Origin of the sequence: Bacillus sp. FSL R9-9410, assembly GCF_038050385.1 — a bacterium.
GTDB lineage: Bacteria > Bacillota > Bacilli > Bacillales > Bacillaceae_G > Bacillus_A > Bacillus_A cereus_U.
The window spans coordinates 1035282-1092952 of sequence record NZ_JBBOTV010000001.1; the positions used below are offsets into that span (position 1 = coordinate 1035282).

Here is a 57671-nt window from a genome sequence, read left to right on the forward strand (position 1 = left end):
ACAGAAGACAGAAACGGCACTTGGGAAATGTAAGTCACAGTATAGTGAAAATGAAACGAAACTGTATCAAGCGTATCAATTTGTGCAACAGGCGCGCTCTCGGAAAGAAATGTTAGAAGAGATGCAAGAGGACTATTCTGGCTTCTATCAAGGGGTACGTGAAGTATTAAAGGCTAGAGAAAATAGGCTACAAGGTATTGAGGGAGCTGTTGCAGAACTTCTGACTGTGCCGAAAGAATATGAAATCGCAATGGAAATCGCCCTTGGGGCAGCGATGCAACATATCGTAGTACAAACAGAAGAACATGCTCGTAATGCAATTGCATTTTTAAAGCAAAATAAACATGGCCGTGCAACGTTTTTACCTCAAGCTGTTATTAAAAGCCGATCGCTATCATTTGATCAATTACGCATTGTGAACCAGCATCCATCGTTTGTCGGTGTAGCGGCAGAACTTGTGCAGTACAATAATAAATATGAGAATGTAGTTTCCAGTTTATTAGGTACTGTTGTTGTTGCGAAAGATTTACGCGGAGCAAATGAGTTAGCGAAACAACTGCAATACCGCTATCGTATTGTAACACTCGAAGGTGACGTAGTGAATCCGGGTGGTTCTATGACGGGTGGAGCTGTAAAACAGGCGAAATCCTCTTTATTGGGACGTCAACGTGAACTTGAAGAGTGGACTAAAAAACTAACTGACATGGAAGAAAAAACAACGAAGCTAGAAAACTTTGTTAAAGCAGTAAAGCAAGAGATTCAAGAAAAAGAAGTACAAATACGAGAGCTACGCCAAGGTGTAGAGACCGAACGTGTAGATGAACAGAAGCTAAGAGAAGAAATTAATCGTTTAGAATTAGATGAACATCGTATTAATGATCGTTTATCGATTTACGATTTAGAGATTGAAGGATTTTTACAAGATCAAGTAAAAATGCAAGGGCGTAAAGAAGAGTTAGAAAAGATTTTAGCGACTCTTCAAGCGGAGATTGGGGAATTAGATAGCAAAATCGTCGTTTTAACGAAACAAAAAAGTGAACAACATTCTTCAAAAGAAAAAGTCCAGAAGGAAATGACGGAGCTAAAAGTACAAGCTGCTGAACAACAACAACGTTTGTCAAATCAAAAAGAAAAAGTCGAACGATTGACGAAGGAAAAAGAAGAGACTGATGCGACGCTTGTAAAAACGAAGGAAGATTTAGCGTTCTTAAAGCAAGAGATGACATCTAATTCAAGTGGCGAAGAACAAATTACGAATATGATTGAGAAGAAAGCGTATGATCGTAATCAAACTTCGGAGTTAATTCGTTCTCGCCGTGACCAACGCGTATCATTGCAAGAAAGAGTAGAGCATTTAGAGCGCGGTGCGAAAGAAACAATAGGTAAACATAAATATATTCTTGAGATGCTGAAAGATCAAGAAGTGAAAATTAACCGACTTGATGTAGAGCTGGAAAATAGATTGCAACATTTACGTGAAACATATACTATTTCATTTGAAGCAGCAAAACTTAAGTATACAATGATGATGCCTGCAGAAGATGCACGTAAAAAGGTGAAACTAATTAAACTATCCATCGAAGAGTTAGGTGCAGTAAATTTAGGGGCAATTGATGAATATGAACGTGTAGCAGAGCGCCATACATTCTTATTAGAGCAAAGAGATGACCTAGAAGAAGCGAAATCGACATTGCATCAACTTATTATGGAAATGGATGAAGAGATGAAAAAACGATTTTCTACTACGTTCGAAGGGATTCGAACAGAGTTTCAATATGTATTCTCTGAACTATTCGGAGGTGGAAGAGCGGATTTAGTAATGACAAATCCAGAAGATTTACTAAATACTGGTATTGACATTGTAGCGCAACCACCAGGAAAGAAACTACAAAACTTAGGTTTACTTTCAGGGGGAGAGCGTGCTTTAACGGCAATTGCGCTCTTATTTGGTATTTTAAAAGTACGCCCAGTCCCATTCTGTGTACTAGATGAAGTAGAAGCAGCTCTTGATGAGGCAAACGTTGCTCGTTTTGCGCAGTATTTAAAGAAATTTAGTGATGAAACACAGTTTATTGTAATTACACACCGAAAAGGTACAATGGAAGAGTCTGATGTATTGTACGGTGTCACAATGCAAGAATCAGGGGTATCGAAGCTTGTTTCTGTTCGTTTAGATGATGGCGAAGAACTTGTTGCAAGTAGATAGGAAGGATGGGAAGTATGAGTTTTTTAAAAAAATTAAAAGAAAAAATTTCAAAACAAACGGATACGGTAACAGAGAAGTTTAAACAAGGATTAGAAAAAACGAGAAATTCATTTGCTGATAAAGTAAATGACTTAGTGTACCGTTACCGTAAAATAGACGAAGATTTCTTTGAGGAATTAGAAGAAATTTTAATTAGTGCGGATGTCGGAGTTTCGACAGTGATGGAATTAATTGATCAGTTGAAAGAAGAAGTGCAACGTCGTAACATTCAAGATCCGAAAGAAGTACAGGCTGTTATTTCTGAAAAGCTAGTGGGAATTTACAAAGGTGACAGCGACTTTAGTAATGAAGTTAATATACAAGAGGATCAATTAACGGTAGTTTTATTTGTTGGTGTTAATGGTGTGGGGAAAACGACGACGATTGGTAAGCTTGCACATAAATTTAAATCAGAAGGTAAGTCTGTCCTATTGGCGGCAGGAGATACATTCCGTGCTGGGGCGATTGAACAATTAGAAGTATGGGGCGATCGTGTTGGTGTAGAAGTAATTAAACAAGGATCAGGATCTGACCCAGCGGCGGTTATGTATGATGCTGTACAAGCGGCAAAGGCCCGTAAAGTGGATGTATTACTATGTGATACAGCAGGACGCTTACAAAATAAAGTAAACTTAATGAAAGAGTTAGAGAAAGTGAAGCGCGTAATTGAGCGTGAAGTACCAGGGGCTCCTCATGAAGTATTACTAGTTATTGATGCAACAACAGGACAAAATGGCTTAAGCCAAGCGAAAACATTCCGTGAAGCAACAAATGTTACTGGTATTGTTTTAACGAAGTTAGATGGAACTGCTAAAGGTGGTATCGTCTTAGCGATTCGTAACGAAATGGATGTTCCGGTGAAATTTGTTGGGCTAGGAGAGCAAATGGATGATCTGCAGCAGTTTGATCCAGAACAATATGTTTATGGTTTGTTTGCGAACTTAGTAGAAACAGAAGAAGTGTAAGTGAAAGAAGCGGTGTTTCCGCTTCTTTTTCTATAAAAATATGTGATGTTAAGAAAAAAACTTGACACTCTTTTGTACTCCATGTAAACTAAATCATGTAAAGGGAAATCACTTAACAAAGGATGATCCAACATGCTCGAGAAAACAACGAGAATGAATTATTTATTTGATTTTTATCAATCGTTGTTAACGCAAAAACAAAGAAGTTATATGTCGCTTTATTATCTAGATGATTTATCTCTTGGTGAAATTGCGGAAGAATTTGATGTAAGTCGCCAAGCCGTGTATGATAACATTAAACGGACTGAAGCGATGCTTGAAGAATATGAAGATAAATTAGTATTACTTCAAAAGTTTCAAGAGCGACAGCGACTTGTTGCAAAGCTAAAACAGCTAATCAGCGAAGAAGAGCATGTGTATGAAGAAATGAAACAAGTTGTTGAAGCTATCGAAAAATTAGATTAGGAGGGCGGCAATATGGCATTTGAAGGATTAGCCGACCGACTTCAACAGACAATGCAAAAAATCCGCGGCAAAGGAAAAGTTTCTGAAGCCGATGTGAAAGAAATGATGAGAGAAGTTCGTCTAGCTCTTTTAGAAGCGGATGTTAACTTTAAAGTAGTAAAAGATTTTATAAAGCGTGTGTCTGAGCGTGCTGTCGGACAAGATGTAATGAAAAGTTTGACACCTGGACAACAAGTAATTAAAATCGTACAGGAAGAACTTACAGAACTTATGGGCGGAGAGCAAAGCAAAATTGCTGTTGCTAATAAGCCACCTACTGTTATAATGATGGTTGGTCTGCAAGGTGCGGGTAAAACAACGACGACAGGTAAGCTTGCGAATTTGCTTCGTAAAAAGCATAATCGTAAACCGATGCTTGTTGCAGCGGATATTTACCGTCCAGCAGCAATTCAACAGCTTGAAACATTAGGGAAGCAATTGGACATGCCTGTTTTCTCCTTAGGAGATCAAGTAAGTCCGGTTGAAATTGCGAAACAAGCGATTGCGAAAGCAAAAGAAGATCATCACGATTATGTTTTAATCGATACAGCGGGTCGCCTGCATATTGATGAAGAACTAATGGATGAATTAGCGAAAGTCAAAGAAGTTGCGAAACCGGATGAAATTTTCCTTGTTGTCGATGCGATGACAGGACAAGATGCGGTAAATGTAGCACAAAGTTTCCATGAACAGTTAGGATTAACAGGTGTTGTATTAACGAAATTAGATGGTGATACGCGCGGTGGTGCGGCATTATCTATTAAGGCTGTAACAAATACACCAATTAAATTTGCTGGTATGGGTGAAAAACTAGATGCAATTGAAGCGTTCCATCCAGAACGTATGGCATCCCGTATTTTAGGGATGGGTGACGTCTTAACATTAATTGAAAAAGCGCAAGCTACAGTTGATGAAGAGAAAGCAAAAGAACTTGAGCAAAAAATGCGTACGCTTTCGTTTACGCTTGACGATTTCCTAGAACAACTTGGACAAGTGCGTCAACTTGGACCGCTTGACGAATTGTTAGGAATGCTTCCCGGTGCAAATAAAATTAAAGGGCTGAAAAATGCACAAGTTGATGAAAAACAAATTGGGCATATTGAGGCAATTATTCGTTCTATGACTAAAGTAGAACGAGAACAACCGGAAATAATCAATGCTAGTCGTAAAAAGCGCATTGCCAAAGGTAGCGGTACAACGGTACAAGAAATCAATCGTCTAATCAAGCAATTTGATGATATGAAAAAAATGATGAAGACGATGACGGGAATGCAAAAAGGTAAGAAAAAAGGACTAGGTGGATTGAAGTTTCCATTCATGTAAGGAAAAAAAGATGGCTCTGTTAAGAAAAAATACTTTACAAAGCAATAGTCTTTTTGCTAATATAATTATCTGTGTGAAATAAATTCGGAGGTGCTTTATAAATGGCAGTTAAAATTCGTTTAAAACGTATGGGAGCTAAAAAAACTCCTTTCTATCGTGTAGTTGTTGCAGATTCTCGTTCTCCTCGTGACGGACGTTTCATTGAGGAAATCGGTACTTACAATCCGGTTGCTCAACCAGCGGAAGTTAAGATCAACGAAGAAGCAGCATTAAAATGGTTAGGAAATGGTGCTAAACCATCTGATACAGTTCGTAACCTTTTCTCTAACCAAGGTATCATGGAGAAATTCCACTTATCTAAACAAGGTAAGTAATTGAGGCAATGACAATGAAAATGTTAGTCGAGACAATTGTTAAACCTCTTGTGGATCATCCTGGAGATGTAAAAGTTACACAGGAACTTTGCAACGGAGAAATAAAGTATCGATTAACTGTACATCCTGAGGATGTTGGAAAAGTCATTGGAAAGCAAGGGAGAGTTGCGAAAGCGATTCGAATGCTCTTGTATTCAGTGGGACATCATAATGATGAGAACGTCACACTGGAAATTCAATAAACGTAAAAAGGGCGAGGAGTTATTTCCTCTCCCTTTTTTAACATTTAAAGAGAAATTGCATGTTCCATATATGAAATGGAAATGCTTAATTTATATAGAAACCAGGGGTGACATACTATTTATGACAAAATGGTTTAACGTAGGGAAAATTGTAAATACTCATGGCGTAAAAGGAGAAATTCGTGTTATTTCTCGTACTGATTTTCCAGAAGAGCGATATAAAGTAGGGAACACGTTATACATATGGGATGAGAAAGGTACAGACTATCTTACAGTGAAGGTAACTGCTCATCGTCAACATAAGACATTTGATTTATTAACATTTGAAGGATACAACAATGTAGATGAAGCAGAGAAGTTTAAAGGTTCTCTAATAAAAGTACCAGAAGAGCAGTTAGGCGAACTAGCTGAAGGTGAATACTACTACCATGAAATTATTGGTTGCAACGTTGTAACGGAAGAAGGAGAAGCGTTAGGGACAATCAAAGAGATTCTATCTCCTGGTGCGAATGACGTTTGGGTGATTAAACGTCCAAAGGGTCAAGATCTGTTAATTCCTTATATTGATGACGTTGTACTTCAAGTTAACATTGAAAATAAATTAGTAACCATTCATGTAATGGAAGGGCTACTATAATGAAAATTGACATTTTAACATTGTTTCCAGATATGTTTACGGGTGTATTTGGGTCTTCAATTTTAAAGAAAGCACAAGAAAAAGAAGCGGTAGAGCTTCGTGTTGTCAATTTCCGTGAGTATACAACTAGTAAGCATAATAGTGTAGATGATTATCCGTATGGTGGGGGCGCTGGTATGGTATTAACCCCGCAGCCTATCTTTGATGCAGTAGAAGAGTTAACGAAGGAAACAGACCGTAAGCCGAGAATCGTCTTAATGTGTCCACAAGGAGAGCGTTTCACGCAGAAGAAGGCAGAAGAGCTTGCTGGAGAAGAGCATGTTATTTTTGTATGTGGCCATTATGAAGGATACGATGAAAGAATTCGTGAGCATCTTGTAACAGATGAGATTTCTATTGGGGATTACGTATTAACAGGTGGAGAATTGGCTTCTATGGTAGTCACTGACAGTGTTGTACGTCTTTTGCCAGGAGTGCTTGGGAATCAAACGTCACAAGTGGAAGACTCTTTTAGCACAGGTTTGTTAGAGCACCCACATTATACACGTCCTGCTGATTTTCGTGGTATGAAGGTACCGGATGTACTAATGTCAGGAAATCATAAAAACATTGATGAATGGCGCCATAAAGAGTCACTACGTCGTACGTACACACGTAGACCGGATTTACTGGAAGAACGAGAATTATCTAAGCAAGAAGAGAAATGGCTGGAACAGATTAAAGGAGACCGATAAGGGCTTGATATATTTTCTATTGCAACAGTCCTAGCAATATGCTATTATAACATTTGTGCTACTGAAATCAGTAGCCGTATTAACGATGTTCCGCTGTAATTTAATAAGACTTTATAAGAGCATCTGTTTAAAGGAGAGAATTTAATATGCAACAATTGATCACAGAAATCACAAAAGGCCAATTGAAAACTGACCTTCCTTCATTCCGTCCTGGAGACACTTTACGTGTACACGTAAAAGTAGTTGAGGGAACTCGTGAAAGAATTCAGCTTTTCGAAGGTGTTGTAATTAAACGTCGTGGTGGCGGAATCAGTGAAACATTCACAGTTCGTAAGATTTCTTACGGTGTAGGTGTTGAGCGTACATTCCCAGTTCACACGCCAAGAATCGCGAACATCGAAGTACTTCGCCGTGGTAAAGTACGTCGTGCTAAGTTATACTACTTACGTAACCTTCGCGGTAAAAAAGCACGTATTAAAGAAATTCGATAAGACATGTATGGGAGCTTGTAAATACACAAGCTCCCTTTTTCCAATCTATATGAAATTTTGGTATAATACGAGCAGCTTACATAACTGTGGAGGGGAAAGCATGAAGAAAGAGAAGAGCTCACTTTGGGAATGGATCAAAGCAATTTTGATTGCTGTTGTATTAGCGGGCGTAATTAGACAGTTTTTCTTTGCCCCAATTCTCGTAGATGGTGTATCGATGTCGCCGACTTTACATGACCGTGATCGAATGATTGTTAATAAAATTGGCTATCACATAGGTGATCCGAAACGCTTTGATATTATTGTATTCCGAGCGACGGAAGAAAAAGATTACATTAAGCGTATTATTGGCCTGCCAGGCGACGAAATCGAATACCGTAATGATAAACTATATGTTAACGGGAAACCTTATGAGGAGCCGTATTTAGATAAGCAGAAAAAACAACTTGCTGACGGACCGCTTACATATGATTTTACTCTTGAAGAAATGACAGGAAAGAAAACTGTTCCAGAAGGTCAATTATTTGTTTTAGGCGATAATCGTCGTTTTAGTAAAGATAGCCGTTCGATTGGTACAATTTCAATGGACCAAGTGATTGGTAAAGCAAATATGCTATATTGGCCGTTAAAAGATGCACGTATTGTGAAATAAAAGAAAAAGAAGGTGGCAACATGGTAATCCAATGGTTCCCGGGACATATGGCAAAGGCTAGACGCCAAGTAACAGAAAAATTAAAGTTAATTGATGTTGTAATTGAGCTTGTAGATGCTCGATTACCTTTATCTTCTCGTAATCCAATGATTGATGAAATTATTACGCATAAACCAAGGCTTGTTGTTTTAAATAAAGCGGATATGGCGGATGATCGTCTTACAAAGCAGTGGATTGCATATTTTGATGAAAGAGGTCAAAAGGCAATTTCAATTAATGCACAAGCTGGACAAGGTATGAAAGAAATTGCAGCAGCTTGTAAAGTGCTTGTCAAAGAAAAATTCGATAAAATGGTTGCTAAAGGCATTAGACCAAGAGCAATTCGTGCTTTAATTGTAGGTATTCCAAACGTTGGTAAATCTACACTGATTAATAAATTAGCGAAGAAGAATATAGCAAAAACAGGAGATCGTCCTGGTGTGACAACGGCCCAGCAGTGGATTAAAGTTGGGAAAGAAATGGAATTATTAGATACACCAGGTATTTTATGGCCTAAATTTGAAGATGAATTAGTTGGTCTTCGTTTAGCGACGACGGGTGCAATTAAAGATTCTATATTAAATCTACAGGATGTAGCTATTTATGCGCTACGTTTTATGGAAAAACATTATCCAGAACGTTTAAAAGAGCGATATAAGTTAAATGACATTCCAGAAGAAATTGTGGAGTTATTTGATGCAATTGGAAAAAACAGAGGTTGCTTAATGGGCGGCGGAATGATTGATTATGATAAAACATCTGAGCTTATACTTCGTGAGCTTCGTGGTGGAAGATTTGGGAAAATGACATTTGAAACACCAGAAGAGTTTGCGGAGCAGGTGGAAGATGTAGAAAAAGTAGAAGAAGTATAAGACGTGCGTTTGTACGTCTTTTCTTTTTGGTTACGTTTAAAAGGAGTGTAAATGAATGCAAAAAATGACTATTCAAGAAGCGGGATGTTTGCTGCAAGAAATTATAAGTGAAGAAGACGAGCGTTTTCAAATGTTAGTGAAAGATGAGAGAAAAGGTGTTCAAAAACTAATTTTGAAGTGGTATAAACAAAAAGAGTTAGCTCAAAAAGAAAGAGAAAAATTTCTAGAAATGTCAAAGTACGAAAATGAGTTACGTGAAAAAGGGCTCACGTACATTGCTGGCATTGATGAAGTGGGCCGTGGGCCGTTAGCAGGACCTGTTGTGACGGCGGCTGTCGTCCTTCCAAAAGATTTTTATATTCCAGGATTAAATGACTCGAAAAAATTGAGTGAAGCGAAACGTGAGCGTTTTTATGATGAAATTAAAGAGCATGCAATTGCGATTGGAGTGGGAATTGTATCACCACAAGTTATTGATGAAATAAATATTTATCAAGCGACGAAGCAAGCGATGTTAGATGCCGTTGCTAATTTATCATGTACACCAGAATATTTATTAATCGATGCGATGAAGCTTCCTACATCAATTCCGCAAACATCAATCATTAAAGGTGATGCGAAAAGTGTCTCTATCTCAGCTGCATCTATTATTGCGAAAGTCACGAGAGATCGCATGATGAAAGAGTTAGGAGGAAAGTATCCTGCATATGGATTTGAACAACATATGGGATATGGGACGAAACAGCATTTAGAAGCGATTGAAGTACATGGAGTATTAGAGGAACATCGAAAATCATTCGCGCCAATTAAAGATATGATTCAAAAATAAGCTGTATATTCACAGCTTATTTTTTATTTTGGTATATAAACATTATTATTTTCGAAAAAGAATAAAGCGATTTCAGTTTTCTGACACTTTACTGTAGACAGCGTGCCAATCATCTTATACAATGGCAATGTAATGTTTTTTAAACATTAAAAAACTTTTTGAGTAAAACAGGAAAACAGGGGAGGATGGGACCATGAATATCCATGAGTACCAAGGTAAGGCAGTCCTTAGAAGCTATGGGGTTAGCGTTCCGAACGGGAAGGTTGCATTTACAGTAGAAGAAGCTGTAGAAGCAGCGAAAGAATTAGGAACGGATGTATGTGTAGTTAAAGCGCAAATTCACGCTGGTGGACGCGGCAAAGCTGGCGGTGTAAAAATTGCAAAAAATTTAGATGAAGTTCGTACATATGCAGAAAGCATTTTAGGAACGACACTTGTGACGCATCAAACAGGTCCTGAAGGTAAGGAAGTAAAACGCTTACTTATCGAAGAAGGTTGCGATATTAAAAAAGAATATTATGTAGGTCTTGTATTAGATCGTGCAACTTCTCAAGTTGTTTTAATGGCATCTGAAGAAGGTGGAACAGAAATTGAAGAAGTAGCAGAAAAAACGCCTGAAAAAATCTTTAAAGAATATATTGATCCAGCAGTAGGTTTACAAGGTTTCCAAGCGCGTCGAATCGCGTTTAACATCAATATTCCAAAAGAACTTGTAGGACAAACTGTGAAGTTTATGATGGGATTATACAGTGCGTTTATCGAAAAAGATTGCTCTATCGCTGAGATTAATCCACTTGTTACAACAGGTGACGGTAAAGTAATGGCGTTAGATGCAAAATTAAACTTTGATTCTAATGCGTTATATCGCAATAAAGATATTTTAGAACTTCGTGATCTTGAAGAAGAAGATTCAAAAGAAATTGAAGCTTCTAAATATGACTTAAACTACATTCCTTTAGATGGAAATATCGGTTGTATGGTTAATGGTGCAGGTTTAGCAATGGCTACAATGGATATCATTAAACATTACCATGGTGACCCAGCTAACTTCTTAGATGTTGGTGGCGGCGCAACAGCTGAAAAAGTTACAGAAGCATTCAAAATTATCCTTTCTGACAAAAATGTAAAAGGTATCTTCGTTAACATTTTTGGTGGCATTATGAAGTGTGATGTTATCGCAGAAGGTGTTATTGAAGCAACGAAGCAGGTAGGTCTTGAGTTGCCTTTAGTTGTACGTCTTGAAGGTACAAACGTAGAGTTAGGAAAGAAAATTTTAAATGAGTCTGGTTTAAATATTGTTGCAGCAGAATCTATGGCAGACGGTGCACAAAAAATTGTTTCACTAGTGGGCTAATAGAAAGCGGGGGAGAAAAATGAGCGTATTAGTTAATAAAGATACAAAAGTTATTGTTCAAGGTATTACAGGTTCTCAAGGGGTATTCCATACAAAGCAAATGATTGAATACGGTACGAAAATTGTAGGTGGTGTAACACCAGGTAAAGGTGGCACTGATATTGAAGGCGTACCAGTATTTGATACAGTAGAAGATGCTGTGAAAGCAACAGGCGCAAACGCTTCAGTTGTATACGTTCCACCCGCTTTTGCGGCTGATGCAATTATGGAAGCTGTTGATGCAAAGATTGATTTAGTAGTATGTATTACTGAAGGAATCCCTGTATTAGATATGGTAAACGTTAAGAGATATATGGCGGGTAAACATACACGTTTACTTGGACCAAACTGCCCTGGTGTTATTACACCTGACGAATGTAAAATTGGTATTATGCCAGGATATATTCACAAAAAAGGTCATGTTGGTATCGTATCTCGCTCTGGTACATTAACGTATGAAGCTGTACATCAGTTAACGCAAGAAGGTATTGGCCAATCTACTGCTGTAGGTATCGGCGGAGACCCTGTTAACGGTACGGACTTTATTGATGCGTTAAAAGCATTTAATGAAGATGAAGAAACGCATGCTGTAATTATGATTGGTGAAATCGGCGGTACGGCAGAAGAAGAGGCAGCTGAGTGGGTACAAGCTAATATGACAAAACCAGTTGTAGGCTTCATTGGCGGTCAAACTGCGCCTGAAGGCAAACGTATGGGTCATGCTGGGGCGATCATTTCTGGCGGCAAAGGAACTGCTGCTGAAAAGATTAAAACAATGGAAGCTTGTGGTATTAAAGTAGCGGAAACACCAGCTGTTATGGGTGAAACATTAATCTCTGTTTTAAAAGAAAAGGGATTATTTGAGACTTGCAAAAACTACTAATCTTTTTGAAAGGCACCTCCTTGTTTGAGGTGCCTTTTTACACTTTTTTCTGTTTACATAATAAAAATTATGGGTAAGGAGAATCAAGATGAAAAGAGAACGTTTATTGCACCTTCATTACATGTTGGCGGATCATTGGAAGGCGATGGAGAGACTACTATATGTTGATCCAGAACTGAAGGGAATATACACTTTTAGTCCGAAACAATTTGAATATTACGCTGGAATATCCCCGAAAAAATCTTCAGAACTAGTAAATTTCCTTCAGACTTCAAATCTAAAGCAATATGTATCCTATTTAGAAAAAAATGGAATATTTTGTATAACCATATGGGATGAGGAGTATCCGCAACTATTACAGGAAATACAAGATTCCCCTTTTGTTTTATACGGAAAAGGAGAGAGAGATTTTCTTAGCAAGATAAATAAATTAGCGATTGTTGGAACGAGAGAACCGTCTTTATATGGAAAGGAGAGTATGAAGTTTATTTTACAACCTTTACTTGAAAAAGAATGGCTTATTGTTAGTGGGTTTGCAAGAGGGATAGATACAATTGCTCATGAAGTTACAGTAAGGCAGCATTGCCCGACTATTGCAATATTAGGACACGGATTATCTTATATGTATCCAAAGGAGAATAGCGGTTTATATGACACGTGGAAAGATTATATATTGTTATTGACAGAGTATCCGCCTCATTATGTGCCGAAAAAATGGTATTTCCCAAAAAGAAATCGAATTATTAGCGGTATAAGTAAAGGTGTTTTAGTTGTAGAAGCAAAAAAGAGAAGTGGATCCCTTATTACTGCAGACCTTGCGTTAGAACAAAATAGAGAGGTATTTGCGCTTCCTGGACCTATATTTATAGAGAGTGCAGCGGGAACGAATCATCTAATTCAACAAGGCGCAAAGCTAGTAAGAAATGCGGAGGATATCCTTGAAGAAATTTTAAATTAACCATATATTTTTATGTTTTTATTAAACAATTATTGACAAATGGTAGATTGTCGCTGTATGGTATATTCATTCTTGATTGACAAAAACAAGAGAAATCAATAAGATTGATGAAGACTTGAATCCACCTCTTAAGGAGGCACTAGCATGTCAGATTACCTCGTAATCGTGGAGTCGCCTTCTAAGGCGAAGACCATTGAAAAATATTTAGGGAAAAAATACAAAGTCGTCGCGTCCATGGGACATGTCCGCGATTTACCTAAAAGCCAAATGGGGATAGAAGTAAAGAATAACTTCACCCCGAAGTATATTACCATTCGTGGTAAGGGTCCCGTTTTAAAAGATTTAAAATCAGCGGCAAAAAAAGCAAAGAAAGTCTATCTCGCGGCCGATCCGGATCGTGAAGGAGAAGCAATTGCTTGGCATTTAGCAAATACGTTAAATGTGGACGTTGAATCAGATTGCCGAGTTGTATTTAATGAGATTACAAAAGATGCAATAAAAGAATCATTTAAATATCCTCGTGCAATTAATATGGATTTAGTAGATGCACAACAGGCAAGGCGTATACTCGATCGTCTTGTTGGCTACAATATTAGTCCTTTATTATGGAAGAAAGTAAAAAAAGGATTAAGTGCAGGACGCGTACAATCTGTAGCAGTTCGTTTAATCATCGAACGTGAAAAAGAAATTCAAAGTTTTGAACCTGAAGAATTCTGGACAATTAAAACAGAATTTGTGAAAGGGAAAGACACATTTGAAGCAAGCTTTTACGGTGTAGATGGTGAAAAAGTTCAATTAACGAACGAAGCACAAGTGAACGAAATAATCGAAAAGATGAAAGACAATGCGTTTTCGGTTGAAAATGTAACGCGAAAAGAGCGAAAGCGTAACCCTGCATTACCGTTTACAACATCTTCCTTGCAACAAGAGGCAGCGCGTAAGTTAAATATGCGAGCAAAGAAAACAATGATGCTTGCACAGCAGCTGTATGAAGGGATGGATCTTGGAAAACAAGGGACTGTAGGTCTTATTACGTATATGAGAACTGATTCAACACGTATCTCAGAAACAGCTCAAACAGAGGCTCGTGATTACATTACTGAGGCGTTTGGTGCGGAATACATAGGAACAGAGAAGAAGAAAGAAACGAAAAAGTCGAAAGCACAAGATGCGCATGAGGCGATTCGTCCTACTTCGGTAATGAGAAAGCCAGAGGAACTAAAAAGTTTCTTAAGTCGTGATCAACTCCGTTTGTATAAACTGATTTGGGAGCGATTTGTTGCAAGTCAAATGGCATCTGCTATAATGGATACTGTTACAGCGAAACTCATTAATAACAATGTTCAGTTCCGTGCAAGTGGATCAGTTGTAAAGTTCCCAGGATTTATGAAAGTGTACGTAGAGTCGAAAGATGATGGTGCGGAAGAAAAGGATAAGATGTTGCCACCGTTAGAAGTAGGTGAAACTGTATTTTCAAAAGATATAGAACCGAAGCAACATTACACACAGCCTCCGCCGCGTTATACAGAGGCTCGTCTAGTAAGAACACTTGAAGAGCTTGGAATTGGGAGACCGTCTACTTATGTACCGACACTTGAAACAATCCAAAAAAGAGGATACGTTGCTTTAGATAATAAACGCTTCGTTCCGACTGAGCTTGGTGGAATAGTAATCGAACTTATTTTAGAGTTTTTCCCAGAAATTATTAACATTGAATTTACTGCCAATATGGAGCAAAGCCTTGATGAAGTAGAAGAAGGAAATGCAAATTGGGTGAAAATTGTTGATGATTTCTACGTAGGATTTGAACCGCGCTTAGAAAAAGCGGAAAAAGAAATGCGTGAAGTGGAAATTAAAGATGAACCAGCTGGGGAAGACTGTGAATTATGTAGTCACCCGATGGTCTTTAAAATGGGTAAATATGGGAAGTTTATGGCTTGTTCGAATTTCCCGGAATGTCGTAATACAAAACCGATTGTAAAAGAAATCGGTGTTACTTGTCCGAAATGTGATAAAGGGCAAATTATTGAACGCCGTAGTAATAAAAAGAAACGTCTTTTCTACGGATGCGGTACGTATCCAGAATGTGACTTTGTATCTTGGGATAAGCCGATTGGTCGTAAATGTCCGAAGTGTGAAGGTATGCTCGTAGAGAAAAAGTTGAAAAAAGGCGTGCAAGTACAATGTGTTTCGTGTGATTATGAAGAAGAACAACAAATGTGAGCGTAACTGCTCACATTTTTTTCGGGAAGAAAAGGAAAGGTGATATATATATGACAACACAGGTAGTAAACGTCATTGGCGCAGGTCTTGCAGGAAGCGAAGCAGCTTACCAAATTGCAAAGCGTGGTGTCCAAGTAAAATTATATGAAATGAGACCAGTAAGGCAAACACCAGCTCATCATACAGATAAATTTGCTGAATTAGTATGTAGTAACTCACTTCGCGCAAACACATTAACAAATGCTGTCGGTGTTATTAAAGAAGAAATGCGCCTAATGGATTCTGTCATTATTCGTGCAGCTGATGAGTGCTCTGTACCAGCAGGAGGTGCTTTAGCTGTAGACCGTCATGAATTCGCGGCGAAAGTGACTGAATATGTGAAAAATCATCCGAACGTAACTGTAATGAATGAGGAAATCACTGAAATTCCAGAGGGACCAACTGTTATTGCGACAGGTCCACTTACGTCTCCGGGTCTTTCTGCACAATTAAAAAAACTAACAGGTGAAGATTATTTTTATTTCTATGATGCTGCAGCGCCAATCGTTGAGAAAGACAGCATTGACATGAATAAAGTATATTTAAAATCTCGTTATGATAAAGGTGAAGCGGCATATTTAAACTGTCCAATGACAGAAGAAGAGTTTGATCGCTTTTATGAGGCTTTAATTGCTGCTGAGACAGTGCCTTTAAAAGAATTTGAAAAAGAAATTTTCTTTGAAGGTTGTATGCCAGTAGAAGTTATGGCAAGTAGAGGAAGACAGACGTTAGTATTTGGACCGATGAAGCCTGTTGGGTTAGAAGATCCGAAAACAGGGAAAACACCGTATGCGGTTGTTCAGTTACGTCAAGATGATGCAGCAGGAACATTATACAATATTGTGGGCTTCCAAACACATTTAAAGTGGGGGCCACAAAAAGAAGTGTTACAGCTAATTCCAGGACTAGAAAACGCAGAGATTGTACGTTATGGTGTAATGCATCGTAATACGTTTATTAATTCGCCTAATTTGCTTCGTCCAACATATCAATATAAACAACGTGATGATTTATTCTTCGCTGGTCAAATGACTGGGGTAGAGGGTTATGTTGAATCAGCAGCATCAGGATTATTAGCGGGTATTAACGCTGCTCGACTTGTACAAGGTGAAGAGCCAGTTGTATTACCACCTGTAACTGCAATGGGAAGTATGGCAAATTATATTACTGCGACAAATGCAAAAAACTTCCAGCCAATGAATGCAAACTTCGGTTTATTTACACCGTTAGAGAAGAAAATTAAAAAGAAACAAGAGCGAAATGAAGCATATGCTACACGCGCTTTGGAAACAATTCAAAATTTTGTAAATATTTAATTAAATTTCTTGCAAAGGCTACTAAGTTGTGATACGATTTAGTAGCCTTTATTGAGGTGAGTTATATGGATGTGAATGTGAAGAAATTGTTACAATTATTCGTTGGATATTTACAAATTGAAAGAAATTATTCAAAATATACAATTGCAAGTTATCAAAATGATTTAGAACATTTTGTGCAATTTATGGAGCGAGAAGGCATATCCTCTTTTTTAGATGTTACATACGCGGATGTTCGTTTATACTTGACGACGTTGCACAATCAGAAGTTAGCCCGTAAATCTGTCGCAAGGAAAGTATCAAGCTTACGAAGTTTATATCGTTTTTTGATGCGTGAAGGTTATCAAAAAGATAATCCGTTTGCACTTGCATCACTTCCCAAGAAAGAATTATCAATCCCAAAGTTTTTATATGCTGAAGAGTTAGAGGAATTGTTTGAAGTTTCTGATACAGGGGCGCCATTAGGTCAAAGGAATCAAGCTTTATTAGAGTTGATGTATGCAACTGGGATTCGTGTAAGCGAATGCGTTAATTTGCAACTTACGGACATTGACTTTGCAGTGGGAACAATTTTAGTGATGGGAAAAGGGAAAAAACAAAGATATATTCCGTTCGGAAGCTATGCACAAGATGCTTTAATTACTTATATAGAGAACGGGAGAAAACAGTTAGCTCAAAAGACTGAAGAACAATCTCATATGGTATTTTTAAATGCGAAAGGTAAGCCGTTAACAGATCAGGGTGTACGTTATGTTTTGAACGAACTCATTAAGAAAGCTTCACTTACAATGCGGATAAGTCCCCATATGTTAAGGCATACATTTGCTACACATATGTTGGATGAAGGAGCGGATTTACGTACTGTGCAGGAGCTATTAGGTCATGAGAATTTGTCAACGACACAAATTTATACGCATGTCTCTAAAGAAAGATTGCGTTCTGTGTACATGAAGCATCACCCGCGGGCATAAATTGCTTTTAAGGCTATAAAAACATATAAAGGAGTTTTTTCTATGGGAAATTTCCACGCTACAACGATATTTGCAGTTCATCATAATGGAGAATGTGCAATGGCTGGAGATGGTCAGGTAACGATGGGGAATGCTGTTGTAATGAAACATACAGCTCGCAAAGTCCGCAAACTTTTCCAAGGGAAAGTTTTAGCTGGTTTTGCAGGATCAGTTGCTGATGCATTTACTCTTTTTGAAATGTTTGAAGGAAAATTAGAAGAGTATAATGGCAACTTGCAGCGCGCTGCAGTTGAGATGGCGAAACAATGGCGTGGTGATAAAATGCTACGTCAGCTAGAAGCAATGCTCATTGTCATGGATAAAACAACGATGCTCCTTGTTTCAGGTACAGGAGAAGTGATTGAACCAGATGATGGTATTTTAGCAATTGGTTCAGGCGGACATTATGCACTTGCTGCTGGTCGTGCTTTAAAGCAACATGCAAGTGAACATTTAACAGCGAAACAAATTGCGAAGGCCAGTTTAGAAATTGCAGGCGATATTTGTGTTTATACGAACCACAACATAATTGTTGAAGAATTGTAGAATCGTAAGGGAGGCATTTTATATGCATTTACATTTTACTCCGCGTCAAATTGTGGAAAAATTAGATCAATACATCATCGGTCAAAAAGATGCAAAGAAAGCGGTTGCTGTAGCTCTACGAAATCGATACCGTCGCAGTAAATTAGTTGAAAATTTACGTGATGAAATTGCACCTAAAAACATTTTAATGATTGGACCGACAGGTGTTGGTAAAACAGAGGTAGCACGGCGAATGGCGAAACTCGTTGGAGCACCTTTTATTAAGGTTGAAGCGACGAAATTTACAGAAGTTGGATATGTGGGTCGAGATGTAGAGTCGATGGTCCGCGATCTTGTCGAAACATCCGTTCGTATTGTGAAAGAGGAAATGGTAGTTAAAGTTCAAGATAAAGCAGAAGAGCAAGCGAATCAACGTCTTGTTGAAATTTTAGTGCCGAGTCCGGAGAAACAATCTGGATTTAAAAATCCATTAGAAATGCTTTTTGGTGGTAATCAAAATTCAAACCAAACATCTGATGCACAGGAAGATGATGAAATCGAAAAGAAACGTCAAGATGTGGAAAGAAAGCTTGCGGCAGGCCTTCTTGAAGATGAAGTGATATCGATCGAAGTGACGGAACAACAGTCTTCTATGTTTGATATGTTGCAAGGAACTGGCATGGAGCAAATGGGAATGAATTTCCAAGATGCACTAGGAAGTATCATGCCGAAAAAAACGAAAAAACGTAAACTTTCTGTAAAAGAAGCAAGAAAACTCTTGACAAATGAAGAGGCACAGCGCTTAATTGATATGGATGAAGTTACACAAGAGGCTGTTTATCGTGCTGAACAGCTCGGGATTATTTTTATCGATGAAATTGACAAAATTGCTGGTAAGCAGTCGAATAGCGTAGATGTATCGCGTGAAGGTGTGCAACGTGACATTTTACCGATTGTAGAAGGATCGAATGTAGCAACAAAATACGGGTCAGTAAAAACGGATTATATTTTATTTGTTGCAGCTGGAGCGTTCCATATGTCTAAACCGTCGGATTTAATTCCGGAATTGCAAGGGAGATTTCCGATTCGAGTAGAATTAACAAAATTATCGGCGGATGATTTTGTTAAAATATTAATCGAGCCTGACAATGCGCTAATTAAACAGTACATGGCGTTATTAGCGACTGAAGGTATAGAAATTGAATTTTCAGACGAAGCTATTCGTAAGATTGCTGAGATTGCTTATCAAGTTAATCAGGATACAGATAATATTGGAGCGAGAAGACTTCATACTGTTATGGAGAAGCTCCTTGAAGATTTATCGTTTGAGGCATCTGAAATTACGTTAGAGAAAATAACGATAACACCTCAATATGTTGAGGAAAAATTAGCGACAATAGCTAAAAATAAAGATGTGAGCCAGTTTATTTTGTAATAGTGTCATCAGGTGACTCGCCCTAGTTTCCAAGTGATGAAAAAATATGTAAGTAACATGTAGGAGGAAATTTTGAAATGGAATTATTAGCAAAAACGAGAAAATTAAATGCGTTATTACAGAGCGCAGCAGGAAAGCCTGTAAACTTTAGAGAGATGTCTGACACAATGTGTGAAGTAATTGAAGCGAACGTGTTCGTTGTAAGTCGTCGCGGTAAATTATTAGGATATGCGATTCACCAACAAATCGAGAACGAACGTATGCAGCACATGCTTGCAGAGCGTCAATTCCCAGAAGAGTATACGCAAAGCTTATTCCATGTTACAGAAACATCTTCAAATTTAGGTGTGGATAGTGACTACACAGCATTCCCAGTAGAAAATAGAGAATTATTCGGTCAAGGTTTAACTACAATCGTACCAATCGTTGGTGGCGGTGAGCGTCTAGGTACACTAGTATTAGCTCGTCTTGGTCAAGAGTTCTTAGACGATGATTTAATTCTTGCTGAATACAGCTCAACTGTAGTAGGTATGGAAATCTTACGTGAAAAAGCAGAAGCAATCGAAGAGGAAGCACGTAGTAAAGCTGTTGTTCAAATGGCGATTAGCTCATTATCTTACAGTGAGTTAGAAGCAATCGAGCATATCTTCGAAGAATTAAACGGAACAGAAGGTTTACTTGTTGCAAGTAAAATTGCTGATCGCGTAGGAATTACTCGTTCTGTAATCGTAAATGCACTACGTAAATTAGAAAGTGCTGGTGTTATTGAGTCTCGCTCTTTAGGTATGAAAGGAACATACATTAAAGTGCTAAACGACAAGTTTCTACAGGAACTTGCTAAATTGAAAACAAACTAATTTATAAAAAAACTCTCCTCGGTTGAGGAGAGTTTTTTGTTTTTTTAAGAGAATGATTTTGCTTACGTAAGGCGTCATGACAACGTTCATTAGAAAACTATTAATTAACCTTCAATTCCTTGCTTAAAGGAATTGAAGGTTGGTAATACTAGAATTTGAGCGTGAAAAAAAGAAAGTTTTACATTGTTCGCATTTTCGACTTGATTGTAATATTTCAGTATGATATAGTAAGCAGTGGTGTCAGTACAAAGTACACACGTTTACTGATTTAAGTGTTGGTGCTACGTTCGTAGTTTCGCTTAGAGACGAAGTAAACGGAGGATATCAAAAACCATTTAGGAGGAACTAAATTATGTCAGTAATTTCTATGAAACAATTGCTTGAAGCTGGTGTTCATTTCGGACATCAAACTCGTCGTTGGAACCCAAAAATGAAGCGTTACATCTTCACAGAGCGTAACGGTATCTACATCATCGACTTACAAAAAACTGTGAAAAAAGTTGAGGAAGCTTACCGCACGATGCGTGACATCGCTGCTGAAGGTGGAGACATTTTATTCGTAGGTACTAAAAAACAAGCACAAGAAGCTATTAAAGAAGAAGCAACTCGTGCTGGTATGTACTTCGTTAACCAACGTTGGTTAGGTGGAACTTTAACAAACTTCCAAACAATCCAAAAACGTATCAAGCGTCTTAAAGATATCGAAAGAATGCAAGAAGATGGTACTTTCGAAGTACTTCCTAAGAAAGAAGTTGTTCAACTTAAAAAAGAGTTAGAGCGTCTTGAGAAATTCTTAGGCGGTATTAAAGATATGAAAGGTCTTCCAAGTGCATTATTCATAGTAGACCCTCGTAAAGAGCGTATTGCAGTTGCTGAAGCACGCAAATTACACATTCCAATCATCGGTATCGTTGATACAAACTGTGATCCGGACGAAATCGATCACGTTATTCCAGCAAACGATGATGCAATTCGTGCTGTAAAACTTCTTACATCTAAAATGGCAGACGCGATCCTTGAAACAAAACAAGGTGAAGAAACTGTTACTGCGTAACAAATTTGGAAAGGTGATAAGGGGTTCGGCCTTTTATCACCTTTTTTAAGGTATAAACACCTTTATAAAAGGTATAAATACATATTTTAGGAGGATGAAAAATATGGCAATCACTGCACAAATGGTAAAAGAACTTCGCGGAAAAACTGGCGCAGGTATGATGGACTGCAAAAAAGCTTTAACTGAAACTAATGGCGACATGGAGAAAGCAATTGACTTCTTACGTGAAAAAGGTATTGCGAAAGCTGCTAAAAAAGCAGACCGCATCGCTGCTGAAGGTTTAACTTTCATCGAAACAAACGGTAACGAAGGTTTAATCTTAGAATTAAACTCTGAAACTGATTTCGTTGCGAAAAACGAAGGTTTCCAAGCATTAATTAAAGAATTAGCTGCTCACTTATTAGCTAACAAACCTGCTAACGTTGAAGAAGCTATGGCTCAAACAATTGAAGGCGGCAAAACAGTAGAAGAGTACATCAATGAAGCAATCGCTAAAATTGGTGAAAAACTTACACTTCGTCGTTTCGAAATTGTATCAAAAACTGATGCAGATGCATTCGGCGCTTACCTACACATGGGTGGACGTATTGGTGTATTAACAGTTCTTGAAGGTTCTACTGATGAAGCAGCTGCTAAAGATGTAGCAATGCACATTGCAGCAGTTAACCCTAAATACATCGACCGCGATGCTGTAACAGCTGAAGAAGTTGAGCATGAGCGTCAAGTATTAACACAACAAGCTTTAAACGAAGGCAAGCCTGAAAAAATCGTTGCGAAAATGGTAGAAGGCCGTCTTGGCAAATTCTTTGAAGAGATTTGCTTACTTGACCAAACATTCGTTAAGAACCCTGATATGAAAGTTCGTCAATTCGTTGAGTCTAAAGGCGGAACATTAAAAGGATTCGTTCGCTACGCTGTTGGTGAAGGTATCGAAAAACGCGAAGACAACTTTGCTGAAGAAGTAATGAACCAAGTAAAAGGTAACAACTAATACAGATTAGGGAACACATTGTGTTCCCTTTTTTAAAATAAAGATGTAAGCAATTGGAGGTTCATTATGAGTAAACCGAAATATGATCGTGTCGTTTTAAAGCTAAGCGGAGAAGCTTTAGCTGGCGAGCAAGGATTTGGAATTAACCCAGCAGTTATTAAGTCAGTTGCGGAACAAGTGAAAGAAATTGCAGAACTTGATGTAGAGGTTGCTGTTGTTGTTGGTGGCGGTAACATTTGGCGTGGGAAAATTGGAAGTGAAATGGGCATGGATCGTGCAGGAGCAGATTACATGGGTATGTTGGCAACAGTTATGAATTCATTAGCTCTTCAAGATAGCTTAGAGAATATTGGAATTCAAACTCGCGTACAAACTTCAATTGAGATGCGTCAAGTGGCAGAGCCTTACATTCGTCGTAAAGCAATTCGTCACTTAGAGAAAAAACGTGTTGTTATCTTTGCTGCAGGTACTGGTAACCCATACTTCTCTACAGATACAACAGCAGCATTACGTGCAGCTGAAATCGAAGCGGACGTTATTTTAATGGCGAAAAATAATGTGGATGGCGTATATAGTGCAGATCCATCTATTGATCCAACAGCTACGAAATACGAAACACTTACTTACTTAGATGTACTAAAAGCAGGTTTAGGTGTAATGGATTCTACAGCTTCTTCTTTATGTATGGATAATGATATTCCATTAATTGTATTCTCGGTTATGGAAAAAGGTAACATTAAACGTGCCGTTTTAGGCGAAAATATTGGAACAGTTGTAAGGGGGAAATAAATTATGGGACAACAAGTATTGAAGTCTTCAAATGAAAAAATGGAAAAAGCAGTTGCTGCTTATTCTCGTGAATTAGCAACAGTTCGCGCTGGTCGTGCAAGCTCGTCTGTATTAGATAAGGTACAAGTTGATTACTATGGTGCACCAACACCAGTTGTGCAATTAGCGAACATTACAGTTCCAGAAGCACGTTTGCTTGTAATTCAACCTTATGATAAAACTTCTATCGGTGATATTGAAAAAGCAATTTTAAAAGCAGATTTAGGCTTAAACCCTTCTAATGATGGAACTGTAATTCGTATTGCATTCCCTGCATTAACAGAAGAGCGTCGTCGTGATCTTGTAAAAGTTGTGAAAAAATATGCTGAGGAAGCAAAAGTTGCTGTTCGTAACGTACGTCGTGACAGTAATGATGACCTTAAGAAGCTTGAAAAAGCTGGCGGCATTACAGAAGATGATTTAAGAGGATATACTGAAGATATCCAAAAAGAAACAGATAAATATATTGCAAAAGTTGACGAAATCGCAAAAAACAAAGAAAAAGAAATTATGGAAGTGTAATAGCGATAATTTCGCAAATATGACCCTCTTCTTAAGGGGGTCTTTTTACACTTTTAGGCATACGTCTGCTTGTTGGAGGGTATGAATGATGTTTAAAAAGTTTCCTTTTTTTAAAAGTAAAAAGGTCACATCGTTTGATCATCTCATTGAAAAAGTGAAAAAAGGATATATCCCAGAACATATTGCTATTATTATGGATGGTAATGGAAGATGGGCAAAGAGAAGAGCCATGCCTCGCATTGCTGGTCATCATGAAGGTATGCAAGTTGTGAAGAAAATCACAAAATTTGCAAGTAAGCTTGATGTGAAAGTATTAACTCTTTATGCTTTTTCGACTGAGAACTGGAAAAGACCGAAAAAAGAAGTTGATTATTTGATGAAGCTTCCAGAAGAATTTTTAGGTGCATTTTTACCAGAGTTGATTGAAGAAAATGTACAAGTCCGAGTAATAGGGCAAAAAGATCGTCTTCCTACGCATACGCGCAGAGCGATGGAAAAAGCCATGGAAGATACGAAAGAGAATACGGGATTAATTCTTAATTTCGCGTTAAACTATGGAAGTCGAGATGAAATCGTTTCTGCTGTGCAACATATGATGAAAGATAGTGAGGAAGGAAAAATTCGTTCGGAAGAAATAAGTGAAGAAATGATTTCTTCTTACTTAATGACGAGTTCTTTACCTGATCCAGAGCTGTTAATCCGTACAAGCGGAGAGCTACGTATTAGTAATTTCATGTTATGGCAAATTGCTTATTCGGAATTTTGGTTTACAGATGTGTATTGGCCAGATTTTACCGAGGAACATTTGCTAAATGCGATTACAGACTTTCAACATAGAGGGCGCAGATTCGGAGGCGTGTAGAAAGAGAGGGTTTGGTAGTGAAACAGAGAATTATTACTGGAGTGATTGCTGCCGCGCTATTCATTCCCATCGTAATTTACGGTGGCGTGCCTTTTACAGTTTTAGTGTATGCACTTGCTTCTATAGGTTTATATGAATTAATTCGTATGAACAAGCTTACGCTTATTTCGGTACCAACAGTTTTAGCTGCAGTATTATTGTGGATTATTTTAATTCCGAGTAGTGCATCAGAACTGTTTACGTGGATTGGATTAGGTAAATTAGAAATCACATTTGTGATTGTTTTATTACTTTTATCATATACAGTCCTTTCGAAGAATACATTTACTTTTGACAATGCTTCATTTTTACTTATGGCAACGACATATGTTGGAATGGGATTCTTATATTTAAATGAAACGAGAATATTAGGAATCAAATATGTGTTCTGTGCACTATTTGTCATATGGGCAACTGATTCAGGTGCCTATTTCATAGGAAAAGCATTTGGAAAAAGAAAATTGTGGCCAGAAATTAGTCCGAATAAAACGATTGAAGGTTCATTAGGCGGTATTGTTTGTGGAATTGTTGTTGCACTTGTTTATAACATGTTCTTCCCAGTTGAAGCGAATGTAGGAATTTTAATCGTTCTGACGATTATCATTTCTATTTTTGGACAAATTGGTGATTTAGTGCAATCTGCCTTTAAACGCCATTATGGTGTAAAGGATTCCGGTACAATCTTACCTGGACATGGTGGTATTTTAGATCGAACAGATAGTTGGTTATTTGTGTTACCAATTCTATACTTCTTATTACAATACAATTAATAAATGAACGAGGGGGTTGGAGTCATGAAAAACATTAGTTTACTAGGTGCAAGCGGATCAATCGGTACACAAACATTAGATGTGTTACGCTCGCACCCAGACCAATTCCGTCTCGTTGCTTTTTCTGTAGGGAAAAATGTTGATTATGCAGTAAAGGTAATTCAAGAATTTTCTCCGCAAATTGTCTCTGTGCAAAGAGAGGAAGATGTTTTAAAATTACAAGCTGTTTCTGGTAATACAAAAGTAGTATATGGTAGCGAAGGCTTATTAGAAGTAGCGCTGCACCCAGATACAGAAATTGTAGTGAATGCTGTTGTAGGTAGCGTAGGGTTGTTACCGACACTCCGCGCAATTGAGGCGAAAAAAACAATTGGAATTGCAAATAAAGAAACGTTAGTAACTGCAGGGCATCTTGTAATGGAAGCAGCACGAAAACATAATGTATCGTTACTTCCAGTAGACAGTGAACATTCAGCTATTTTTCAATGCTTGAATGGTGAAAATGAAAAAAGAATCTCTCGCTTAATTATAACTGCTTCAGGCGGAAGTTTTCGTGATAAAACGAGAGATGAATTGCATCAAGTGACCGTAGAAGATGCACTTCGTCATCCAAACTGGTCAATGGGTTCGAAAATTACAATTGATTCTGCTACAATGATGAATAAGGGGCTAGAAGTAATTGAAGCACACTGGCTTTTTGGTATCCCTTATGAGCAAATCGATGTTGTTCTACATAAAGAAAGTATTATTCATTCTATGGTTGAATTTGAAGATCGTAGTGTAATGGCACAGCTTGGCTCACCTGATATGCGAGTACCGATTCAATACGCGCTTACATATCCTGATAGATTACCTCTTTCGGACACGAAACAGTTAAATTTATGGGAAATGGGAACATTGCATTTTGAGAAAATGAATCAAGAGCGTTTCCGTTGTCTACGTTTTGCGTATGAAGCTGGAAAGACAGGTGGAAGTATGCCGGCTGTAATGAATGCGGCAAATGAAGTAGCTGTTGAAGCTTTTTTACAAAAGAGAATTGGTTTCTTAACAGTGGAAGACCTCATTGAAAAAGCAATGCACCATCACACTGTCATTGCACGTCCGAGCTTAGAGGAAATTCAGGAAATTGACGCAGCCACAAGACGGTTTGTGATGGAACAAATTTAGCAAAGGTGGTTATGGAATTGAATACAGCGATTGCCTTTATATTAATTTTCGGTGCACTCGTATTTTTCCATGAGCTAGGGCATCTATATTTCGCAAAAAGAGCAGGTATTTTGTGCCGCGAGTTTGCGATTGGTTTTGGTCCGAAAATATTCTCATTTGAAAAGAATGAAACGGTGTATACGATTCGATTACTGCCCCTTGGTGGCTATGTAAGAATGGCTGGCGAGGATGCGGACACAGTTGAGTTAAAACCTGGAAAAAAGGTTGGGCTTGTATTAAATGAAAAAGAAGAAGTTGTGAAATTAGTTTTTGACGGACATGAAAAATATCCAAATGTTCGTGTCATTGAAGTCGAACAAGCTGATTTAGAGCATAATCTTACAATTTCGGGTTATGAAGAGTACGAGGAAGAGCTGCAAACATTCCGAGTGAATGAAAAAGCTCGTATCATTTCTGCGGGAGAAGAAATTCAAATCGCTCCGTACAATAGACAATTTGGCTCTAAAAAATTGGGCCAACGCGCTCTAACAATCTTTGCAGGTCCTGCAATGAACTTTATTCTAGCATTTGTTATTTTTGTGATTCTTGGATTTATACAAGGAGTTCCTGTTGATAAACCGATGGTCGGAAAAGTAATGGGGAATAGTGCTGCAGAACAAGCTGGATTAAAAGAAAACGATACAATTCAAGCAATCAATGGGAAGAACACTAGTACATGGAAAGATGTTGTAACGATTGTACGTGAAAACCCAAATAAAGAAATTACGTTACATGTAAAGCGTGATAGTGAGCAATTTAATGTGAAAGTAACACCAACGCTTGATAAAGAAGGAAAAGACGAAGTTGGTAGAATTGGTGTTTATTCTCCTGTAGAGAAAACAGTGATGGGTTCTATTAAATCAGGATTTGAACAAACATACGAATGGACGAAACTGATTTTTGATTCTCTTGTGAAATTAGTAACGGGTCAATTTTCTATTAATGAGTTGTCAGGTCCAGTAGGAATTTATAATCTAACAGATCAAGTTGTAGATTATGGATTTACGCGTGTACTAAGTTTAGCGGCAGTTTTAAGTATTAACCTTGGTTTATTTAATTTATTACCAGTCCCAGCTTTAGACGGTGGACGTTTGTTCTTCTTCTTAATTGAAGCGTTACGAGGAAAACCAATTGATCGTCAAAAAGAAGGAATGGTTCACTTTATTGGGTTTGCATTATTAATGTTGCTTATGTTAGTTGTAACATGGAATGACATCCGTAAGTTTTTCTTGTAAAATAAGAAGAAGTTGATAATGAAATAGAGCTCGTAGAATAAAATCCCTCACCTAACTCGAGGTGAGGGATTTTATTGCGTGTAAGAGTAAAATGAAGAGGTGCGAATAAATGAAACAAAGTATGGTATTCAGTCCTACATTACGTGAAGTTCCAGCAGATGCTGAAATTAAGAGTCATCAATTATTACTTCGCGCAGGGTTTATGCGTCAAAATGCTTCTGGTATTTATAGTTTTCTACCATTTGGTTTAAAAGTGTTACACAAAGTAGAACGTATTGTTCGTGAAGAAATGGAGCGCGCAGGGGCAGTAGAACTATTAATGCCAGCTATGCAAGCTTCTGAATTATGGCAAGAATCAGGCCGTTGGTATTCTTACGGATCAGAATTAATGCGTATGAAAGATCGTAATGCACGCGAGTTTGCGCTAGGGGCAACTCATGAGGAAGTAATTACAGATCTTGTACGTGATGAAATTAAATCATACAAAAAACTACCATTAACATTATATCAAATTCAAACAAAATTCCGTGATGAGCAAAGACCACGTTTCGGTTTATTACGCGGAAGAGAATTTTTAATGAAAGATGCGTATTCTTTCCATGCAACACAAGAAAGTTTGGATGAAGTATATAGCGGTTTATACAAAGCGTATTCTAATATCTTTGCTCGTTGTGGTTTGAATTTCCGTGCAGTTATCGCTGATTCTGGAGCAATGGGCGGAAAAGATACACACGAATTTATGGTGTTATCTGATGTAGGTGAAGATACAATTGCGTATTCTAATACATCTGATTATGCGGCAAATATTGAAATGGCTCCTGTTGTTGCTACGTATACGAAGAGTGATGAAGCCGAAAAAGCACTTGAAAAAGTAGCAACTCCAGATCAAAAAGCTATTGAAGAAGTATCCGCATTCTTAAATATTGCAGCGGAAAAATGCATTAAATCTATGGTGTTTAAAGTAGATGAGAAATTAGTAGTAGTACTTGTTCGTGGCGATCATGAAGTCAATGATGTAAAAGTGAAGAATGTATACGGAGCTTCAGTCGTTGAGCTTGCTTCACATGAAGACATAAAAGAGTTATTAAACTGTGAAGTGGGTTCTTTAGGACCGATTGGTGTTACGGGGGATATCGAAATTATCGCTGACCATGCTGTAGCATCAATTGTCAATGGATGTTCAGGAGCGAACGAAGAAGGATTCCATTATGTAAATGTAAATCCAGAACGTGACTTTAAAGTAAGTCAATATACAGATTTACGCTTCATCCAAGAAGGAGACCAATCTCCAGATGGAAATGGAACAATTCTTTTCGCACGTGGAATTGAAGTTGGTCATGTATTCAAATTAGGAACTCGTTATAGTGAAGCAATGAACGCAACGTTCCTAGATGAAAACGGAAAAACAAAACCACTTATTATGGGTTGTTACGGTATCGGTGTATCTCGTACAGTGGCAGCAATTGCAGAGCAGTTTAATGATGAGAATGGTTTAGTTTGGCCAAAAGCTGTTGCACCGTTCCATGTGCATGTAATTCCAGTAAATATGAAATCTGATGCACAACGTGAAATGGGTGGAAATATCTACAACTCATTACAAGAGCAAGGATACGAAGTATTACTAGATGATCGTGCAGAACGTGCAGGTGTTAAATTTGCAGATGCAGATTTATTCGGTCTTCCAGTTCGTGTTACAGTTGGTAAAAAAGCAGATGAAGGTATTGTAGAAGTGAAAGTACGTGCTACAGGCGAGTCTGAAGAAGTGAAAGTAGAAGAACTTCAAACATATATTGCTAATATTTTAAAATAAGAAGAGGTACCTCGTAATGAGGTACCTTCTCTTTCTTTGTAAACGTATTTTGTAAAAGAAGAAGGGAGAAATCTTTCTTTGTAGTACGTTTCAATTTATAATAGCAAATGGAAGGAGAGTGCTTATGTCATTAACAAATGAACAACAAGAGCGATTTCAAATTTTGCTCCAACAGTTGCAAATACCAGAAGACCTTATAAATCAATATTTACATGGCGGTGGAATTGAAAAGCTAGTTATTGATAAAGCGAATAAAAGTTGGCATTTTGACTTACAAGTGCCACGTATTTTGCCGACAGAATTATATGAGTTGCTAGAAACAAAGCTTAAGCAATCATTTTCTCATATTGCAAGAACAACATTTGCATTAGAAGCAGAGAATAAACAATTTACAGAAGAAGAAGTGAAGGCATATTGGCCGCTTTGTACAGAACGAATTACATTTTCACCTATGTTCGCGTACTTAAAGAAGCAACTTCCCCAGGTCAATGGCGTGAAGTTGCTAGTAAATGTGAATAATGAGCTGGAATCTACTACTTTAAAGAAAAACGTTGCGAAACCAGTAGGTGATCAATACGAAGCTTTTGGATTCCCACGTTTTCAGTTAGACACACATATAAAGCAAAATACAGAAGAAATGCAAAAGTTTCGTGAGCAAACACAGGAAGAAGATCGTCAACGAGTTATACAGGCTATGGAAGAGATGGCTAAAAAGCAAGCTGAAGAAAGTGATGTTGTTCATGAAGGACCAGTTGTGCTTGGTTACCTTATTAAGCCAGATGAAGAGATTACGCCGCTGCGTGAAATTCAAGATGAAGAAAGAAGAAAAACCGTTCAAGGGTATGTTTTCCATGTAGAGACGAAAGAACTTCGTAGTGGACGTACGTTATTAACTTTAAAGATAACTGACTATACGGACTCTATTATGATTAAGATGTTCTCACGTGATAAAGAAGATATCCCGATGTTACAATCCTTGAAAAAAGGAACGTGGGTAAAAGCGCGTGGTTCAGTTCAAAATGATACATTCGTGCGTGATTTAGTTATGATCGCAAATGATATAAATGAAATAACGGGACCTTCTCGTAAAGATAAAGCAAAAGAAGGGGAAAAAAGAGTAGAACTTCATCTTCATACTCCAATGAGTCAAATGGATGCTGTTACTTCTGTTTCTAAGCTCGTTGCCCAAGCAGGAAAATGGGGACATGAGGCTATTGCAGTTACAGACCATGCTGTTGCACAGTCATTCCCAGAAGCATATTCTGCTGGTAAAAAGGCTGGAGTTAAAGTTCTATATGGTGTAGAAGCAAATTTAGTTAATGATGGTGTGCCGATAGCGTATAACGAAGCACATCGTCTACTTGCAGAAGAAACATATGTTGTCTTTGACGTTGAGACAACAGGGTTATCTGCTGTATATGATACAGTTATTGAGTTAGCTGCTGTAAAGGTAAAAGGTGGCGAAATTATTGATCGCTTTGAATCTTTCGCAAATCCTCATCAACCATTATCGGCGACGATTATTGAATTAACAGGTATTACAGATGATATGTTAACTGATGCACCAGAAGTGGACGAAGTGTTTAAAAAGTTTGAGGAATGGATGGGTGACCATACACTTGTTGCTCATAACGCAAGCTTCGATATGGGCTTTATTAACGTAGGTTTTAAAAAGGCTGGGATAGAAAAAACGAAAAATCCAGTTCTTGATACGTTAGAACTTGCACGGTTCTTATTCCCGGAAATGAAAAATCATCGATTAAATACGATGTGTAAAAAGCTTGATATTGAATTAACGCAACATCACCGTGCGATTTATGATACAGAAGCAACGGGATATTTACTTGTGAAGATGTTAAAAGATGTAATTGAAAAGGGATTTGAATATCACGATCAACTAAACGATAGTATGGGACAAGGGGATGCATATAAACGTGGGCGTCCAAGTCATATGACATTACTTGCCACATCAGATGTTGGGCTGAAAAATTTATATAAACTTGTTTCATATTCTCACTTGAATTACTTTTATCGTGTACCACGTGTACCACGATCACTATTAAAAAAATATCGTGAAGGCATTATAGTAGGAACAGCTTGTGACAAAGGTGAAGTGTTTGAAGCTATGATGCAAAAAGCGCCTGAAGAAGTAGAAGAAATTGCGCAGTTCTACGATTATATTGAGGTCATGCCTCCAGAAGTGTTACGTCATTTAGTAGAACGTGAACTCGTTCGAGATGAAGGACAGTTAAAAACAATAATTTCTAACCTAGTAAAACTAGGTGAGACGTTAGATAAGCCAGTTGTTGCTACTGGGAATGTGCATTATTTAGATCCAGAGGACGCGATATATCGGAAAATTTTAGTCAGTTCGCAGGGCGGAGCTAATCCGTTAAATCGCCATTCATTACCGCCTGTACATTTCCGTACAACAAATGAAATGCTAGATTGTTTTTCATTCTTAGGTGAAGACAAAGCAAAAGAAATTGTTGTGACAAATACACACAAGATCGCATCATTAATTGGTGATGTTCATCCAGTAAAAGATGATTTATACACACCGAAAATTGAAGGTGCTGATGATGAAACACGTGATATGAGCTATATAATGGCAAGAAGTATCTATGGAGATGAACTACCGGAAATTGTAGAAGCTCGTTTGGAAAAAGAATTGAAAAGTATTATTGGACATGGATTCGCCGTTATTTATTTAATTTCACATAAGCTTGTGAAAAAATCGTTAGTAGACGGTTATCTAGTAGGTTCGCGTGGATCGGTAGGTTCATCATTTGTTGCAACGATGATGGAAATTACAGAAGTAAATCCATTACCACCACACTATGTATGTCCAAATTGTAAACAATCAGAGTTCTTTAATGACGGTTCTGTAGGTTCTGGTTTTGATTTACCAGATAAAGAATGCCCAACATGTAATGTTCCATATGTGAAAGATGGGCATGATATTCCTTTCGAAACGTTTCTGGGATTTAAAGGGGATAAGGTGCCGGATATCGATTTGAATTTCTCCGGAGAATACCAACCACGCGCCCATAACTATACGAAATTACTGTTCGGTGAAGATTATGTATACCGCGCAGGAACAATTGGTACGGTTGCGGAAAAAACTGCTTATGGGTATGTGAAAGGTTATGCTAATGATCATAACTTAACAATTCGAAATGCAGAGATTGATCGCTTAGTTGCGGGATGTACAGGTGTAAAGCGTACGACCGGACAGCATCCAGGTGGTATTATCGTTGTACCAGATTACATGGATATTTTTGACTTTTCACCAATTCAGTTTCCGGCTGATTCAATAGGTGCTGAGTGGAGAACAACGCACTTTGACTTCCACTCAATTCATGATAATTTATTGAAACTTGATATATTAGGACACGATGATCCGACTGTTATTCGTATGCTTCAAGATTTAAGTGGTATTGACCCGAAAACAATCCCAACGGATGATCCAGAAGTAATGAAAATTTTCTCTGGTCCAGAATCTTTAGGGGTAACGGAAGAACAAATTAACTGTAAAACAGGTACACTTGGTATACCAGAGTTTGGTACGAAATTCGTAAGACAAATGTTAGAAGAAACAAAACCAACGACGTTTTCAGAGCTTGTCCAAATTTCTGGACTGTCCCATGGTACAGATGTATGGTTAGGTAATGCGAATGAATTAATTTATAACGGTACGTGTACACTGAGTGAAGTTATTGGTTGTCGTGATGACATCATGGTATATTTAATTTATCAAGGCTTGGATCCATCATTAGCCTTCAAAATCATGGAGTCGGTGCGTAAAGGTAAAGGTGTACCAGCAGAATGGGAAGAGGAAATGAGAAATAACAATGTACCGGGTTGGTATATTGATTCATGTAAGAAGATTAAGTACATGTTCCCTAAAGCCCATGCGGCTGCTTACGTACTTATGGCTGTACGTATCGCATACTTTAAAGTACATTTTGCACTTTTATTCTATGCGGCATATTTTACAGTTCGTGCAGATGACTTTGATGTAGAGGCGATGGCGAAAGGTTCAGCATCCATACGTGTAAAAATTGATGAAATTGCACAAAAAGGATTGGATGCAGCACCGAAAGAGAAGAGTTTATTAACGGTACTAGAAATGACACTTGAAATGTGTGAGCGTGGTTATTCATTCCAAAAGGTTGATTTATACCGCTCGCATGCAACCGAATTTATAATTGATGGGGATACTTTAATTCCTCCATTTAATGCAGTTCCTGGTCTTGGTACAAACGCAGCTTTCAGTATTGTTGAAGCTCGTAAAAATGGTGATTTCTTATCAAAAGAAGACTTACAGCAGCGCAGTAAGGTTTCTAAAACAATTATTGAGTATTTAGATGGTCAAGGTTGTCTAGGAGATTTACCGGATCAAAACCAATTGTCACTGTTCTAATAGGTAGGAAAATTCTTTGCAAATCAACATTTGCTATGGTATACTATAAACCGAGATAACCATGTCATGTATATTTTGTGAAAAAGAGAGTGGGGAAACCCACTCTTTCGTGTTACTATCTACATTTTGTTTATGTAGATAGTAAAGATATTTCTGTCGTATATACATATTTTGTTACAAGTTTTACTTCTTTAATTTGGTAATACTAAGACAGATATTCCCTGCTTAACGGCAGGGGCTTTTGTTAGCTAACGAGAAAGAATAAGATAGACCGTCTTTATGAACGGGATCTTTTCTTGTAAATGGTACATGGCGGCAGGAAGGAGGCTGTTTATGGATAAGAAAGTCACAGAAGTTGTAGAAGCATTTGCGCAGCCAATCGTTGAAGAGTTAAATCTTGAACTTGTAGATGTAGAGTATGTGCAAGAAGGACAAGACTGGTTCTTACGCGTATTCATCGATTCTGAAAAGGGAGTCGACATTGAAGAATGCGGTGCGGTAAGTGAACGTTTAAGCGAAGCTTTAGATAAAGAGGATCCAATTCCTCATCTTTACTTTTTGGATGTATCATCTCCTGGAGCGGAACGCCCATTAAAGAAAGAGAAAGACTTCCAGCAAGCGGTAGGAAAACAAGTGGCAATTAAAACATATGAGCCGATTGATGGTGAGAAGATGTTTGAAGGAAAGCTACTTTCCTACGACGGTACTACAATTACACTACTATTAACAATTAAAACACGTAAAAAAGAAATCCAAATTCCAATGGATAAAGTTGCGAATGCGCGACTTGCTGTTACGTTTTAGTAAGAAGGGGGATCTTCATGAGCACTGAGTTGTTAGATGCTTTGCTCGTATTAGAGTCAGAAAAAGGTATTAGTAAAGATATTATTATTGATGCGATTGAAGCAGCATTAATCTCTGCTTATAAACGCAATTTCAACCAAGCACAAAACGTTCGTGTGAGCTTTAACCCAGAAGTGGGAACAATTCAAGTTTTAGCACGTAAGGACGTTGTGGATAATGTATTTGATCCACGTCTTGAAATCTCTGTAGAAGAGGCAAGACAAATTAATCCAAACTACCAAGATGGCGATGTACTAGAAATTGAAGTAACGCCAAAAGATTTTGGTCGTATTGCAGCGCAAACTGCAAAACAAGTTGTAACACAGCGAGTTCGTGAGGCGGAACGTGGTGTTATTTATTCAGAATTTAGTGATCGTGAAGAAGACATTATGGTTGGTATTGTACAGCGCCAAGATGCTCGTTTCATCTATGTAAGCTTAGGTAAAGTAGAAGCTTTATTACCTGTAAGTGAGCAAATGCCAAATGAGCAATATAAACCACATGATCGTATTCGCGTATTTATTACAAAAGTAGAAAAGACAACAAAAGGACCACAAATTTACGTATCACGTACACATCCTGGTCTGTTAAAACGTTTATTCGAAATGGAAGTTCCAGAAATTTATGATGGAACTGTAGAAATTCGCTCTATAGCACGTGAAGCAGGCGACCGTTCTAAAATTTCTGTATATGCAGAGAATATCGATGTTGATCCAGTAGGTTCTTGTGTAGGACCGAAAGGACAACGTGTACAACGCGTTGTAGATGAACTAAAAGGTGAAAAGATTGACATCGTTCGCTGGTCGAATGACCCAGTTGAATATGTTGCAAATGCTTTAAGTCCATCACAGGTTGTTAAAGTACTTGTAGATGAAGCAGAGAAAGCAACAACTGTTGTTGTTCCAGACCACCAGCTTTCATTAGCGATTGGTAAGCGTGGTCAAAATGCGCGTCTTGCAGCTAAATTAACAGGCTGGAAAATTGATATTAAAAGTGAGTCTGATGCGAAACAACTTGGTATTGTGACAGAAGAAGATAACGTAATCGCATTTGGATTCGATTCAGTTGAAGACGAAATCGAATAGAGGTGATGAGTATGAGCAATCGAAAAGTTCCGTTACGAAAATGTATTGCGACGCAAGAGATGAAATCAAAACGAGAGCTAGTTCGCATTGTTCGTTCCAAAGAGGGCGAAGTGTCTATTGATTTATCAGGAAAAAAATCAGGACGAGGTGCATATTTATCAAAAGATAAAGAAAGCATTATTCAAGCCCAAAAGAAAAATATTTTGGAACATCATCTAAAAGCGAAAATCGACAGTTCTCTGTACGAAGAGCTTCTTGAGCTTGTTGAGAAGGAGTCGAAATAAGTGTCTGATTGGAAATCATTTTTAGGACTAGCAAACCGCGCTCGAAAAATCATTTCGGGTGAAGAACTCGTTTTAAAAGAAGTACGAAGTGGCAAAGCAAAGCTAGTATTGCTTTCTGAAGATGCGTCAGCGAACACTACAAAACGTATCATTGATAAAACCACGTACTACAACATACCAATGAGAAAAGTCGAAAATCGACAACAATTAGGGCATGCGATTGGGAGAGACGAGCGAGTCGTTGTAGCTGTGTTAGATGAAGGCTTTGCGAAAAAGCTACGTAGCATGCTCGATACAAATTACCGGGGGTGAAGGTATGAGTAAAATTCGAGTACATGAATATGCAAAAAAAAATAATATCTCAAGTAAAGATCTTATGACAAAACTAAAAGAGATGAATATCGAGGTTTCGAATCATATGACAATGTTAGAAGATGAAGTAGTAAACAAATTAGATAATCAATATAGCGCTGGAGCGGAAAAACCTTCTGTTGCAGATGAGTTTGAAGTAGAAGAGAAAGTTGTTCGCAGTAAAAAGAACAGCAATAAGAATAAGAAAAAAGGCAAAGCAAATGAAGACAAACGTCAAGATAACTTTGCTGGAAGACAACAAACACCAATAGTAGAAACACCAGATAAAATCACTTTCTCTGGAAGCCTTACAGTAGGTGACCTTGCTAAAAAGTTAAGCAAAGAGCCATCTGAAATTATTAAAAAGCTCTTCATGCTAGGAATTATGGCGACAATTAACCAAGACTTAGATAAAGATACAATTGAGTTAATTGCAACTGATTATGGTATTGAAGTAGAAGAAGAAGTAGTTGTAAGTGAAACTGAATTTGAAACATTCATCGATGAGCAAGATGATGAAGAAAACTTAAAAGAACGTCCAGCTGTTGTTACAATTATGGGACACGTTGACCATGGTAAAACAACATTGCTTGACTCTATCCGTAATTCAAAAGTAACTGCTGGCGAAGCTGGTGGAATTACTCAGCATATCGGTGCATACCAAGTTGATGTAAATGATAAGAAAATTACGTTCTTAGATACACCAGGTCACGCGGCATTTACAACAATGCGTGCTCGTGGTGCACAAGTAACAGATATTACAATTCTTGTTGTTGCAGCTGATGACGGTGTTATGCCACAAACAGTTGAAGCGATTAGCCATGCGAAAGCAGCTGGAGTACCAATTATTGTTGCTGTGAATAAAATGGATAAACCAGCGGCAAATCCTGATCGTGTAATGCAAGAATTAACAGAATATGAATTAGTTCCAGAAGCTTGGGGCGGAGACACGATTTTCGTACCAATTTCTGCGATTCAAGGCGAGGGAATTGACAACTTACTAGAAATGATCCTTCTTGTGAGTGAAGTAGAAGAATATAAAGCAAATCCAAATCGCTATGCAGCTGGTACTGTAATTGAAGCACAGCTTGATAAAGGTAAAGGAACTATCGCGACATTACTTGTTCAAAATGGTACACTTCGAGTTGGAGATCCAATTGTTGTTGGAACATCATTCGGTCGTGTTCGTGCAATGGTAAGTGATATTGGTCGTCGTGTAAAAGTTGCTGGTCCATCAACTCCTGTTGAAATTACAGGTTTAAATGAAGTGCCACAAGCGGGAGATCGTTTCATGGCATTCGCTGATGAGAAGAAAGCTCGTCAAATCGGTGAATCACGTGCACAAGAAGCGTTAGTTGCACAACGTGGTGAGAAATCTAAATTCAGCCTGGAAGATTTATTCCAACAAATCCAAGAGGGCGATGTAAAAGAAATTAACTTAATTGTGAAAGCAGACGTACAAGGTTCTGTAGAAGCAATGGCAGCATCACTTCGTAAAATTGATGTTGAAGGCGTAAAAGTGAAAATTATCCATACAGGCGTAGGTGCGATTACAGAATCTGATGTTATTTTAGCTTCTGCATCTAATGCAATTGTAATTGGATTTAACGTACGCCCTGATGTGAATGCGAAGCGTACAGCTGAATTAGAGAAAGTTGATGTTCGTTTACACCGTATTATCTATAAAGTAATCGAAGAAATTGAATCAGCAATGCAAGGTATGCTGGATCCAGAATTCGAAGAAAAAGTAATCGGTCAAGCGGAAGTTCGTCAAACATTCAAAGTAACAAAAGTTGGAACAATCGCAGGTTGTTACGTAATAGACGGTAAAATTACACGTGATAGTGGCGTTCGTATTATCCGTGATGGCGTAGTAGTCTTCGAAGGAAAACTTGATACGTTAAAACGTTTCAAAGACGACGTAAAAGAAGTTGCACAAAACTATGAGTGTGGTATTACAATTGAGAGATATAATGATCTTAAAGAAGGGGACATCATTGAAGCATACGTTATGGAAGAAGTGAAGCGATGATTATCGCTTCACTCTCATTCGAGTGTATGATTTACGATGTGCATTCTTTAAAAGAGAAACGAGCAATTTTGCAACGTGTGTTAACTCGTGTGAAACAGCGCTATAATGTAGCTGTTTCTGAAGTTGGGCATCAAGATGTATGGCAACGTACAGAAATTGCAATTGTTTCCGTATCCTCAAATCGTGTTGTCTGTGAAAAAGAAATGAATCGTGTACTTGAGTATATCGATTCATTTCCTGAAATTGAACGTACGATAACACATTTGGAATGGTATTGAATGAGGTGAAGAGTTATGAAATTACGTGCGAACCGTGTGGGCGAGCAAATGAAAAAAGAATTAGGCGACATTATCAGTCGTAAAATTAAAGACCCACGTATTGGATTTGTTACAGTAACAGATGTACAAGTAAGTGGAGATTTACAAATTGCTAAAGTATATATTTCTGTTTTAGGTGACGAAGAACAGAAAGAAAATACATTAAAAGGTTTAGCGAAGGCAAAAGGCTTTATTCGTTCAGAAATTGGCCAACGTATTCGTCTTCGTAAAACACCGGAAATTTCCTTTGAGTTTGATGAGTCTATCGGATATGGTCATCGAATTGATACACTTTTACATCAAATTAATAAAGACGATAAACGTGAAGAATAATGGATAGACATTTGTCTATCCATTTTTTCCATGTAAAATAAGTTTTGCATAATTACAATTATTACAAAAAAACGATGAGGTGAATATATGGAAGGTGTAGTATTATTACATAAGCCAAAGGGAATGACATCACATGATTGTGTGTTCAAATTAAGAAAGATATTGCGTGAGAAACGAATTGGTCATACAGGGACACTGGATCCAGATGTAACAGGAGTATTACCTATTTGCGTTGGGCGTGCAACAAAAATTGCGCAATTTTTAACAAGTGAAACAAAGACATACGAAGGTGAAGTGACATTAGGGTTTTCAACAACAACAGAAGATGCTTCTGGTGAAGTTGTGGAGAAACAAGATGTAAATCGTGTCCTTACACGTAAAGAAGTAGAAGAGGTACTAGCGGAACTAACAGGGACAATTGAACAAATGCCACCGATGTTCTCAGCTGTAAAAGTTAACGGAAAAAAACTATACGAATATGCAAGGGCAGGACAAGAAGTTGAACGTCCAGTTCGTACAATTACAATTCATGAATTTGTATTACTTGATGAACGTGAAGTTTTTGAAGGAGAAAACATTTCATTTCGTTTCCGTGTAACGTGTAGTAAAGGAACATATGTAAGAACACTAGCAGTAATGATTGGTGAAAAACTTGGATTTCCATCACATATGTCTCACCTTGTAAGAACAGCATCTGGTGAATTTTTACTAGAAGATTGCATATCATTTGAAGAAATTGAAGAAAGCGTGCAAAATGGAACAGTAGAGTCTATTTTCATCTCAATCGATGAGGCGCTAAGTAAGTTTCCAAAAATGGTTGTAGATGAAAAGCAAGCTGAAAAAATAAAGAACGGTATGTTCTTAAAGAATGAATTAGAAACAACAGCACCATTTATTACAGTATTTGATAAAAATGATCGTTGCTTAGCAATTTATGAGCATCACCCAAAACACCCTGGCATGCTAAAGCCAATGAAAGTACTTGTGAATAATCAAGAACTAAAGCTATAATGAATTATTGGAAGGATTATTACAGAAAAAGGTGAATTCAAGCGTGAAACTTATTCATTTAACTCATCCACATGAACAAAATAAAATAGAATTACCACCTACTGTAATGGCATTAGGATATTTTGATGGCATTCATTTAGGACATCAACGTGTGATTCGAACAGCGAAAAAAATAGCGGATGAAAGAGGATGTAAAAGTGCTGTCATGACGTTCCATCCACACCCATCTGTTGTATTAGGGAAAAAAGAAGCGCATGTGGAGTATATTACACCGATGCGTCTTAAAGAAGAAATCATCGCAAGTTTAGGAATTGATATCTTATATGTGGTGAAATTCGATGAGCCATTTGCTGGATTATTGCCACAACAGTTTGTCGATGAGTATATTATCGGTTTAAATGTAAAGCATGTAGTAGCAGGCTTTGATTATTCATATGGACGTTTAGGAAAAGGGAAGATGGAGACTTTACCATTTCATGCAAGAGGGGAGTTTACACAAACCGTGATCGAAAAAGTTGAATATCAAGAAGAAAAAGTAAGTTCTACTTCATTACGAAAGTTAATTCGAAACGGTGAAATGGAACAAATTCCATCTATTTTAGGGAGAGCTTACACGGTAGAAGGAACAGTTGTACACGGTGATAAGCGTGGACGTCAAATTGGTTTTCCAACTGCAAATATAGGTTTAAGTGAGGAATATCTGTTGCCACCTGTAGGTGTATATGCGGTAAGGTTGAAGGTTCATGATGAATGGCATGATGGTGTATGTAATATCGGATATAAACCAACTTTCAAAGAGAATGAGCGTCAATTATCTATTGAAGTGCATCTATTTGAATTTAATAAAGACATATACGATCAAAGTGTTACAGTGGAGTGGCACATGCGTATAAGAGAAGAAAAAAAGTTTAATGGAATTGATGAGTTAGTTGCGCAAATCGCTCAAGATAAAAAGGTTGCCCAAGAATATTTTGCGAGCGTAAAGAATATACTTGCTTTTTCAAATGAAAAGTAGTATTCTATGTTATGTACTTTATGACAACCATTACTTGGCATTGCGACTCACCGATGCTTGCTAGGTAACTGGGGGTTTAATTATTAGGAGGTGAAATAGGATGGCTTTAACACAAGAGCGTAAAAATGAAATCATTGCACAATTTAGAACTCATGAGACTGATACTGGTTCTCCAGAGGTTCAAATTGCTGTCCTAACGGAGCAAATTAACACTCTAAACGAGCACTTACGTACTCACAAGAAGGATCATCATTCACGTCGTGGTCTATTAAAGATGGTTGGTAAACGTCGTAACTTACTTACTTACCTTCGTAATAGCGATATCACACGTTACCGTGAATTAATCACAAAGCTTGGCTTACGTCGATAGTCAAAGAAGCGGGAATATTCCCGCTTTTTTGTTAGGTAAAAATATATCTTCTACTCTTTATAGCTTACTTAATTTTCGGCAATACTAGAGGAAAGAATATTGTGATATACTATCCATTTACATAGAAGAATTGAATATTTTAAATTGAGAGGGGTACTTAAATGAGTCAGGAAAAGCAAGTCTTCTCGATAGATTTAGCTGGTCGTCAGCTAACAATTGAAACAAGTCAGCTTGCAAAACAAGCAAACGGAGCAGTATTAGTAAGATATGGCGACACAGCAGTTCTATCTACAGCAACTGCATCAAAAGAGCCAAAAAATGTAGATTTCTTCCCGCTTACAGTAAACTATGAAGAGCGTTTATATGCAGTCGGAAAAATCCCAGGCGGTTTTATTAAGCGCGAAGGCCGTCCAAGTGAAAAAGCAATTTTAGCAAGTCGTTTAATTGACCGTCCACTCCGTCCACTTTTCGCAGATGGTTTCCGTAATGAAGTACAAGTTGTCAGCATCGTAATGAGTGTTGATCAAGACTGTTCTTCTGAGATGGCAGCTATGCTTGGTTCTTCATTAGCATTATCTATTTCAGATATTCCATTTGAAGGTCCAATCGCAGGTGCGACAGTTGGTCGTATTAATGGCGAGTTCGTTATTAATCCAACAGTAGAACAGCAAGAACAAAGTGATATTCACCTTGTTGTAGCTGGTACGAAAGATGCAATTAACATGGTTGAAGCAGGAGCGGATCAAGTACCTGAAGAAACAATGTTAGAAGCAATTATGTTTGGACACGATGAAATTAAACGTCTAATTGCATTCCAAGAAGAGATTGTACAAGCTGTCGGTAAAGAGAAAACAGCAGTGAAACTTTATGAAGTGGATGCTGATTTGAACCAAGCTGTACGTGAAATGGCTGAGACAGATATGCATTCTGCAATTCAAGTGCACGAAAAACATGCACGTGAAGATGCAATTAGCGTAGTGAAAAAGCGTGTAATTGAGCATTACGAAGCTGAGGAAGCGGATGCTGATACATTAGGACAAGTAAGTGAGATTTTATATAAAATTGTAAAAGAAGAAGTACGTCGTCTTATTACAGTTGAAAAAATCCGCCCAGATGGTCGTAAAGGTGACGAAATTCGTCCTCTAGCATCAGAGGTTGGCATTTTATCTCGTACACATGGTTCTGGTCTATTCACACGTGGACAAACGCAAGCATTAAGTATTTGTACATTAGGTGCATTAGGCGATGTGCAAATTTTAGATGGTCTAGGTGTAGAAGAGTCAAAACGCTTTATGCACCATTATAATTTCCCTTCATTTAGTGTTGGTGAAACAAGACCAATGCGTGGACCAGGTCGTCGTGAAATTGGTCACGGTGCACTAGGAGAACGTGCTCTTGAACCTGTACTTCCATCTGAAAAGGATTTCCCATATACAGTTCGTCTTGTATCTGAAGTATTAGAATCAAATGGTTCAACTTCACAAGCGAGTATTTGCGGTAGTACATTAGCGATGATGGATGCGGGTGTACCACTTAAAGCGCCAGTTGCTGGTATTGCAATGGGTCTAGTGAAATCTGGTGAGCATTACACAATTTTAACAGACATTCAAGGAATGGAAGATCATTTAGGTGATATGGACTTTAAAGTAGCAGGTACTGCAAAAGGTGTAACTGCACTACAAATGGACATTAAAATCGATGGTTTATCTCGTGAGATTTTAGAAGAAGCATTACAACAAGCGAAAGTTGGTCGTATGCACATTCTAGATCACATGTTATCTGTTATCGCTGAACCTCGCATTGAGTTATCTGCGTATGCTCCGAAGATTATTACAATGGCAATTAACCCAGATAAAATTCGTGATGTTATTGGACCAAGTGGTAAACAGATTAATAAAATCATTGAAGAAACTGGCGTTAAAATTGACATCGAGCAAGATGGTACAGTATTCATTTCATCAATTAATCAAGAGATGAATGAAAAAGCGAAGAAAATTATCGAAGATATCGTTCGCGAAGTACAAGTAGGCGAAATCTACTTAGGAAAAGTTAAACGTGTTGAAAAATTCGGTGCGTTCGTTGAATTATTTAGCGGTAAAGATGGACTTGTTCACATCTCTGAACTTGCACTTGAGCGTGTAGGTAAGGTAGAAGACGTTGTGAAAATCGGTGATGAGATTTCAGTTAAAGTTATCGAGATTGACAAACAAGGTCGTGTAAACTTATCTAGAAAAGTATTGCTAAAAGAAGAGCAAGAAAAAGAAGCAGCTAAAGAAGAAGCAGCTAAAGAAGAAAACGCACAAGAGCAACAATAAGTGAAAGCCAGTTTAGCTGGCTTTTTTTGTTATGTAAAAATGTGATTCATTTAGATTTTTATGTGAGTATAGGTATAGTTTTCATCATAACGCTCAAATTAACAAGGATAAGAAGAAAATGGTTTCTTTTTTATAGTTAATGGGAGGGTTTATATGAAAGCTCGTATATTAGCGTACATATTTATATTTTCTTTATATGTGGGTTTTGGCTCTTATTCCGTTTTTGCGCAGGATAACTTGCATGAAGAGATTCAAAAACATGTAAAACAGTACGAGATTATGCCGCAAAATGCGATGATTGATAAGATTTGGAAGGCGACGCCTGGGTATAATGGAAAACAAGTGGATATAGAAGCGTCCTATAATAATATGAAGAAAATCAAGAAGTTTGATCAAAAACAACTTGAATTTAAGGAAGTATCACCGAGTGTTCACTTAGAAGATTTACCACCAGCTCCCATTTATCGAGGACATCCAAATAAAAAAATGGTGGGATTAACAATTAATGTGGCCTGGGGTAATGAGTATTTGCCACGTATATTAGAGGTATTGAAAAAACATGATGTGAAGGCGACTTTCTTTTTAGAAGGACGCTGGGTGAAAGAAAATTTACGATTTGCCAAAATGATTGTCGATGCAAATCAAGAAGTAGGAAATCATTCTTACACACACCCTGATATGAAAACGCTGTCTACAGATGAAATACGAGATCAATTACAAAAAACGAATCGAATGATAGAAGCAGCTACAAATCAGAAAGTGAGATGGTTTGCTCCGCCAAGCGGAAGCTTTCGGGATGAGGTAGTACAAATAGCGGATGATTTCCAAATGGGGACGATTATGTGGACTGTAGATACAATTGATTGGAAGCGGCCAGAACCGGGTGTGTTATTGCAGAGAGTAATGCGAAAAATACATCCAGGTGCTATTGTACTAATGCATCCTACTTCATCTACAACAGAAGCGCTAGATACTATGATTAAAAATTTAAAGGAACAAGGATATAAAGTGGGGAATATTACAGAATTACTAGATGAAAAACGTGTGGATTAAATACATTTGCATGACATTCATCTCTAAACTTGTTATCATTAAATAATAGCAATTATTTAGAGAAACTGGCATTAGGAGGAAAGTTTTTGATTAAAAAATATACTTGTAAAAATGGTGTAAGAATTGTTATGGAGAATATACCAACTGTACGCTCGGTTGCGATTGGTATATGGATCCACGCAGGTTCAAGAAATGAAAATGAAAAAAATAATGGGGTTTCACACTTTTTAGAACATATGTTCTTTAAAGGGACAGAAACGCGAAGTGCAAGAGAGATTGCAGAATCATTTGATAGCATTGGTGGACAAGTAAATGCTTTTACTTCAAAAGAATATACATGTTACTATGCGAAAGTGCTAGATGAGCATGCTAAATACGCGTTAGATGTTTTAGCAGATATGTTCTTTAATTCAACATTTGATGAGGATGAACTGAAAAAAGAGAAGAATGTTGTATGTGAAGAAATAAAAATGTACGAAGATGCGCCAGATGATATTGTGCATGATATGTTAACGAAAGCAACATATGAAACGCATCCGCTTGGATATCCTATTTTAGGAACAGAAGAAACGCTTGAAACATTTAAAGGTGATACGTTACGTCAATATATGAAAGATCACTACACACCTGAAAATGTTGTTGTATCAATTGCAGGAAATATTGATGAAGCATTTTTACAAACTGTAGAGCAATATTTCGGTAATTACGAAGGAACAACAAATCGTGAACAAGTACATAGCCCAATCTTCCATTTCAATAAAGTAGCGCGTAAGAAAGAAACAGAACAAGCTCATTTATGTTTAGGATATAAAGGCTTGCAAATGGGCCACGAAGATATTTATAACTTAATTGTATTAAATAATGTTTTAGGTGGTAGTATGAGTAGCCGTTTATTCCAAGAAGTACGTGAGCAACGTGGATTGGCGTACTCAGTATTCTCTTATCACTCTTCTTATGAAGATACAGGAATGTTAACACTTTACGGTGGAACAGGTAGCAAACAATTAGATACACTGTATGAAACAATGCAAGAAACGTTAAATACGTTGAAAAATACAGGTATTACAGAAAAAGAGCTTGTTAACAGTAAAGAACAATTAAAAGGAAACTTAATGTTAAGTTTAGAAAGTACGAATAGTCGTATGAGCCGTAATGGTAAAAACGAATTGCTTCTTCGTAAACATCGTTCTCTTGATGAGATTATTGAAAGTGTAAACACTGTAACAAAGCAAAATGTAGACGAGTTAATTCGCAATATGTTTACCGATGAATTCTCTGCGGCACTTATTAGTCCAGATGGAAAACTGCCAAAAGGAATGAAACTTTAATCGATTTTGTAATTCATTCGCTTTCGGAAATAACCGTATCTCTTTTATAGGAGATACGGTTATTTTTTTTATATATGCAGAATAGGTACTTATTATAGGATAACCTTCATGAAAAATAGGATAGGGGGAGATTTAATGCGTTTAAGTGAATTAAGTGGCAAAGAGATTGTGGATTTAGAAAAAGCAGAAAAAATGGGAGTTTTAGGTCATGCAGATTTAGAAATTGATGAGAGAGATGGACAAATACAAGCGCTTATTATACCTACTGGGAAATGGGGAGGTTTTAAAAGAGAACAGCAAGAAGTGAGAGTAGAGTGGAGCAAAATTAAGAAGGTGGGAAATGATATGATACTTTGTGATCTTACGAACCATTCAAGATCGGAGTGAAAGATGACCATTTTGGTTGTCTTTTTTTATTTTTATATAAAGTGAAGGCTTTTACGAGTAGCCTGTGACTGCTTCCTAACTTCTTTGTTTCAGCCGAATTTTGAGGAGGTAGTCTTACTCCTCACAAATAGCGGGATAAAGAAGTTAAATCACGTGTGCTTTTTGTTTTTCAATCACCTCAAACCCGTACATTACATATGATGTGGAGGAAAAAGAAAAAGTAGGCATTTTTCTTATAAATGAAAGAAAAAGAAGGTGAATTAGGGAATGTTGACTGAGATGCATATTGCTGTCATAGGAGGAGATGCACGGCAGCTAGAAGTAATTCGCAAGCTAGTCGAACTGGACGCAAAACTTTCATTAATAGGATTTGAACAGTTAGACCATGGCTTCACAGGGGCAGCAAAAGAAAGTATACAAGATTTAAATTTCACTTCTTTAGATGCGATTATTTTGCCGGTTGCAGGGACGAATGCCAAAGGAGAAGTAGATACTATTTTTTCAAATGAAAAAGTTTCCATAACGAAAGAACAAATTGAAAAGACGCCAGAAAACTTTACTATATATTCAGGTATTGGTACACCTTACTTGGAAAATCTCGTATCTACTACAAATCGCAAACTTGTAAAATTATTTGATCGTGATGATGTTGCAATCTATAACTCTATTCCTACCGTAGAAGGTACACTAATGATGGTTATCCAACATACTGATTACACAATTCATGGATCGAATGTAATGGTTTTAGGATTTGGTAGAACTGGTATGAGTGTTGCAAGAGCCTTTCAATCATTAGGAGCACATGTCAAAGTTGGAGCGAGACGTTCGGAACATATTGCTCGTATTACAGAAATGATGTTTTCTCCTTTTCATATGCAAGACATAGAGAAAGAAGTAGGTAATATCGATATTGTTATTAACACAATTCCACATCTCGTTGTGACAGCGAATGTTATTTCAAAAATGCCAGCTCATACGCTAGTTATTGATTTAGCTTCTAAGCCAGGTGGAACGGACTTTCGCTATGCGGAGAAGCGTGGAGTGAAGGCACTATTAGCACCTGGTCTTCCTGGGATTGTTGCACCGAAAACAGCAGGACAAATATTAGCGAATGTTCTTTCTCAGTTATTAATAGCAGATGCAATCGCAAAGGAGGAGGATGAGAAATGAGTTTGAAGGGGAAACGAATTGGTTTCGGATTTACAGGCTCACATTGTACGTATGAAGAAGTTATGCCGCATTTAGAGAAGTTAATTGCAGAAGGTGCAGAAGTACGTCCCGTTGTTTCTTATACTGTCCAATCAACAAATACTAGATTTGGCGAAGGGGAAGAATGGATTAAAAAGATTGAAGAAATAACAGGGTTTAAAGCAATTAATTCAATTGTCGGAGCAGAACCACTCGGACCAAAAATCCCGCTAGATTGTATGGTGATTGCTCCTTTAACTGGAAATTCGATGAGTAAATTTGCGAATGCGATGACAGATTCTCCAGTATTAATGGCAGCAAAAGCGACGCTTAGAAATGGAAAGCCTGTTGTGTTAGCTGTTTCGACGAATGATGCTTTAGGGCTTAATGGGGTAAATCTCATGCGCCTAATGGCTACAAAAGACATCTACTTCGTACCATTCGGCCAAGATGCACCAGAGAAAAAACCGAACTCAATGGTAGCTCGTATGGAGTTACTTGAAGATACAGTATTAGAAGCGTTACAAGGAAAACAATTACAACCTGTTGTTGTAGAAAAATTCAGATATATGAATTAAAAAACGAAAAAAACGTACAATTTTTGTTGAAACCATCATTCTTACTGTAGAATATGATAAAATTAACGTTATTAAGATTAGAAGGGGCATTGTAAGCTCCTTCTAATTCTAAGTTATAGAAGGATTGGTATCTAGAAAGGGGCATAGTGATGGAAAAGCAAAAAACTTTTCATGTCGCTGTAGTTGGAGCAACCGGCGCAGTTGGTGAACAAATGTTAAATACTTTAGAGAAACGAGAATTTCCAATTGGGAAGTTAACGTTACTTTCATCTAAACGATCTGCAGGTAAGAAGCTTGTATTTAAAGGCGAAGAATTTATAGTTCAAGAGGCAACTCCTGAAAGTTTTGAAGGAGTAGATATTGCACTATTTAGTGCTGGTGGATCTGTATCGAAACAATTAGCGCCAGAAGCAGCAAAGCGCGGTGCAATTGTTGTTGATAATACAAGTGCATTCCGTATGACAGAAAACGTGCCACTTGTTGTACCTGAAGTAAATGAAAATGATTTAAAAGAACATAATGGTATTATTGCAAATCCAAACTGTTCTACAATTCAAATGGTAGTAGCTCTTGAGCCAGTTCGCCAGCAATATGGTTTAAAACGAGTAATCGTTTCCACATATCAAGCTGTATCAGGTGCTGGTGCGGCAGCTATTGAAGAACTTCATGAACAATCACAAGCAATCTTAAATGGCGAAGAAGTAAAGGCGAATGTTTTACCTGTATCAGGTGACGAAAAGCATTTCCAAATCGCTTTTAATGCTATTCCACAGATTGATAAATTCCAAGATAATGGATTTACATTTGAAGAAATGAAAATGATTAATGAAACGAAAAAAATTATGCATATGCCTGAATTAGAAGTAGCTGCGACATGTGTACGTTTACCAGTTGTATCGGGTCATTCCGAGTCTGTGTACATTGAAGTGGATAAAGAAGGCGTAACAGTAGAAGAAATGAAAAACTTACTTGCAAATGCAGAAGGTATTGTACTGCAAGATAATCCAGCAGAGCAGTTATATCCAATGCCAGCTACTGCAGTAGGTAAAAACGAAGTATTCGTTGGAAGAATCCGTAAAGATTTAAATAATGATAAAGGATTCCATCTTTGGGTCGTATCTGATAACTTATTAAAAGGCGCTGCATGGAATTCTGTTCAAATTGCAGAGCGCTTAGTAAAATTACAATTAGTGTAAACGGCTAAGAGAAGGTGCAAAATATGAAAATTATTGTTCAAAAATTTGGTGGAACATCAGTACGTGATGACAATGGGCGTAAGCATGCGCTTCACCATATAAAAAAATCGTTAGCTGCTGGTTATAAAGTAGTTACTGTCGTATCAGCAATGGGCCGTAAAGGTGAACCGTATGCAACTGATACGTTATTAAGTCTTGTAAATCAAGAGGAATCTAATATTTCTAAACGTGAGCAAGATTTATTATTATCATGTGGAGAATTAATCTCAGCAATTGTTTTCTCTAACATGTTGAATGAGAATGGTATAAAAGCAGCAGCATTAAATGGTGCACAAGCTGGTTTTGTAACGAATAATGACTTTACGAATGCTAAGATTATTGAAATGAATTGCGATCGTATACATGAAGAGTTAGAAAATGTAGATGTTATCGTTGTTACTGGATTCCAAGGTCAAACGAAAAATGGAGATACGACAACACTTGGCCGCGGAGGTAGTGATACTTCAGCTTCAGCATTAGGTGTTGCGCTTCATGCTGAATATATCGATATATTCACAGATGTTGAAGGTGTTATGACTGCGGATCCTCGTATCGTAAAAGATGCGCGTCATCTTCAAACTGTAACATATAACGAGATTTGTAACATGGCTTATCAAGGTGCGAAAGTTGTTCATCCGCGTGCGGTTGAAATTGCGATGCATGCAAAAGTACCACTTCGTGTACGTTCTACGTATTCTGATAGTGAAGGTACGCTTATTGCGGCATATGATGGTGCTACAAAAGGGCAGGATGTAGAAGAACGTCCTGTTACAGGGATTGCCCATGTGTCAAATGTAACGCAAATTAAAGTGCTTGCAAAAGAAACTGCATATGATTTACAACAACACGTGTTTAAAGAAATGGCTAATGAAGGGATTAGTGTGGACTTAATTAACATTTCTCCTACCGGTGTAGCTTACACAGTAAAGGATAGTGTATCAGCGCGTGCAGTTGAGGTTTTAAAGCAACTTGGATATGATCCAGTTGTGACAGAGCATTGTGCGAAGGTTTCTATCGTTGGTGCTGGAATGGCAGGTATTCCAGGGGTTACAGCGAAAATTGTCACAGCTTTAGCGGAAAAAGGTATTCAAATTCTGCAATCAGCAGATAGTCATACGACAATTTGGGTTCTTGTAAAAGAAGCCGATTTAGTGGAGGCTGTGAATGCATTACATAGTGCATTTGAGCTTTCAAAAGAAAAGCAACTGGAACAATAAGGAGTGAGATCATGACAGATTTTGGGATAATTGCAACCGCGATGGTAACACCGTTTGATAAAAACGGTAATATCGATTTTGCAAAGACAACGAAATTGGTAAATTATTTAATTGATAACGGTACAACAGCAATCGTGGTAGGAGGAACGACTGGAGAATCTCCTACATTAACATCAGAAGAAAAAGTAGCGTTATATCGCCATGTCGTATCTGTTGTCGATAAAAGGGTGCCCGTAATCGCTGGAACAGGTAGCAATAATACGCATGCTTCTGTTGATTTAACAAAAAAGGCAACTGAAGTTGGTGTTGATGCAGTTATGCTAGTGGCACCGTATTATAACAAACCGAGTCAAGAAGGAATGTACCAGCACTTTAAAACAATCGCTGAAAGTACTCCGCTTCCGGTAATGCTATATAATGTTCCAGGGCGATCTATTGTACAAATCTCCGTTGATACAGTTGTTCGTTTATCAGAAATAGAAAACATTGTTGCGATTAAAGATGCAGGCGGCGATGTGTTAACAATGACAGAAATCATTGAAAAAACAGCGGACGACTTTGCAGTATACAGCGGTGATGATGGTTTAACATTACCAGCTATGGCAATTGGAGCAAAAGGTATTGTTTCTGTAGCATCTCATGTTATCGGGAATGAAATGCAAGAAATGATTGCTGCATTTCAAGCTGGAGAGTTCAAAAAAGCGCAGAAATTACATCAATTACTAGTAAAAGTAACGGATGCACTATTTATGGCGCCAAGCCCAACACCAGTAAAAACAGCATTACAAATAGTGGGATTAGATGTAGGTTCTGTACGTTTGCCACTTCTTCCATTAACGGAAGAAGAAAGAGTAACGTTACAATCTGTAATGCAATCTATTCCTCGTTAATAAAAATGACCTAGTGTGAAACTAGGTCATTTTTATTTTGACTAACTATATGTAAGTGGTGAAAATTAGCTATAGTTAATAGGCTGTAATAAGAAGGGGATGGCAGGGGTAGGATTAGTAAGAAACTGATTACAGAGATAAGATTTTTTTAGTGAATATCGTTTCATGTTTATGTAAAGAACTTACATGAATATTTTTCCATTAAACTCCTATTACGTAGGAAAAATAGTGAGTATGATATGAAAATCCCCCCCGAAAATTACAGCCTCGCTTTAGCGTCTTCTCTTGTCTTTCGTATAATTTAACTTGTGTTCTATTTCTTGTATCAGGTATAATATGGCTAAGTAGCTTAGTACGGGTATGCTTAGCAAAATTAGTAAAAATTACGATTCAATGAAATTTTCATATCATATCGAATAAGATATTTGATTTATATAATGAAAGAGAGGTGAAACCTGGTTTAAAAAATTAACAAGGACATGATATCGCATAACGGTAAGGACATTCGTCTTGGACGGTGAATATATGGTGGTTGTAGAGTTTCCCCTGGTGTCTCTGCAATTTTAGTGAAATCAGTGTTTGCAAGATTTTTAAACCAGGCAACAACATGAAGAGAAAAGAGAATGAGTCTGTTAAAGTATTTGCTCTTGGCGGAGTAGGTGAAATCGGAAAAAACATGTACTGTGTTGAAATTGATTCTGAAATCTTTATTGTAGATGCAGGATTGATGTTCCCGGGAGATGAAATGTTTGGGATTGATATTGTTATTCCTGACATTACATATTTAGTAGAAAATCAAGAGCGAGTAAAAGGTCTATTTATTACCCATGGTCATGAAGATCATATTGGTGGAATTGTTTATGTGCTTCGTAAATTATCTATTCCAGTATATGCGACGAAATTAACGGTAGGACTTATACAAGAAAAGCTTGGCGAAGCAGGAATGTTAGGCCGTGTAGACTTAAAAACAATTGACTCGAATTCAACAGTAGAGTTTAATTCAACAACTGTGTCATTCTTCGGAACGACACATAGTATTCCGGATTCTGTGGGTGTTTGTTTCCATACATCAAAAGGTGCTGTAGTATATACAGGAGACTTTAAATTTGATCAAACTCCAATCGGAAATAATGGAGCAGATCTTGGAAAAATGGCGCAAATTGGAAATGAAGGCGTACTTTGCTTGTTATCTGATAGTACAAACGCTGAACGTCCTGGTTATACAGGTTCGGAAAAAGAAGTTGGTATAGAGATTTCTAAAGTATTCTATAGTTCAGAAGGACGTATTATTGTTGCTTCATTTGCCTCCAATGTACATCGTATTCAACAAGTGTTTGATGCAGCTGCTGAAACTGGAAGGAAAGTAGCCGTAGTAGGACGTAGTATGGTAAAAGTGGTAGATATTGCAAGACGTCTTGGTTATTTAGATGTTCCAGAAGGTATGGTTATTTCATTACAAGAAATAGACAATTTCCCGGAAAAAAAGGTAGCTATTTTAACGACTGGTAGTCAAGGGGAACCGATGGCAGCCCTTTCTAGAATGGCGAAGCAAGCTCATAAACAAATTTCAATTCGTAAAGGTGATACTGTTATTATTGCAGCTTCTCCAATTCCAGGAAATGAAATATCTGTATCAAAAATTATTGACTTGTTATTTAGATCTGGGGCTGAGGTTATTTATTACGGTGAAAGAAAAGTTCACGTTTCAGGTCACGGTAGCCAAGAAGAATTAAAGCTGATGATAAATTTAATGAAGCCGAAGTATTTTGTACCCGTACATGGTGAGTTCCGTATGCAAAAAGCACATGCATATTTAGCGGAAGATGTAGGTATTAAGAGAGAGAATATCTTTATCGTAGAAAAAGGTGATGTAATTGCTTTTGGTGACGATGAAGCAAAAATAGCTGGTAAAGTGCAAGCTGGTAATGTTTTAATTGATGGATTAGGTGTAGGTGACGTCGGTAACATCGTTCTTCGAGATAGAAAGATGTTATCTCAAGATGGAATTTTAGTTGTTGTTGTAACACTAGGTAAGGATGAAAAGAAAATAATCTCTGGTCCAGAAATTATTTCACGCGGCTTTGTATATGTTCGTGAATCAGAAGCATTAATCGAACGATCCACAGATATTGTACGTATGATTGTTGAACAATCAATTAAAGAGTATACAATTGAATGGTCTATGTTGAAACAAAATATTCGTGAATTATTAGGGCAGTTCTTGTACGAAGAAACGAAGAGAAAGCCAATGATTTTACCGATTATTATGGAAGTATAAAGAAGGTCACCTTTACAGGTGATCTTTTTCTTTTTTAACCCTATCGAATGAAATTCATAACTTAAGAAATAATAGTTATATACGAGTGAAAGGGGATGCGATATGACAGAACGTGATCGTTATACAAATGCAGAAAAAGAAGCTGAGCCGAAAGAAGTTTCAAAAGAGGCTTCTATAGTGGAGAAAATTCAGCAACTTGGGCAGACGAATGTACCACAAATGAATGAATCGCGTATTCATTGCTTAACAATTGTTGGGCAGGTGGAAGGTCATATTCAGTTGCCACCACAAAATAAAACAACAAAATATGAACACATCATTCCGCAAATTGTCGCGATTGAACAAAATCCGAAAATTGAAGGTTTACTGTTAATATTAAATACAGTTGGAGGTGACGTTGAAGCTGGGTTAGCGATTTCTGAAATGGTGGCTTCGCTTTCAAAACCAACTGTATCTCTTGTTTTAGGAGGAGGGCATTCAATCGGTGTACCGATTGCGGTCTCAACTGATTATTCATTTATTGCCGAAACAGCGACGATGACAATTCATCCGATTCGTTTAACAGGCCTTGTTATAGGTGTGCCGCAAACATTTGAGTATTTGGATAAAATGCAAGAAAGAGTCATTCGATTTGTGACAAAGCATTCGAAAGTAACGGAAGATCGTTTTAAAGAGCTTATGTTTGCAAAAGGGAATTTGACGCGAGATATTGGGACGAATGTAATAGGTGGAGATGCAGTGAAGTATGGTCTTATAGATGGTGTCGGTGGTATTGGTAGCGCACTTCGAAAATTAAACGAATTAATTGATGAACACATGGATAATAGTGCAGAAGGGACAATGCTAAAATGATTTTATATACAATTATGCCAGAGCAACTTGTGTATCCGGCCGATTATTCACAATGCGAAAGCCAAAAAGTTGTGAATATAAATGGCGTGGAATTAGTGGTTTCTGAGGAGGATAATCAATGTTACTCTATTGTACGTGTATTAAGTACGAATCCGTCTCACTACCTAGAGTTTGAGCCTGGACAGAAAATTACCTTTTAGCAAAAAGAAGGATTTTGTTTAGGAGCTATGGTATAATATAAAAAACAAGACGGTCGAGCAGCCATGAGTAGGCTGCTTTCTTCTGTTTATTTAACATTTTACAAGAAGTGTAAAAATAGAAGATATAAAGACCTGAAAAATAGAGAGAAAGACATATAAGTAGAGCTTTTTTTATAAGAAAGTTGTACTTAATTTTTAGAACACGAGGTGAAGAAATGGCAAAACAAAAGCAAAGAGGGACGAAGGCTAAGGCAAGACGTACGATAAAGCCAACTTTGTATTATGAAATCGTCGGGTTGACTCTTTTTGCGCTTTCGATTATTACGATTTTACAGCTAGGTGTTGTAGGGAAATCGTTTGTGTTGTTTTTTCGCTTCTTCTTTGGTGAGTGGTACATAATTGGTGTATTAGGTGTAATAGCTTTATCTGTTGCGTTTGTAATAAAGCGGGGATGGCCAAACCTTTTAAATAAACGGCTAATAGGTGTTTATTTAATTGTACTAGCAATATTAATGTTTAGTCATATTACATTATTTAACCTTCTTACGAAAGATGGAGCTGTGCAAAATACTTCTGTAATTGTTAGTACAAAAGATTACTTCTTCCTTGAAATGAAAAAGGGCCCGGATAGTGTTCATTTAGGTGGTGGTATGTTCGGTGCACTGATGTTCGCAACGTGCTATTTCTTATTTGACGAAGTAGGGGCATATATCATTGGAATTATTTTAGTTATTCTTGGAATACTTTGTATAACAAATAAGCATATTGGAGAAGTGCTTGCTCCGGTAGGGAGAATTCTTAGAAGTCAATTTCAAGTAATGCAAGGGGATTATAAAGATTGGAAATCTCAAAGGGTCGCCGAGCAAACTGAAAAGAAAAAAACAACAAGAAGCAAGAGACGTGAACGTGTTGCTGAACAAGAAGAAGCTATTGAGCCAGTAGAAGAAATAGAAATTGGTCCACCAATTATTTCGAATTTTACTGAGAATTATCCAGTAAGTGAAGAGACGGAAAAGCAGATAGAAGAAAATGATTTAATCAATCCTCCGTTTATTGAAGAGGCAGTTCCACCTACACCAGAAGAACAATCTCAAAAGAAACGAGGAGAAAAAATCGTTGAATCGCTAGAAGGTGAAACGAAAGCACCTCCTATGCAATTTTCTAATGTGGAAAATAAAGATTATAAGCTTCCTTCGCTTGATATATTAAAGTTTCCCCAAAATAAGCAAGTTACAAATGAAAATGCGGAAATTTATGAAAATGCTCGTAAATTGGAACGTACATTCCAAAGTTTTGGTGTGAAAGCGAAAGTAACAAAAGTACATAGAGGTCCTGCAGTTACGAAGTATGAAGTGTATCCTGATATGGGAGTAAAGGTAAGTAAAATTGTTAGTTTAAGTGATGATTTAGCGCTTGCTTTAGCAGCGAAAGACATTCGTATTGAAGCACCTATTCCCGGGAAATCAGCTGTAGGGATTGAGGTTCCGAATTCAGAAGTTTCTATGGTAACGCTGAGAGAAGTTCTTGATTCAAAGGCGAATAACCACCCAGAAGAGAAGTTATTAATTGGTCTTGGACGTGATGTTACAGGAGAGGCTGTATTGGCACGTTTAAATAAAATGCCCCATTTATTAGTAGCTGGTGCGACTGGTAGTGGAAAGAGTGTATGTATTAATGGAATTATTGTAAGTATTTTAATGCGTGCGAAACCGCATGAAGTAAAATTAATGATGATTGATCCGAAAATGGTAGAGTTAAATGTATATAACGGTGTTCCACACTTATTAACACCAGTTGTAACTGATCCGAAAAAAGCGTCACAGGCTTTGAAGAAAGTTGTGAGTGAAATGGAGCGTCGTTATGAATTATTTGCGCATAGCGGTACGCGTAACATGGAAGGGTATAACGATTATATTAAAGAACATAATAGCCAATCGGAAGCGAAACAACCTGAATTACCATATATTGTGGTAATTGTGGACGAGTTAGCTGATTTAATGATGGTTGCTTCTTCGGATGTAGAAGATGCGATTATGCGTTTAGCACAAATGGCACGTGCTGCTGGTATTCATTTAATTATTGCGACTCAGCGCCCGTCAGTTGATGTTATCACGGGTGTTATTAAAGCGAATATTCCATCGCGTATTGCATTTGCTGTATCTTCCCAAATAGATTCTCGAACGATTCTTGACGGTGGTGGTGCAGAGAAGTTGCTAGGTC

At 37.6% G+C, this 57671-nt stretch carries 54 protein-coding genes (2 of these 54 cut by a window edge); all 54 read left to right on the forward strand.

Translation table 11 applies throughout. From position 1 onward, the window contains the following. A protein-coding gene (gene smc / locus MKX77_RS05695; RefSeq protein WP_341305999.1) for a chromosome segregation protein SMC crosses the window boundary here: on the forward strand, positions 1-2206 show its 3' portion. The gene continues 1364 nt to the left of window position 1, outside the view; the window shows 2206 of its 3570 coding nt (coding positions 1365-3570); its start codon lies off the left edge, out of view; it ends in the stop codon at positions 2204-2206. Positions 2207-2220: 14 nt separating this feature from the next. Beyond that, positions 2221-3210 (forward strand): signal recognition particle-docking protein FtsY, encoded by a 990-nt coding sequence (gene ftsY / locus MKX77_RS05700; protein WP_002160733.1) that lies wholly within the window; start codon positions 2221-2223, stop codon positions 3208-3210. Positions 3211-3342: 132 nt separating this feature from the next. Further along, positions 3343-3675 carry a putative DNA-binding protein gene (locus MKX77_RS05705; protein WP_002160734.1) on the forward strand — a complete coding sequence of 111 codons (333 nt, stop codon included), beginning with the start codon at positions 3343-3345 and terminating at the stop codon, positions 3673-3675. A gap of 12 nt (positions 3676-3687) precedes the next feature. After that, the gene (gene ffh / locus MKX77_RS05710) at positions 3688-5037 is read left to right on the forward strand and encodes a signal recognition particle protein (RefSeq protein ID WP_215553963.1); all 1350 of its coding nucleotides are present in this window, start codon (positions 3688-3690) and stop codon (positions 5035-5037) included. A gap of 101 nt (positions 5038-5138) precedes the next feature. Continuing rightward, entirely contained in the window at positions 5139-5411 is a 273-nt protein-coding gene (gene rpsP / locus MKX77_RS05715; RefSeq protein WP_000268750.1) for a 30S ribosomal protein S16, read from the forward strand. Positions 5412-5425: 14 nt separating this feature from the next. After that, a complete protein-coding gene (locus tag MKX77_RS05720) occupies positions 5426-5653 on the forward strand; it encodes a KH domain-containing protein (protein WP_219919731.1) in 228 nt (75 codons plus the stop codon). 121 nt (positions 5654-5774) lie between these two features. Then, positions 5775-6290, forward strand: coding sequence for a ribosome maturation factor RimM (gene rimM / locus MKX77_RS05725; RefSeq protein ID WP_033710827.1), 516 nt, complete (start codon positions 5775-5777; stop codon positions 6288-6290). Then, entirely contained in the window at positions 6290-7024 is a 735-nt protein-coding gene (trmD, locus tag MKX77_RS05730; protein ID WP_341306000.1) for a tRNA (guanosine(37)-N1)-methyltransferase TrmD, read from the forward strand. The genes rimM and trmD overlap by 1 nt, the downstream gene beginning before the upstream one ends. Before the next feature lie 146 nt (positions 7025-7170). Then, a complete protein-coding gene (gene rplS, locus MKX77_RS05735) occupies positions 7171-7515 on the forward strand; it encodes a 50S ribosomal protein L19 (RefSeq protein ID WP_002014524.1) in 345 nt (114 codons plus the stop codon). A gap of 100 nt (positions 7516-7615) precedes the next feature. Continuing rightward, on the forward strand, positions 7616-8167 hold the full coding sequence (gene lepB / locus MKX77_RS05740; RefSeq protein WP_002066791.1) for a signal peptidase I: 552 nt from the start codon (positions 7616-7618) through the stop codon (positions 8165-8167). A gap of 20 nt (positions 8168-8187) precedes the next feature. Next, the gene (ylqF, locus tag MKX77_RS05745; protein ID WP_002066792.1) at positions 8188-9078 is read left to right on the forward strand and encodes a ribosome biogenesis GTPase YlqF; all 891 of its coding nucleotides are present in this window, start codon (positions 8188-8190) and stop codon (positions 9076-9078) included. Between the two features lie 55 nt (positions 9079-9133). Beyond that, complete coding sequence (locus tag MKX77_RS05750) at positions 9134-9907, forward strand: ribonuclease HII (RefSeq protein WP_341306001.1); 774 nt, start codon at positions 9134-9136, stop codon at positions 9905-9907. A gap of 193 nt (positions 9908-10100) precedes the next feature. Next, positions 10101-11261, forward strand: a complete 1161-nt coding sequence (gene sucC, locus MKX77_RS05755; protein ID WP_341306002.1) for an ADP-forming succinate--CoA ligase subunit beta — start codon at positions 10101-10103, stop codon at positions 11259-11261. Positions 11262-11280: 19 nt separating this feature from the next. After that, complete coding sequence (gene sucD / locus MKX77_RS05760) at positions 11281-12183, forward strand: succinate--CoA ligase subunit alpha (protein WP_341306003.1); 903 nt, start codon at positions 11281-11283, stop codon at positions 12181-12183. An 88-nt stretch (positions 12184-12271) separates the two neighbouring features. Further along, on the forward strand, positions 12272-13141 hold the full coding sequence (gene dprA, locus MKX77_RS05765; protein ID WP_341306004.1) for a DNA-processing protein DprA: 870 nt from the start codon (positions 12272-12274) through the stop codon (positions 13139-13141). 144 nt (positions 13142-13285) lie between these two features. Further along, entirely contained in the window at positions 13286-15364 is a 2079-nt protein-coding gene (gene topA / locus MKX77_RS05770) for a type I DNA topoisomerase (protein WP_341306005.1), read from the forward strand. A 50-nt stretch (positions 15365-15414) separates the two neighbouring features. Then, complete coding sequence (gene trmFO, locus MKX77_RS05775; RefSeq protein ID WP_341306006.1) at positions 15415-16719, forward strand: FADH(2)-oxidizing methylenetetrahydrofolate--tRNA-(uracil(54)-C(5))-methyltransferase TrmFO; 1305 nt, start codon at positions 15415-15417, stop codon at positions 16717-16719. Positions 16720-16790: 71 nt separating this feature from the next. After that, entirely contained in the window at positions 16791-17690 is a 900-nt protein-coding gene (gene xerC / locus MKX77_RS05780) for a tyrosine recombinase XerC (protein ID WP_341307933.1), read from the forward strand. A 42-nt stretch (positions 17691-17732) separates the two neighbouring features. After that, positions 17733-18275 carry an ATP-dependent protease proteolytic subunit HslV gene (gene hslV, locus MKX77_RS05785; RefSeq protein ID WP_002014538.1) on the forward strand — a complete coding sequence of 181 codons (543 nt, stop codon included), beginning with the start codon at positions 17733-17735 and terminating at the stop codon, positions 18273-18275. 22 nt (positions 18276-18297) lie between these two features. Next, complete coding sequence (gene hslU, locus MKX77_RS05790; RefSeq protein ID WP_002146096.1) at positions 18298-19689, forward strand: ATP-dependent protease ATPase subunit HslU; 1392 nt, start codon at positions 18298-18300, stop codon at positions 19687-19689. Positions 19690-19766: 77 nt separating this feature from the next. Then, on the forward strand, positions 19767-20546 hold the full coding sequence (codY, locus tag MKX77_RS05795; protein WP_215553959.1) for a GTP-sensing pleiotropic transcriptional regulator CodY: 780 nt from the start codon (positions 19767-19769) through the stop codon (positions 20544-20546). A 352-nt stretch (positions 20547-20898) separates the two neighbouring features. Then, complete coding sequence (gene rpsB / locus MKX77_RS05800; RefSeq protein WP_002088178.1) at positions 20899-21600, forward strand: 30S ribosomal protein S2; 702 nt, start codon at positions 20899-20901, stop codon at positions 21598-21600. Positions 21601-21703: 103 nt separating this feature from the next. Further along, on the forward strand, positions 21704-22591 hold the full coding sequence (gene tsf / locus MKX77_RS05805) for a translation elongation factor Ts (protein ID WP_002160738.1): 888 nt from the start codon (positions 21704-21706) through the stop codon (positions 22589-22591). A 66-nt stretch (positions 22592-22657) separates the two neighbouring features. Beyond that, complete coding sequence (pyrH, locus tag MKX77_RS05810) at positions 22658-23380, forward strand: UMP kinase (protein WP_002146098.1); 723 nt, start codon at positions 22658-22660, stop codon at positions 23378-23380. Positions 23381-23383: 3 nt separating this feature from the next. Next, positions 23384-23941, forward strand: a complete 558-nt coding sequence (frr, locus tag MKX77_RS05815; RefSeq protein ID WP_215553958.1) for a ribosome recycling factor — start codon at positions 23384-23386, stop codon at positions 23939-23941. 85 nt (positions 23942-24026) lie between these two features. Next, complete coding sequence (uppS, locus tag MKX77_RS05820) at positions 24027-24803, forward strand: isoprenyl transferase (RefSeq protein ID WP_002111371.1); 777 nt, start codon at positions 24027-24029, stop codon at positions 24801-24803. Positions 24804-24820: 17 nt separating this feature from the next. Next, a complete protein-coding gene (gene cdsA / locus MKX77_RS05825; protein ID WP_002160739.1) occupies positions 24821-25612 on the forward strand; it encodes a phosphatidate cytidylyltransferase in 792 nt (263 codons plus the stop codon). Between the two features lie 24 nt (positions 25613-25636). Continuing rightward, on the forward strand, positions 25637-26779 hold the full coding sequence (gene dxr / locus MKX77_RS05830) for a 1-deoxy-D-xylulose-5-phosphate reductoisomerase (protein ID WP_002014547.1): 1143 nt from the start codon (positions 25637-25639) through the stop codon (positions 26777-26779). A 17-nt stretch (positions 26780-26796) separates the two neighbouring features. Beyond that, a complete protein-coding gene (rseP, locus tag MKX77_RS05835) occupies positions 26797-28053 on the forward strand; it encodes an RIP metalloprotease RseP (RefSeq protein WP_002146100.1) in 1257 nt (418 codons plus the stop codon). A 109-nt stretch (positions 28054-28162) separates the two neighbouring features. Then, positions 28163-29863: a proline--tRNA ligase gene (locus MKX77_RS05840; protein ID WP_002146101.1), complete on the forward strand. Its 1701-nt coding sequence runs from the start codon at positions 28163-28165 to the stop codon at positions 29861-29863. Between the two features lie 124 nt (positions 29864-29987). Next, complete coding sequence (locus MKX77_RS05845) at positions 29988-34289, forward strand: PolC-type DNA polymerase III (protein WP_341306007.1); 4302 nt, start codon at positions 29988-29990, stop codon at positions 34287-34289. 333 nt (positions 34290-34622) lie between these two features. Next, the gene (gene rimP / locus MKX77_RS05850; protein WP_000359098.1) at positions 34623-35093 is read left to right on the forward strand and encodes a ribosome maturation factor RimP; all 471 of its coding nucleotides are present in this window, start codon (positions 34623-34625) and stop codon (positions 35091-35093) included. A gap of 17 nt (positions 35094-35110) precedes the next feature. After that, positions 35111-36217 carry a transcription termination factor NusA gene (gene nusA / locus MKX77_RS05855; protein WP_215553955.1) on the forward strand — a complete coding sequence of 369 codons (1107 nt, stop codon included), beginning with the start codon at positions 35111-35113 and terminating at the stop codon, positions 36215-36217. Between the two features lie 11 nt (positions 36218-36228). Then, positions 36229-36501: an RNase P modulator RnpM gene (gene rnpM / locus MKX77_RS05860; RefSeq protein ID WP_002088161.1), complete on the forward strand. Its 273-nt coding sequence runs from the start codon at positions 36229-36231 to the stop codon at positions 36499-36501. Next, on the forward strand, positions 36502-36813 hold the full coding sequence (locus MKX77_RS05865; RefSeq protein WP_001286519.1) for a YlxQ family RNA-binding protein: 312 nt from the start codon (positions 36502-36504) through the stop codon (positions 36811-36813). Positions 36814-36817: 4 nt separating this feature from the next. After that, positions 36818-38884, forward strand: coding sequence for a translation initiation factor IF-2 (gene infB / locus MKX77_RS05870; protein WP_215553954.1), 2067 nt, complete (start codon positions 36818-36820; stop codon positions 38882-38884). Next, positions 38881-39162: a DUF503 domain-containing protein gene (locus MKX77_RS05875; protein ID WP_002088157.1), complete on the forward strand. Its 282-nt coding sequence runs from the start codon at positions 38881-38883 to the stop codon at positions 39160-39162. Before infB ends, MKX77_RS05875 begins: the two co-directional genes overlap by 4 nt. Before the next feature lie 15 nt (positions 39163-39177). Beyond that, positions 39178-39534, forward strand: coding sequence for a 30S ribosome-binding factor RbfA (gene rbfA, locus MKX77_RS05880; RefSeq protein WP_215553952.1), 357 nt, complete (start codon positions 39178-39180; stop codon positions 39532-39534). Between the two features lie 87 nt (positions 39535-39621). After that, entirely contained in the window at positions 39622-40545 is a 924-nt protein-coding gene (gene truB / locus MKX77_RS05885; protein WP_215553951.1) for a tRNA pseudouridine(55) synthase TruB, read from the forward strand. A 43-nt stretch (positions 40546-40588) separates the two neighbouring features. Beyond that, positions 40589-41560 (forward strand): bifunctional riboflavin kinase/FAD synthetase, encoded by a 972-nt coding sequence (ribF, locus tag MKX77_RS05890; RefSeq protein ID WP_341306008.1) that lies wholly within the window; start codon positions 40589-40591, stop codon positions 41558-41560. 100 nt (positions 41561-41660) lie between these two features. Next, complete coding sequence (rpsO, locus tag MKX77_RS05895) at positions 41661-41930, forward strand: 30S ribosomal protein S15 (protein ID WP_001229392.1); 270 nt, start codon at positions 41661-41663, stop codon at positions 41928-41930. 161 nt (positions 41931-42091) lie between these two features. Further along, positions 42092-44245: a polyribonucleotide nucleotidyltransferase gene (gene pnp / locus MKX77_RS05900; RefSeq protein WP_215553949.1), complete on the forward strand. Its 2154-nt coding sequence runs from the start codon at positions 42092-42094 to the stop codon at positions 44243-44245. A gap of 153 nt (positions 44246-44398) precedes the next feature. Further along, entirely contained in the window at positions 44399-45298 is a 900-nt protein-coding gene (locus tag MKX77_RS05905) for a polysaccharide deacetylase family protein (RefSeq protein ID WP_341306009.1), read from the forward strand. A gap of 86 nt (positions 45299-45384) precedes the next feature. Continuing rightward, positions 45385-46626: a M16 family metallopeptidase gene (locus MKX77_RS05910; protein WP_341306010.1), complete on the forward strand. Its 1242-nt coding sequence runs from the start codon at positions 45385-45387 to the stop codon at positions 46624-46626. A gap of 135 nt (positions 46627-46761) precedes the next feature. After that, entirely contained in the window at positions 46762-47013 is a 252-nt protein-coding gene (locus tag MKX77_RS05915) for a YlmC/YmxH family sporulation protein (protein WP_341306011.1), read from the forward strand. Between the two features lie 267 nt (positions 47014-47280). After that, positions 47281-48183 carry a dipicolinic acid synthetase subunit A gene (dpaA, locus tag MKX77_RS05920; protein WP_002160749.1) on the forward strand — a complete coding sequence of 301 codons (903 nt, stop codon included), beginning with the start codon at positions 47281-47283 and terminating at the stop codon, positions 48181-48183. Next, complete coding sequence (gene dpaB / locus MKX77_RS05925) at positions 48180-48779, forward strand: dipicolinate synthase subunit B (RefSeq protein ID WP_002111357.1); 600 nt, start codon at positions 48180-48182, stop codon at positions 48777-48779. Before dpaA ends, dpaB begins: the two co-directional genes overlap by 4 nt. A 149-nt stretch (positions 48780-48928) precedes the next feature. After that, entirely contained in the window at positions 48929-49975 is a 1047-nt protein-coding gene (asd, locus tag MKX77_RS05930; protein ID WP_147740039.1) for an aspartate-semialdehyde dehydrogenase, read from the forward strand. Positions 49976-49998: 23 nt separating this feature from the next. Next, the gene (gene dapG / locus MKX77_RS05935) at positions 49999-51231 is read left to right on the forward strand and encodes an aspartate kinase (RefSeq protein WP_215553947.1); all 1233 of its coding nucleotides are present in this window, start codon (positions 49999-50001) and stop codon (positions 51229-51231) included. Positions 51232-51242: 11 nt separating this feature from the next. After that, on the forward strand, positions 51243-52121 hold the full coding sequence (dapA, locus tag MKX77_RS05940) for a 4-hydroxy-tetrahydrodipicolinate synthase (protein ID WP_341306012.1): 879 nt from the start codon (positions 51243-51245) through the stop codon (positions 52119-52121). A 607-nt stretch (positions 52122-52728) separates the two neighbouring features. Further along, entirely contained in the window at positions 52729-54399 is a 1671-nt protein-coding gene (locus MKX77_RS05945; RefSeq protein WP_215553945.1) for a ribonuclease J, read from the forward strand. Positions 54400-54501: 102 nt separating this feature from the next. After that, positions 54502-55251, forward strand: a complete 750-nt coding sequence (locus tag MKX77_RS05950; RefSeq protein ID WP_341306013.1) for a ClpP family protease — start codon at positions 54502-54504, stop codon at positions 55249-55251. After that, the gene (locus tag MKX77_RS05955; protein WP_002088064.1) at positions 55248-55451 is read left to right on the forward strand and encodes a YlzJ-like family protein; all 204 of its coding nucleotides are present in this window, start codon (positions 55248-55250) and stop codon (positions 55449-55451) included. Before MKX77_RS05950 ends, MKX77_RS05955 begins: the two co-directional genes overlap by 4 nt. A gap of 215 nt (positions 55452-55666) precedes the next feature. Further along, positions 55667-57671: the 5' portion of a DNA translocase FtsK gene (locus tag MKX77_RS05960; RefSeq protein ID WP_341306014.1), read on the forward strand. Its footprint extends 380 nt past the window's final position; 2005 of the gene's 2385 nt are visible here — the first part of the coding sequence; it begins with the start codon at positions 55667-55669; the stop codon falls past the right edge of the window.

What these genes read in the sequence shown, in the direction of transcription:
- ftsY (WP_002160733.1), top strand. Translation starts at nt 2,221, where the DNA reads ATGAGTTTTTTAAAAAAATTAAAAGAAAAAATTTCAAAACAAACGGAT.
- MKX77_RS05705 (WP_002160734.1), top strand. Translation starts at nt 3,343, where the DNA reads ATGCTCGAGAAAACAACGAGAATGAATTATTTATTTGATTTTTATCAA.
- ffh (WP_215553963.1), top strand. Translation starts at nt 3,688, where the DNA reads ATGGCATTTGAAGGATTAGCCGACCGACTTCAACAGACAATGCAAAAA.
- rpsP (WP_000268750.1), top strand. Translation starts at nt 5,139, where the DNA reads ATGGCAGTTAAAATTCGTTTAAAACGTATGGGAGCTAAAAAAACTCCT.
- MKX77_RS05720 (WP_219919731.1), top strand. Translation starts at nt 5,426, where the DNA reads ATGAAAATGTTAGTCGAGACAATTGTTAAACCTCTTGTGGATCATCCT.
- rimM (WP_033710827.1), top strand. Translation starts at nt 5,775, where the DNA reads ATGACAAAATGGTTTAACGTAGGGAAAATTGTAAATACTCATGGCGTA.
- trmD (WP_341306000.1), top strand. Translation starts at nt 6,290, where the DNA reads ATGAAAATTGACATTTTAACATTGTTTCCAGATATGTTTACGGGTGTA.
- rplS (WP_002014524.1), top strand. Translation starts at nt 7,171, where the DNA reads ATGCAACAATTGATCACAGAAATCACAAAAGGCCAATTGAAAACTGAC.
- lepB (WP_002066791.1), top strand. Translation starts at nt 7,616, where the DNA reads ATGAAGAAAGAGAAGAGCTCACTTTGGGAATGGATCAAAGCAATTTTG.
- ylqF (WP_002066792.1), top strand. Translation starts at nt 8,188, where the DNA reads ATGGTAATCCAATGGTTCCCGGGACATATGGCAAAGGCTAGACGCCAA.
- MKX77_RS05750 (WP_341306001.1), top strand. Translation starts at nt 9,134, where the DNA reads ATGCAAAAAATGACTATTCAAGAAGCGGGATGTTTGCTGCAAGAAATT.
- sucC (WP_341306002.1), top strand. Translation starts at nt 10,101, where the DNA reads ATGAATATCCATGAGTACCAAGGTAAGGCAGTCCTTAGAAGCTATGGG.
- sucD (WP_341306003.1), top strand. Translation starts at nt 11,281, where the DNA reads ATGAGCGTATTAGTTAATAAAGATACAAAAGTTATTGTTCAAGGTATT.
- dprA (WP_341306004.1), top strand. Translation starts at nt 12,272, where the DNA reads ATGAAAAGAGAACGTTTATTGCACCTTCATTACATGTTGGCGGATCAT.
- topA (WP_341306005.1), top strand. Translation starts at nt 13,286, where the DNA reads ATGTCAGATTACCTCGTAATCGTGGAGTCGCCTTCTAAGGCGAAGACC.
- trmFO (WP_341306006.1), top strand. Translation starts at nt 15,415, where the DNA reads ATGACAACACAGGTAGTAAACGTCATTGGCGCAGGTCTTGCAGGAAGC.
- hslV (WP_002014538.1), top strand. Translation starts at nt 17,733, where the DNA reads ATGGGAAATTTCCACGCTACAACGATATTTGCAGTTCATCATAATGGA.
- hslU (WP_002146096.1), top strand. Translation starts at nt 18,298, where the DNA reads ATGCATTTACATTTTACTCCGCGTCAAATTGTGGAAAAATTAGATCAA.
- codY (WP_215553959.1), top strand. Translation starts at nt 19,767, where the DNA reads ATGGAATTATTAGCAAAAACGAGAAAATTAAATGCGTTATTACAGAGC.
- rpsB (WP_002088178.1), top strand. Translation starts at nt 20,899, where the DNA reads ATGTCAGTAATTTCTATGAAACAATTGCTTGAAGCTGGTGTTCATTTC.
- tsf (WP_002160738.1), top strand. Translation starts at nt 21,704, where the DNA reads ATGGCAATCACTGCACAAATGGTAAAAGAACTTCGCGGAAAAACTGGC.
- pyrH (WP_002146098.1), top strand. Translation starts at nt 22,658, where the DNA reads ATGAGTAAACCGAAATATGATCGTGTCGTTTTAAAGCTAAGCGGAGAA.
- frr (WP_215553958.1), top strand. Translation starts at nt 23,384, where the DNA reads ATGGGACAACAAGTATTGAAGTCTTCAAATGAAAAAATGGAAAAAGCA.
- uppS (WP_002111371.1), top strand. Translation starts at nt 24,027, where the DNA reads ATGATGTTTAAAAAGTTTCCTTTTTTTAAAAGTAAAAAGGTCACATCG.
- dxr (WP_002014547.1), top strand. Translation starts at nt 25,637, where the DNA reads ATGAAAAACATTAGTTTACTAGGTGCAAGCGGATCAATCGGTACACAA.
- MKX77_RS05840 (WP_002146101.1), top strand. Translation starts at nt 28,163, where the DNA reads ATGAAACAAAGTATGGTATTCAGTCCTACATTACGTGAAGTTCCAGCA.
- MKX77_RS05845 (WP_341306007.1), top strand. Translation starts at nt 29,988, where the DNA reads ATGTCATTAACAAATGAACAACAAGAGCGATTTCAAATTTTGCTCCAA.
- rimP (WP_000359098.1), top strand. Translation starts at nt 34,623, where the DNA reads ATGGATAAGAAAGTCACAGAAGTTGTAGAAGCATTTGCGCAGCCAATC.
- nusA (WP_215553955.1), top strand. Translation starts at nt 35,111, where the DNA reads ATGAGCACTGAGTTGTTAGATGCTTTGCTCGTATTAGAGTCAGAAAAA.
- rnpM (WP_002088161.1), top strand. Translation starts at nt 36,229, where the DNA reads ATGAGCAATCGAAAAGTTCCGTTACGAAAATGTATTGCGACGCAAGAG.
- infB (WP_215553954.1), top strand. Translation starts at nt 36,818, where the DNA reads ATGAGTAAAATTCGAGTACATGAATATGCAAAAAAAAATAATATCTCA.
- MKX77_RS05875 (WP_002088157.1), top strand. Translation starts at nt 38,881, where the DNA reads ATGATTATCGCTTCACTCTCATTCGAGTGTATGATTTACGATGTGCAT.
- rbfA (WP_215553952.1), top strand. Translation starts at nt 39,178, where the DNA reads ATGAAATTACGTGCGAACCGTGTGGGCGAGCAAATGAAAAAAGAATTA.
- truB (WP_215553951.1), top strand. Translation starts at nt 39,622, where the DNA reads ATGGAAGGTGTAGTATTATTACATAAGCCAAAGGGAATGACATCACAT.
- rpsO (WP_001229392.1), top strand. Translation starts at nt 41,661, where the DNA reads ATGGCTTTAACACAAGAGCGTAAAAATGAAATCATTGCACAATTTAGA.
- pnp (WP_215553949.1), top strand. Translation starts at nt 42,092, where the DNA reads ATGAGTCAGGAAAAGCAAGTCTTCTCGATAGATTTAGCTGGTCGTCAG.
- MKX77_RS05905 (WP_341306009.1), top strand. Translation starts at nt 44,399, where the DNA reads ATGAAAGCTCGTATATTAGCGTACATATTTATATTTTCTTTATATGTG.
- MKX77_RS05915 (WP_341306011.1), top strand. Translation starts at nt 46,762, where the DNA reads ATGCGTTTAAGTGAATTAAGTGGCAAAGAGATTGTGGATTTAGAAAAA.
- dpaA (WP_002160749.1), top strand. Translation starts at nt 47,281, where the DNA reads ATGTTGACTGAGATGCATATTGCTGTCATAGGAGGAGATGCACGGCAG.
- dpaB (WP_002111357.1), top strand. Translation starts at nt 48,180, where the DNA reads ATGAGTTTGAAGGGGAAACGAATTGGTTTCGGATTTACAGGCTCACAT.
- asd (WP_147740039.1), top strand. Translation starts at nt 48,929, where the DNA reads ATGGAAAAGCAAAAAACTTTTCATGTCGCTGTAGTTGGAGCAACCGGC.
- dapG (WP_215553947.1), top strand. Translation starts at nt 49,999, where the DNA reads ATGAAAATTATTGTTCAAAAATTTGGTGGAACATCAGTACGTGATGAC.
- dapA (WP_341306012.1), top strand. Translation starts at nt 51,243, where the DNA reads ATGACAGATTTTGGGATAATTGCAACCGCGATGGTAACACCGTTTGAT.
- MKX77_RS05945 (WP_215553945.1), top strand. Translation starts at nt 52,729, where the DNA reads ATGAAGAGAAAAGAGAATGAGTCTGTTAAAGTATTTGCTCTTGGCGGA.
- MKX77_RS05950 (WP_341306013.1), top strand. Translation starts at nt 54,502, where the DNA reads ATGACAGAACGTGATCGTTATACAAATGCAGAAAAAGAAGCTGAGCCG.
- MKX77_RS05955 (WP_002088064.1), top strand. Translation starts at nt 55,248, where the DNA reads ATGATTTTATATACAATTATGCCAGAGCAACTTGTGTATCCGGCCGAT.